Genomic DNA, 57,671 nt, shown 5'->3' on the forward strand with positions numbered 1-57,671 from the left:
TTTGGGACTCTAAGAGCAATTTTTAAAGCTTTTTACGGACTGTTTTGTTTTAAGAATGAAGAATGCTTTTTTCCAAAAAGAGTTTCAATTGTAGTTTAAATCACATATATTTACTTACTAGTTAACTAAAATGAGTTCGATTAGAGGTTTTTAGACGAACTGACGTTAGCAGCTATATTCTCTAAAAAACGAAAGATAAATGAATACCAATTTACGGAATGGAAAATAATTTTACGAAAATAATGTCAAGCAGAACTGACGAAGAATTAATCAAAATTGTATCAGTTGATAGAGGAAAATATCAAGAATTAGCACTTGAAACTGCAAAAAAAGAAATTGAATTCCGAAATATTGACCCAACTCGATTTAAAGAGGTTTCTGAAAAAGTAGAAGTAGAAAAACAGAAACTTGAAAAAGTAGAAAACAATACGGTGCACTCCAAAATTAGATTTCTAAATTTCCTAATTGACTTTGCTGTGCTTTTCGTGATTTGTGGCTTATTTATTCCTAATGTTGAAATTTTATTATCGCTAACAAGTCAAGCAGAAAGAGCAATATACAGAATAACCTCTTTTACGCTTTTTATCGCAACTTATTACATATATTTTGAACATAAATATCAGAAAACATTAGGAAAAATTATAACTAAAACTAAAGTTGTAAATTTAGAAGGCGACAAAGCAGAACTTGGAGATATTATTAGTCGTACATTTTGCAGATTTATTCCGTTTGATAGAGTTTCATTCTTTTTTTCAAGAAACGGATTTCACGATGGAATATCAAAAACGAAAGTAATTAAAGACAACTAAACGAGTAAATACAGCTGGTAACAGCTAGTAAGCAATAGTCGGGAATTAGGCTTAATGGAAAAATGGTTTTGTGTTTGGGAAATTAGTGATTATCCGAAAATATGTCTTTACTTAACCCGACCATCGCCTACTAGCAAGACGTTATGCCCAATTTTAAATAAGATAGACGATGAAACATTTAGTAATAATATTAACACTTTGGACTTTTATCGGTTGCGGAAGTAAGGAAGATTCAAAAAACGTTATCAAGAAAACAACGGTCAGCCCAATAAACATAAGTAAAGTTTCGGAAGTATGGCTCTTTGAAAAAGTTGACGGTAGTAAACTAGTTTTTAAAAACGGACAGTCTTTCCAAACCAATTTATTTGAGCTTAAATTTATCGGACAAGTTTCTAACGTTGACAAAGCTCCCTTTTTGATTTTCTCCGGTCGAGACTGTAACGAGTGTGACGCAAACATTTCCCTTTATATTCACTCACCTTCGGACGGAAAGTTATCCATTAAACATGGAGAAAATAGCTATCAATTTCCCGGAACAGAAATAGACTATGAAACCGACAGCATTACGTATGTTTCAAGAGCATTCTTCGGACAAGTTTTGGATAACACCAAAGGAGTAATTTGGTATGAAAATAGACTTTTAGAAAATGGAAAAATGGGGTCAAATGTTTTTCTTTCACGTATTGAGAAAGGATCAAAAAAAGATACAGTTTTTGCTGGAAAAGGAGAACTAGAAGAAACGGCTAACCTAGTAAAAAAAGGACTGTGTGTCGAAATATTAGGTCAAAAATACTCGAGCGAGTTATAAAAAAACTGGGCATAACAGTTAGGGTTTCGTTGCGTGCGCAGCACCAACAATGAAACCCGTGTTGAACGGAACCGACTACCTGCCGTGAACACTATGGAGTTATCGTAAAGTTTTGAGAGAGAATAACAAGAGGCAAGTGAGCCTCTTTTTTTGTGCAGTTAAATCAAGATGGTTTTCTAGTGTTTTCCGTCACTTTTGGGCATAAATTCCCTTACCCATAATTTAGCTTTTACAAGGAATGGTGTTTTGGCTACCGCCAAGATACCATGCAGGCGGACCTCGCTGGTCAAAAACCGCTATCCGATGTAAATTGCCCGTTTTACAACACGGACATTTAGGCATAAAGGTCTTTTTCTCTGCTTTTTTTAGCACTTTTACTTTAAGTTTCTCTTGTAAAAGCTTTAGCTTTTTTCGTTTCCAAGTGCTACTCAAAAATCCATAATGCCGTATTTTTACAAAACGTTTGGGTAAAATATGCAACGCAAACCGCCTGATAAATTCCTGATGTGTGAGCGTCATTTGTTTTTTAACGCCCGCTACTCGGTAATCCTTGTAATCAAAAGTTACGTTTTCATTGTCAATGCTTTTAATTCGATTGTTACTAATGGCGATTTTATGGGTGTATCTACCCAAATATTCCACCACCGACTTTGGACTTCCAAAAGGTTTCTTAGCAAATACTACCCATGGTTTTTGCCATAATTCCTGCCGGATTTGTTCGTATTGAGTAGGCGATTTCGCCTTGAGTTTTCCGCAAAATTTAGCCCTAAAAACCTTCGACAAGGCTTTTACTGGAAACAAGAATTTACCATCTGCTCTGCTATTTTTCCACTGTCCGTCTTTGTCCACACCACCGCCAGGAACAATGCAATGCAGGTGCGGATGCAAACTCAATTGCTGTCCCCAAGTGTGCAAAACGGCAATCATTCCCATTTGCATTTCCTTGCCTTTGCCAAAACTTTGAAGCGCTTCCCAACTCGCTTCAAATATGGTGTTATACACTATTTTAGGCTGGTAAATGGCCAAGGAATTGATACTGTCAGGCAAAGTAAATACTAGATGAATTTAGCGAAGCGGTATCACGAAATCCTTTTAAAAACAATAAAAAAATTGAGTAAAATAAGGCACAGGCAAGAGCTCTGTACTTCTGGCTTGTATCCAATCTTCTCGTTTGTTACCCTGACACTTCGGGCAATGCCGACTGCGGCAAGAGTTGTAACTTACAGTGAGATTACCACAACTATCGCAAGCATCGATATGACCACCCAACTCGGCTGTTCTACATTTTTTAAGGGCGTAAAGCGTGCGGAGCTGCCAAGTATTTAATCTATAGTTTTCAATTCTTGAGCCTATTTTTCGCAGGACATCCGCTACTTCAAAAGGCGGCTGCATTTTGCAAAAAGGGTATCGAGTGGACTAAAGATGCGCTGGCTTTAGAGTTGGGCAATGTGCAGGTATTCCATTGTGGTCTCAACATTCTGGTGTCCCAAAAGGTCTTTCAGTGTCATAATATCCATACCGTCTTCGAGCAAATGCGTGGCGTAACTGTGCCGAAGCGTGTGGGTATGAACTTCTTTGATAATACCCGCTGCCTTGGCCACTTGCTTGACCGCCCATTGCACGCCTCGTTGCGAATACCGATTGTCAAAATCGCACCGGCTCCATTAGGCAAAGGTTGGCCATTAAAAACATAATCTTGCGGTTTTTCGGCTTTGATGTATTTTTTAAACCCCGAATTAAATGTTCTGAAAGCGGTACGTAGCGGTCTTTTTTGCCTTTTCCCTGAACTACTTTGAGTTGTTTTCGGTCAAAATCCAGATCCTGTAAACGCACACTTCTAGCTTCCATGCAGCGAAGTCCACAACCATAAAGCAAGCCAATGAGGATTTTATGTTTAAGCAGCTTGGCACACTGGAGCATCGCCCAAACTTCTTACTTGCTCAAAACAACAGGGAGTTTTTTCTCGTGTTTTATCTAAGGTGATCGTAAAAATTCATACGGCAAACCTTCGGATTTTAGCAAAAACCGAAGACCATAAACGCAGTGTTTAAAATAGGTTTGAGAAGGTGTTTTTGACTTTTTTTGTTGGTAAAACAAGTAATCCTGTACTTGTTCAGCATCTAGTTCAGTTGGGATTTTACCAAAATAAAGCGAAATAGCCGCCACATGACGGGAATAATTATTAAACGTGCTCTGACTTCGACCTAAAATCGAAACTGTACGCTCAAATCGTTGAAGTAATTCCTCAAATCCAGGAACTTCGCGCTTGGCTTGGTTCAGGATTTTGTTTTCTCTTAACGCATCAGGATGCTTTTTTTTGTAGTCATGGTATACGAATTTTAATTATATTCGTAAGGTACAAAATCTCGGTAAGTGCTACCCAAGGTTTAGTTCAACAGCTATTACAACGGTTTTGGGCAACTTTATTTAATTAATTGCTCAACTTTGAGGGCACGGATCTCACCGTAGGCTTTAACCGAACTAAAGATGTACATCTGTTCTATCAGGGTTCATCAACACTTTTATTGCAATTTAATTTTAAAAAACATATTGTTGATGCCAACTATTTTATGGAATTTTTACTTATCAAAAATTAATAAAGCGTTAGAAAATTAATTATTTTTTTCTAACGCTTTATAAATATTACATAAATTTAGCAACCGTTTTTGATCCGGCAGTTAATGCTTTTCCAAGTGCTTTAATTTTGGTTGCTTCGCTACCTTTTGCCATTTCTGCGGCTTTTGTAGTTTCTTCGCCAAGCGTTGCCATTAATGCAACTACTTTTTCAAAATTTTTGTCTTCGTATGCTGTTTTTAATTTTTTTAAATCAGATGCAATCGTTTTTAAGTCTTTGTGATCTTCAAGAGTATCAATCCATTTGTTGATTGTTGAAGTCAAACCTGTTCCAGATTTTTTTTCGACATGTGTAGTAATAGTTTCTACAGTTTTGTCAATTTGTTCCGAGTAATCTTTTTCTTTTGATTCCATTTTTTAGAAATTTTTAAAATTATTAATAACGAGTTAGAAAGTTAAGGATTTTTTAATAAATTTATTTATATAATTGAAGTAAATAGTTATAAAACAACTACTTAAACAATTAAATTACAATTATCTATTAATTTTTTGTTAGTGCTAATTATTGTCATTTTGCCTTTTACTATTTGTAATTTATAGAAATACAAAAAAACCTCAAGCATTTTTCACGCTTGAGGGCTTTATAAAAATGCTGTAAACTTACATTTTTGGCATTAAAACTTTATCAATCACATGAACAACTCCGTTTGAAGCAGCAACATCGGCCATGGTTACATGCGCCTCACCAATCATTACCTTATCTCCTTTGATAGCCACTTTTAATTTGCCACCTTGCACTGTGGTGAGCTCTTGACCATCTTTTAAATCGGCTGCCATTGTTTCTCCACTAACAACGTGGTAAGTCAAAATACTAGCGAGTTTTTCCTTGTTCTCTGGTTTCAGAAGTGTATCTACATCTTTTTGAATAGCTTCGAAAGCAGTATCTGCAGGTGCAAAAACAGTAAATGGACCAGCACCTTGAAGTGTTTGTACTAAACCTGCTGCCTTTACTGCTGCAGCTAATGTTTTAGCACTTTCAGAAGCGATAGCAACGATGTCTTTTTTTGAATCAGTCATAACAAAATAATTTATTTTTTTCTGCATCTGGCAGCACAGTGATGATATTTTATCAACTATATAAAAGTACTATTTTTAATTTAAATAACTCTTTATCAGCTACTTAAAAAATACTATTTAAAAAAAAATAGCTTTGTACAATTATTGAACAAGTTTGTAAAATTCACATATTTAATTATGTTACCTATTTTTTTATAAAAATCTAATAAATGACGATTGGTTTTTCAATAAGTTTTTCAGTTTCTTAGTTAAAAATTGAAAACACCTTTTTATTATTATTTTTGATTTTCGCCTAATTCCATAACTTCTTTAAACCACTTTTTTCGTTTGATATCATCAGAGGATTTAATGCCTGAAAAAACCGAAATTTTCACTGGCTTTATACCAAAAAATTCTAAAACACCAATTTTAATTGCGTTGTGACCAGCATTTCTATTTATTAACCAATTATACCATTTTGGTGTGTTCATAGTAACAATTAGCCTTGCGATTTTCCATTTTTAGCAATCCGTATCATACAACCAATTGTTTCTTGTAAACCTGCAATCTTCTTTGTCTCGATTAATTCAGATCATTACTATTTTCGTAACTCCTCAAATATTCCTCCGCTGCTGACAAATAAACGTGCCAGAGGATAATTGCCTTTATCATCTTTTATAAATTCAATTTGAGCGTTGTTGTCTAACACAAAAAGATTTTTTGATATATGCGCCAATTCCGTTATATTGTCTAAGAAATTACAGAAAAGTTTATTCCCGTCCCTTGATATAGTAAGTGCGCCGAAAGTTCCAGTAAATTTATTGAACTGATCTAAAGGAAGAGTTCCTGGGTCACTATTTACATACAAGGCATTAATGAGATATTCTAATTTTTGTTTGTCCGTACTATTAGTGGCTACTGACTGGCGCTCTCTGAAAATAAGTTCTTGTGCTTTAATAAGGGCATTTGCAGCCTCGACTTTAAAATCTGGGATGACACCTGTTCCCTCCCAATCGGTTTTAGTAACGGGATTTAATGAACGGGCAAATGGAATGTTAACAATGAAGCCCTGCCCCACAGAAAAGGGTTTCGTAGGGTGCGCACCACCGCCAGTAACCTCTCCCACAATAGTTGCTCGTTTGGCCTGCTGCATACCATAGCTAAAATCCTCTGCTCCAGAGAAGGTCTTCTTACTAGTTAAGATATATACTGGCATCGAAAGGGTCAAGCCGTCTGTCTTCGCGGGATCTGCATAATAAAAGACAGTATCTCTTTTCGTGCGGTTTATTAAATCATTCATATGGGTCTTTTCTTTAAAAAAGTAGCTTTCCAGTTGGCTAACCATTTCTGGCTCGCCTCCTGTATTTTCTCTTAAATCAATAATGATGGCAGAAGAATTAGCTAAAAATCCCAAAGCAGAAGCTATAATTGGTTTGGCCTCTTTTACATGCTCCACAAAAATATTAAAGGGAAAATAGCCTATATTACCCGGCAACAGTTCTACCTTTTTAAACATAAAATTGTTATCTCTTACAAATTTTGTGAATTGCGTGATTTCTTCCGCAGATGGTCCTGTGTACCCTTGTGTATGCCCTTTCCACCCTGGGTTATAATCAACTACCATATGAGGGTCTTTATGGACTTTAAAGATTTCAGCCTGTAATTGTTTAACAAGTTTTTGCGGGTCATTTGCCGTTGAAGAAAAAACCTTCTTTTTTAATTGTGCTTTTAAAGATTTTGCAATTAGCTGTGCCTTATCAGGAAATACATAATTGTCATTGAGTTTTAAATTTATGGAATCAATAAGCTGACTCATTTTAATTTCTTTTTTTATGTCCTGGCTATAATTTACAACAGGTAATAAAAGTGCCAGAAAATAAAACAATAATTTAGAATTTTTCATATTTAACATGATTTTATTAGTTGAGGGAAATTACCCTTGTGAATGTAAAAGTGAAAATTTTGCTTTAATCCGACAATTCTATTATTTAAATGCCAGAAATAATTATCTATATTATTGAATTTAGTTGACCAATAGAATTAGAATAATAACAGTGTAATGTAAATAAAATTAAGATGATAATTGTTTGCTTTAAGTATCTTTGATTGCAGTAAAATAAAATAAACCATGTTATTAGGCAGTATCGATTTACAGAAAAAAAATAAGATAGAACCGTTATTACACGTACTTGTTTGGGCTTCGTTATTCTTGTTTATATGGCATACTACTTATACGATTGGACCTTTTAGAAAACAAGATGGCAGTATTTACTTTCCATTAGTTTGGAGTACTTGTCTCAGTATTATGCTTTTTTACATAAATGCTCTTTTTTTGATTCCCTTATATATTTCTAAAAAACGATATAAGCATTATTTTGTTTATCTGATCCTTTTATATGTTTTTACTGTTTTATTGAATTCCATTTTAGACCAGTTATATAGCATATCACTATTTTCAACAGAAAAAGAATCTATGTGGTCAGATATCGCTATGAACGTACAGAGTAAGACGATAATCCTTTCTTTATCGTTTGGATACGGGCTTACAAAACTGTGGATTCAAAATCAGGAAATTCAGCAACAATTAGTAAAAGATAAACTTTCTACGCAACTAAAATATCTAAAAGCACAGATTAATCCACATTTTTTATTTAACACATTAAATATGGCATACTCTTCAGCCACAAAGAACAATGATGTGGTCACAGCCGATATTATAGAAAAACTTTCAGGTCTCATGCGCTACATGCTGTATGAGAGCAATGATGATAAAGTTTCCCTTGAAAAAGAAATTTGTTATATTGATAATACTGTAAAACTTCAGCTTCAACGACTATCACCAGAATTGGCAAGTCAGGTTAATTATAAAATAAATGGGGAATGGCAAAACCATAAAATTGCTCCTATGATTCTTATACCATTTATTGAAAACGTGTTTAAACATGGAATAATCTTAAGTCAAAGATCGGATATAACCATCTCGATATTTTTAAAAGGCAATATATTAGTATTAGAGACTAAAAATTATAAATTTGAACATTCTGTTCAGGAAAATAACAGCTCTGGAATTGGCTTACCAAATGTAAGGGAGAGGCTGCAGCTTCTTTATCCTAATCAACATATACTGGAAATCGATAATTCAGGCTCCTTCTTTAATGTTAGACTTCAAATAAAAATTAATTAAAATGAGATGTATTGCAATCGATGACGAACCATTCGCACTTGACCTTATTGAAAGATATATAAAGAAAACTCCATCCTTGCAATTTACAGAAGGATTTACCAATCCATTTAATGCCATGTCTTTCTTGATGAACAATCCTGTAGACCTGGTTTTTCTTGATATAAACATGCCTGAACTATCAGGGATGGAATTAATAAAATCATTACCGACAACTCCTAAAATAATATTTATTACGGCCTATCCTGAATTTGGCGCTGAGAGTTATGATTACAGCGCAGTGGACTTCCTCCTAAAGCCTGTAAGATATGACCGGTTTCTCAGGGCGGTTAACAAAGCAAATAACCTCTCTTTTCCTTCAAACAACAGTGCATCATTAAATTCCAGTTTAGATCAGTTTGGAGAATCAATTATGGTTAAAAGCGGGACACAGACATTTCAAATAGAATTAACTGACATCTTGTATATTGAGGGCGCGGGTAACTATATCACTTTCTACACTAAAAAAGGTAGAATTATGACGCTTTTGCCCTTGAACGACATTTTAAAACAGCTTCCTATTTCAGCCTTCGCCCGGATCCATAAATCTTATATTATTTCCTTGAAACATATTGGAATCATTGAAAGAGCCCGTGTAATAATTAATGACATACCAATACCAATAGGTATTACATATCGGGAGCAATTTGCAAAGACTATAAGAAACAAAAAATAGGAGAAAAAATAGGGTAGGTTGACGGTAATCATATTACTACAAGGTAAGACATTCCGATAGCGCATTCTATGATAAAAAACAAGCGATATTTTAAAAATTAGCAGGCAAATTTATATGTATTTATGTATGGGGTTTGCCTGTTAATTACTGAAAAGACCCGACCAATAATTTTGCATTTTACATTGTTTAAAACCAGCATAGCATTCTTACCCTCTGCTTTTTTTCTTTCATAATATTCTTTGAGTTGTGGATCGTGTTTCACTGCCAATAAAGCACACATTTGTAATATTGATTTCATCTTTTTATCTGCCATATGATTTACTTTGGTTCTGCCTTTAATACTCGAACCCGAACTATATTCAAAAGGGTCAGTTCCAGCATAATAAGCAAATTTTCTAGCATTATCAAAAGCCGTAAATGCTCTGGTAGCAATTAGCATATAGATTGCTGTTTTGTCTCCAACACCAGGAACACTTTTTATTAACTCAAATTGTTTTTTTAATTCAATTTCAGTTGAAATTATTGCTTTCATTTCTTTTTCAATCGCTTTTAATGTCGTTTTTAGAAACTTTACAGTTTTATTATTTATTGCTGAAATTGATTTGTAAACTTGTTTTGGCATAAAATCAATATTCTCTTTTGTAGCTTCAAAAATCTTAAAGGATTTCATCACTTTTTCTCGCTCAGTATAAAGTAATTTTAGTTGTTGAATTGCGGTTTCTGGTAATGTTGAAAGTTTAAGTTTGTCAATATTTCGAATACTATACAAAGCAATATCCTTTGCGTCTGCTTTATCATTTTTACCTCTTGAAATACCTTTAGAACGCTTAATTTCTATAGCAGGAACAATCCAGTAATCCAGTTTTTCATCAGACAAATGACTACTCAAAGGAAATGTATAAACACCGGTGTTTTCACAACAAAACAAAACAGTAGTCAAATCAATTTTCTGTTTTATTAAGTTTTTTAAAATTTCCTTTATTCCTTTTAAATTATTCTCTACAATGAAATGATTAGATACATTGGGAGACTGTTTTTCTAAAATAACTACATCCAATTTTGATTTTGAAATGTCAATACCTACATAAAATAAATAGTTTTTCATAACTTTGAATTTAGGATAAACAAAAATGTTGAACTTCTTTAGAGCCTTTATTAGACCTCGATGTCTATCATTCTATTTGAAGCAATTCAACGGGATTCAAGGAGAAGACAGAGGACTAATGCGCGATATAAGTCATACTTAGCGGAATTGATAGTTCACCTCTGTTTTCCTTTGAATAAATTTAGTGTTTTTTATCTAATACAAAGTAAAGGCGGATTTGCAATCCGTGTCCACAATGATATGTACTTTATTAAAAGAAAATATTAGATGTGATTGCTTCGTTCATCGCAATGATCACGAAGTGCTCAGTTATTATTTTAAGCAACAATAACAGATTAGTAATCCTTGCACTGATTTTACATTGACAAATAAAATCTGCAATTTGAAAATTTCAAACAGTTACAGTAAGATATAATATAATTGATTATTCTTACGGGCACGGAATGCAAATCCGCACTAGCTGATGTTGGATTGATTTTTACCGTCCACAACCTGCGTCGAATTTTTAATGTAATAGACCAAAATCTATTACAAAAATATCTAGAAGTATTGGCTTTGTATTTTGGGGGTCTAAAACCCTTTTTTAAAGCTTTTTACGGACTGTTTTGTTTTAAGAATGAAGAATACTTTTTTTCAAAAAGAATATTAATTGTAGTTTAAATCATATATATTTACTCACTGATTAACTAAAATGAGTTCGTGTAGAGGTTTTTAAACGAACTGACGTTAGCTGTAATCTTAAAAAAACGAAACGTAAAATGAAGATAATTCAACTTTTAACATTTTTAATAATAAATATTTCTTGCTCTGCTCAAAAGAATTTAGAAAAATACACTAGTGATGAAGACGGAATTGCTGTTGAAAAAACAGACAATACAAAACAATATGATGAAGTTTATAACGCCAATAATATAATTTACGCTGTTGGAAGAAAATTTACTTACTCCTATTTTTATCAAAATACCAAAGGAGAAAAATTTTTAATAAAAAGAGGAAAAGGAATTTTACAACCCGAAGGTTATACAATTTATGATTGGGAATTTGTAGATATTGAAAACCAAGACAATGAAACGGTTAGTCGTATAATTCTAAAGCCTAGTTCAGGTAATCCTTTCGAAGGCAATGATTCGGATTATAAACAAACTGGAATTGATTATGAATATGTATTGAATAATGGTAAAAATCATCTTAAACAAACAACTGGTGCAATTGAAAATAAAATGAATGTATGGATACATCCACCAAGAAGTAACTTTTTTAAAATTTTAGAATTAAATCCTTTCCCATACATAGTAGCGCCTTATAAAATTGGAACAAAATGGAAATGGAAGCTAGAAATTGGAGATCATTGGTCGGACAAAAGATGGTTAGAATGGAAAGGTGGAATTGAAAATGTCTATGATTATGAAATTAAGGAAAATAAAATTATTTCAACAAAATTGGGGAATTTAGAATGTTACATTGTCCAAGCAACTGCAAAAAGCAGAATTGGTGAAACTGAACTAATTTCTTATTTTAATCCTAAATTTGGCTTTGTAAAGCTTGAATACAAAAATATTGACGGCACAAAAACAGTTCTTGTATTAGAAAATGTGGAATAAAAAAAAAATTACGGCTAACAATTAGAGTTTCGTTGGGTGCGCAGTACGAACAGTGAAACTCGTGTTGAACAGAACCAATTGCACGTCCGTTAACACTATGGAGTTTTCGTAAAATTGTGACAGAGAATTATTAGAGGATTTGGTCGTTTTTTTTTTGAGAAGTATTTTGGGCTTGGTGTCGTTTTTCCTTTCACTTTTAAACAAAAGTTGCCTCACCCATAAAATTAGTCTTCTTAGGAACTTGCGTTTTGGCTACCGCCAAAAAACTTAAAGAAGGACCGCGCTGGTCAAAAACCGCTATTCGGTGTAAATCGCAAACTCTGTACAAAATGCAATAAAAATGCCAAAGGCAGACTTATTGAACGCTCCCAATACGCCCATTTGATTTATCAAAACAAGCTTGGAATCGAAAATAATTACTAAGTCTGTCGCAGAAGGCAAGCTATAGTGGAAATTCCATAGCCTGTCCCGCTCTTCACGGGAGAGTGATAAAACGCCAATAAGATTTTTATAATATCATGACTAAGAAAACCATCAAACATGCCTCAGCTGATGTTGGATTAATTTTTTCAGCCTACAACCTGCGTCGAATATTTAATTTAGTATACCAAAATCTATTAAAACAATATTTAAAAGTTTTGGCTTTGTATTTTGGGGTTCTAACAGCAGTTTTTAACGCTTTTTACGAATTGTTTTGTTTTAAGAATGAAGAATGCTTTTTTCCAAAAAGAGTTTCAATTGTAGTTTAAATCATATATATTTACTTACTGATTAACTAAAATGAGCTCGTTTAAAGGTTTTTAGACGAACTGACGTTATGCAACATTTAAAAACAGAACAAATATGAAAAAACAGACAATGATGACGAAAACGATTTTACTTTTATTAGCGGGCTCAGTTTTACTAACAAGTTGTGCAAGCACGACAATGATTCAGTCAAACCCGAGTGGTGCGCAAGTTTATCTAAATGGTGAACCCGCAGGAACAACACCTTATACCCACCGAGACACAAAGATAGTTGGCAGTACGACAACTGTTAAATTGGAAAAGGAAGGTTATGACCCTTTAAACACATCTTTTTCAAGAGATGAAGAAGTCGATGTAGGTGCAATTATTGGTGGAATTTTTGTTTTAGTTCCATTTCTGTGGACAATGAAGTATAAGCCGACCCATACTTATGAATTGACACCAAGTTCAGGTAGCGAACAGCCAATAATTAAAACAACTCCACAACAAAATCAGACCAAATCAAAGTTTGAAAGACTCAGAGAGTTAAAACAATTACTTGATGAAAAGGTAATTACTCAACAAGAATACGCAAAAGAAAAGAAAAAAATACTAGAAGAAGACGAAAAATAAACGTTGCATAACAGCTAAGGTTTCGTTGCGTGCGCAGCACCAACAATGAAACCCGGGTTGAACGGAACCGATTGTACGTCAGTTGACACTATGAAGTTTTCGTAAAATTGTGAGAGAGGATTATGAGAGGATTTGGTCGTCTTTTTTTTTGAGAAGTATTTTGGGCTTGGTGTCGTTTTACCCTTCATTTTTAAATGCAAGTTCCCTTACCCATAAAATTAGTCTTCTATGGAAATTGCGTTTTAGCTAACGCCAAAAAACTTAAAGAAGGACCACGTTGGTCAAAAACCGCTGTTCGGTGTAAATCGCAAACTCTTGACAAAATGCACTAAAAATGTCAAAGGCAGACTTATTGAACGCTCCCAAAACGCATATTTGATTTATCAAAATAAAGTTAAAATCGAAAACAATTACGAAGTCTACCGCAGATTACAAGCCGTAGTGCAACATCTTGAGCCTGTCCCGCTTTTCGCGGGAGAGTAATAAAACGCCAATGGGATTTTTATTATCTCATGAAAAAGAAAACCATTAAACATGGCTCAACTGATATTGGCTTAATTTTTTCAGCCTACAACCTGCGTCGAATATTTAATTTAATACACCAAAATCTATTAAAACAATATCTAAAAGTTTTGGCTTTGTGTTTTGGGGTTTTAATACCAGTTTATAAAGCTTTTTACGGTTTGTTTTATTTTAAAAATGAAGAATGCTTTTTTTTAAAAAGATTTTTAATCATATATTTACTAAGTGATTAACTAAAATAAGTTTGTTATGAGGTTTTTAGACGAACTGATTTTATGCGGCATATTAGAACGAAAACCTGAAAAATTATGAAATTTAAAATGCTTTTAGTAGCAACTTTTCTAACCGTTTCAACTATTTCGTTTGGCCAATCCATTAAAAGAATTGACGGAAGTACCATCACTACTGAAAGTTTAAATGCAAAAATTGAGTACTTAATAAAAGTTGCCAATGTTTCAGGTGTTGCAGTGGCCGTTTTTAATGACAATAAGATCATTTTTAGTAAAACATATGGACTTGCGAATGTTCAAAAAAACATCCCTTATGAAAAATCGTCGGTAATGTACGGTGCATCCTTTGCGAAAACTGTATTTGCTTATATAGTTATGCAATACGTCCAACAGAAAGTTATTGACCTTGACAAACCACTTGTGGAATATCTGAACAAACCATTACCCGAAATCAAAATAAATGGTTTTAGACGTGGTTATGACGACCTAAAAGATGATAAACGTTACGAAAAAATAACAGCCCGAATGTGTCTGACGCATACAACAGGCTTTCCTAATTGGCGCTGGTTTGAAGCAGATAAAAAACTAAAAATTAAATCTGACCCAGGTACTCTTTACTCTTATTCAGGCGAAGGAATTTACTTATTGCAATTTGTGATTGAACAACTTACAGGAAAAGATTATGAAACTATTTCACAAGAAATAGTTTTTAAACCTTTGGGAATGACAAACACAAGTCAAGTTTGGCAAACTCGTTTTGACGAAAATATTTGTTATGGACACAATGCCAAAGGCGAACCTTACGAACTTAACAAATGGAAAGAAGCAAATGCTGGCGGTTCTATGAGTACAACTTTTGAAGATTTTACAGTTTTCTACACACATTTTATAAATGGTAAAGGACTTTCCAAAAAAAGTTTCAAGGAAATGACAAGCCAGCAAGTAAGAATAAGATCAAGAAGCCAATTTGGGCCACTTGCCAAAATCGATAGTACCGACAATGACAGTATTCAGTTGGGATATGGTTTTGGCGTAGGAACATTTATAACACCTTGGAGCAGAGCATTTTTTAAAGAAGGACACGATGATGGTTGGGGACATTATTCAATTTGTTTCCCAGATAAAAAAATTGCGGTAGTCATTATGACCAACAATGACAACGGGGAAAGTATTTTTAAAGAATTTTTAGAATATTCAATTGGTGATAAATTTACGCCTTGGCATTGGGAAAATTATATTCCATACAATTATATTCCACCACCAGTGACAAATATCTATGTTGTTACAAGCCAAGAATTAGATAAATATTTGGGTGTTTATAGCAGTAGTCAACTGCCTATTAAAATTACTATCACAAAGAACAACTTAAATCTAATTGCACAAGCAACCGAACAAAATGCATTCACTTTACAAGCAACAGAAAAAGATAAGTTTGTTTATATAGAGGAAGGAATAATTTTAGATTTCAATCCAATTGAAAAGACAATGATTTTAAAACAAAATGGGCAAACATTTAACTTTACGATAGAATAAAAACTAGGCATGACGGTTAAAGTTTCGTTGCGTGCGCAGCACCAACAATGAAACCCGTGTTGAACGCAACCGATTTCCTGCCGTCAACATTAGGGTGTTTTCGTGAAATTTTTAAAGGGGATTATAAGAGGATTTAGTCCTCTTTTTTTTGGTGTGGTTTCAAAGGTAGTTTTATCGTGTTTTCCTTCACTTTTGGTTATAAGATCCCTTACCCATCCCGCTAATTAGCGGGACAGGAACTTGAACTTTGGCATCCGTCAAGATACCAAGCAGGCGGATCTCGCTGGTCAAAATCCGCTATTCGGTGTAAATTGCCTGTTTTACAACAAGGACACTTGGGTAAAAGGGCTTCTTTTCTACTTTTTCCAGAACTTTTACATTGAGTTTTTCCTGTAAAAGTTTCAGCTTTTGACGCTTCCAAGTGCTGCTCAAAAAACCATAATGACGGATTTTTGCAAATCGTTTGGGCAAAATATGCAACGAAAACTGCCTGATAAATTCCTGATGAGTTAGTGTTATTTGTTTTTTAAAGCCCGCCATTCGGTAATCCTTGTAATCAAAAGTCACGTTTTGCGTGTCAATGCTCTTGATTCTATTATTGATGATTGCGATTTTATGAGTTTATCTTCCCAAATATTCCACCACCGATTTGGGAATTCCAAAAGGTTTTTTGGCAAATACTACCCATGGTATTTGCCATAATTCCTGCCGGATTTGCTCGTATTGGATAGGCAATTTCGCCTTGAGTTTTTCGCAATATTTAGCCCTAAAAACTTTAGAAATGTCTCAGCTCATGTTGGCTTGATTTTTTCAGCTTACAACCTGCGCCGAATTTTCAACTTGATTGACCAAAATTTATTAAGACAATATCTAAAAATATTGTCTTTGTATTTTGGGGTTCTAATACGCGTTTTTAACGTTTTTTACAGACTTTTTTATTTTAAGGATGAAGAATGCTTTTTTCCAAAAAGAATTTTTATTGTAGTTTAAATCATATATATTTACTTACTGATTAACTAAAATGAGTTCGTTTGACGGTTTTTAGACGAACTGACGTTAGTGGTATGCATTTAATAATACGAAAATTAACTGAATACTAATATGAAACAAAAAATAACAAAAGTTAAGCAAACATTTTTAATAATTGGTGCCGCAGTAACATGGTTTGCCATACTTGTTCAGTTATATCTTATTATTCTTAACAGGGTAGAATCTGTACCAGAAACCATAATTCGTTTTTTTAGTTTTTACACAATCCTTACCAATATTCTTGTTGCATTTTGTTTTACCGTTCTTTTGGTAAAACCAAATTCCCGTTCGGGCATTTTTTTTTCACAGGCAAGTATACTAAATGCTATTACAATTTATATTTTCGTAGTTGGATTATTATACAATTTAATATTGCGACAGATATGGTCTCCGGTAGGCTTGCAGAGATTAGCAGATGAATTACTCCATGTAGTTATACCATTACTGTTTATTTTGTATTGGTATCTATTTGCCCCTAAAGACGGATTGAGATGGAAAAATGCTTTTCCTTGGTTGCTGTATCCCTTCGTTTACGCTGTTTTTGTTTTATTTCGCGGTGCTTTATCCGGATTTTATCCCTATCCATTTGTTGATGCAAATATCCTCGGATTAAAAAAAGTGCTTTTAAACAGCGTTGGTTTATTTATAGGGTTTTTCTTAATTTCCCTATTATTTATTGCTATTGCAAAAGCGATGAGCAAGAAGAACAGTAGTACTTAAAAAAACTTTTTGTATAATTTTTATTTAGTATTCAATGTAAAGCATCTTTAAAAAAATTTGATATGTGGCAAACTATTATTGACTCTTCTTGGTTCAACTTTCTTTTTGGAGCATTATTATTCCTATCTATCGGCAGCGGAATTTTATATGCCAAACGGTATAAGAAAAAGTCCAAATGGGAAAGTTCCGGTATAGAAAATTCAGTTGTAGGTATATTTGGTTTAATCATTTCTTTTACTTTTCTGCAGGCTGGTAACACATACCGTGAAAGATCTGCTACTATCCACAAAGAAGCCAATAGCATCGATATGCTTTACCGGTATAGCAAAGCAATGCCTCAGCCTTTTTATAAATTCACTCAAAATACATTAGTAACTTTTCTCCGCAATCAAATTACCTATGAACAATCAAATGAAGAGCAATTTTTATACAATGCTAAAAAAATAAGTGATACCTATTGGTTTTATTTGATTAAATACAATGAACAGACAAGCGATTTGAAAGACGCCACTCAACTGAATAAAATATCCGTATGCTTTGATCACATTCAAACTTCGGTTTCGCTCCTTGCATATTCTTACTCTGAGAGAACACCTTCATTTATTATGTTTCTTTTAGTAATTGTGTCGTTATTGATTGGTTTTTTGGTAGGGTTTATGAACGGAATGAAATTAAAGGTTCATTACCTGGTGCCAATTATTTATTTTATAATGATCACGCTGACAATGACAGTCATTAACGACTTAAATAATCCAAGGCTAGGCTATATAAAACCAAACTATTATCACCTAAAAGTGACATATGAGAATATTAAAAACAATTAGGAGTTTAAAATATTTAGGAACTTCTTTTTCTAATTTTAGTTTAAAGAAATTACGATATGATTGATTACATAGGCCAGTTGCTGATACTTAGGGTTTTGTTGCGTGCGTAGCACGAACAGTGAAACTCGTGTTGGACAGAACCGATTACACCTATGTTAACACTATAAAGTTTTCGTAAAATAGTGAAAGGGGATTATAAGAGGATTTAGTCCTCTTTTTTTTTGGAGTAATTTTAATCGTGGTTTTTTTGTGTTTTACTTTACTTTTGAGTGTAAATGCCCTTACCCATAAAATCAGCTTTTACAGGAATTTGAACTTTGGCTACCGCCAAGATACCAAGCAGGCGTACCGCGCTGGTCAAAAATTGCTATTCGGTGTAAATTGCAAACTCTTCACAAAATGCACTAAAAATCTCAAAGGCAGAATTATAGAACGCTCCCAAAACGCAGATTTTATTTATTAAAATAAGGTTAGGGTCGAAAATAATTATGAAGTGTACCACAGAAGGCAAGTCATAGTGGAACATGCCTATGGAATAATAAAACGCCAATAGTATTTTTATTATATTATCACAAAGAAGACCATCAAACATGCCTCAGATTATGTTAACTTAATTTTTTCAGCCTACAACCTGCGCCGAATTTTCAACTGGATTAACAGAATCTATTAAAACAATATCTAAAAGTATTGTCTTTGTATTTTGCGGTTTTAACACCAGTTTTACGCTTTTTACGGATTGTTTTGTTTTGAGAATGAAGAATGCTTTTTTCCACAAAGAATTTCAATTGTAGTTTAAATCACATATATTTACTTATTGCTAAACGAAAATGAGTTTGTTTAAAAGTTTTTAGACAAACTGACGTTGGCGGCAAGTAAAAAAAATCCAGTTGACAATTAACTAATAAAAACATCTGAAAAAAATGGCTGAAAAATCATTAAATGGCCCAATAAATATGAATGACACTCTTGTACAATTTCAAACAGATATGCGCAGAGGTTATGCAAATGGTTCCATAGGTATAATTGTCTCAGGACTTACGTGGCTCATTTCTGCAATAGTAACATATCAATATTCTGCTAGCCAGGCAGTTTGGACACTTTTAATTGGAGGAGTGATTATCCATCCTGTGAGTGTACTTCTCTACAAGACAATTGGACTAAGTGGAAATCATACTAAGGGTAATCCATTAGGAAACTTGGGGACTGAAGCAACGATATTTATGATTATGTGCTTACCTATTGCTTTTGGGCTTTCATTACAACATACGCAATGGTTTTTTCAAGGTATGCTTCTGATTATTGGCGGAAGATATCTAACATTTTCTTCTATTTATGGAATTAAGCTATATTGGATTTTAGGAGCTATTTTAGGAATTGCAGCATACTTATTATTTAAAAATAATGTACAATCTTTTGGTACTTTATTAACTGGTGCACTTATTGAAATTTTGTTTGGGCTTTTTATGTTTATATCTTTTCGAAGAAACAATAAAAATATTTAGAGTTGTTGTTAACCATAATACCTGCCACCAACAGCTAGGCTTCGTTGCGTGCGCAGCACGAACAATGAAACCCGGGTTTATCGGAACTGATTGTACGTCCGTTACCACTATGGTGTTATCGTGAAATTTTGACAGAGGATTACAAGAGGATTTTATTCCTCTTTTTTTGTGGATTAATTTTAATCTTAGTTTTTTCGTGTTTTTCTACACTTTTGAGCATAAGTAATCTTACCCGTAAAATTAGCTTTTACAGGAATTTGAATTTTGGCTACCGCCAAGATACCAAGCAGGCATAACGGACAGGTCAAAAATTGCTCTTCGGTGTAAATTGCAAACTCTTTACAAAATGCACTAAAAATGCCAAAGGCAGACTAATTGAACGCTCCCAATACGCAGATTTGATTTATCAAAACAAAATTAGAATTGAAAACAATTATGAAGTCTACCGCAGAAGGCAAGTTATAGTGGAACATCCCTAGCCTGTCCCGCTCTTTGCGGGAGAGTTATAAAACGCCAATGGGACTTTTATTATATCATGACTAAGAAAACGATCAAACATGCCTCCGCTGATGTTGGATTGATTTTTTCAGCCTACAACCTGCGACGAATATTTAATTTAATCGACCAAAATCTATTAAAACAATATCTAAAAGTATTGGCTTTGTATTTTGAGGTTCTAACAGCAGTTTTTAATGCTTTTTACGGATTGTTTTATTCTAAGAATGAAGAATGCTTTTTTCCAAAAAGAATTTTAATTGTAGTTTAAATCACATATATTTACTCACTGATTAACTAAAATGAGTTCGCTTGAAGGTTTTTAGACGAACTGACGTTAGCTGTCATTGCACCGCAAAGTGGAAAAACAAACTAAATTAAAGGAAAATAAATTAAAATTAAAACTCTTAATCATTCAAAGTTGACAAATTCAAATAACTTATTTTCCGAATTAGATTTAATAAATAAATATGTTTTTCAAGTTTGCGAAACTAAATTAAAAAACGTTGAAACTGAATTAGAATGTCAAGAATATTTTGCTCATAATTTTGAACTTAATAATCAGAAAGTGAAATTTAGGATGGCGAAAATTACACCGACGAAAACGGGACAATTTGTTTCAATATGGAAAAGAAATCAAAATGGAATTACCGAACCACACAATATCGCTGACGAATTTGAATTCTACATAATTGGAACTAAAGCAGAAACTAAACTTGGCGTTTTTATATTTAACAAAACGATTTTAAGCGAAAATAAAATTTTATCAAACAAAAACGGAGAAGGGAAACGCGGAATAAGAGTTTACCCAACTTGGAATTTAACAACAAATAAACAAGCACAAAAAACTCAAAATTGGCAAACAAAATATTTCGTAGAAATTTCAAATAACAATCAAATTGATATTAACAAAGCAAAAAAGTTGCTGAATTTAGAGTAAAAAAACAAATAATCGAAAAAAAGCAACGAACAGCTAACAGTTAGGATGCTTCGTTGCGTGCGCAGCACCAACAATGAAACCCGTGTAGAACAGCCTGTCCCGTTTTTACGGGAGAACCGAGTACGTGCCGTCAACACTATGGAGTTATCTTAAAAATTGTAGCGGTATTTTCAAGAGGATTTTGTTCCTCTTTTTTTGCGGAGTGGTTTCAGTTAGTTTTTTCGTGTTTTCCTTCACTTTTGAACACAAATTCCCTTACCTATAAAATCAGCTTTTACAGAAACTTGAACTTTGGCTACCGCCAAGATACCAAGCAGGCGGACCGCGCTGGTCAAAAACTACTATTCGGTGTAAATTGCCTGTTTTACAACAAGGACACTTGGGTAAAAAGGACTTCTTTTCTGCTTTTTCTAAAACTTTTACCTTAAGTTTTTCCTGTGAAAGTTTCAGCTTTTGACGCTTCCAAGTGCTGCTCAAAAAACCATAATAACGGATTTTCACACCCGAGCCCAAAGGGCGAACTGACGAAGTAAACCGTTTGGGCAAAATATGCAACGAAAACCGCCTAATAAATTCCTGATGAGTTAGTGCCATTTGTTTTTTAACGCCCGCTACTCGGTAATCCTTGTAGTCGAAAGTCACGTTTTGCTCGTCAATGTTTTTAATACGGTGGTTGCTGATGGCGATTTTATGGGTGTATCTACCCAAATATTCCACCACTGATTTGGGACTTCCAAAAGGTTTTTTGGCAAATACTACCCATGATATTTGCCATAATTCCTGCCGGATTTTCTCTTAGCCAATAGGATTTTTTTCTTGAGTTTTTCGTAATATTTCACCTTAAAAACCTTAAAAATGTCACAGCTCATGTTAGCTTAATTTTTTCAGCCTACAACCTGCGCCGAATTTTCAACCTGATTGACCAAAATTTATTAAAACAATATCTAAAAATGTTGTCTTTGTATTTTGGGGTTCTATCACCCGTTTTTAACGTTTTTTACGGATTGTTTTGTTTTAAGAATGATAAATGCTTTTTTCCAGAAAGAATTTTAATTGTAGTTTAAATCATATATATTTACTTACTGATTAACTAAAATGAGTTCGTTTGAAGGTTTTTAGACGAACTGACGTTGTAAGCAATGCGAAGTGAGAAGAATAACCAATTTTGATTAATAAAACAATAAAATTATTTATAATAGTTAATGATCTTCATTAATGAAAAAATCAAACAATTTTCGAATTTTATTACAGATTGTAACGATAACAAAAAAAAACTAAATGGATAAACCCATCTTTTTAAATATTATTAGTTCAATTACTATATTTATAATGTTACTTCTTGCATTTTTTTTGTTAACAGTAAGTACAAAAAACAAACTTTCAAATAGACTTTTTGCTAGTTTTCTAATGATTACGGCATTCGATTTGAGTAGTTTTTTTACCGATAAATATTTTGAAACTAATTTAAATTTTGAGATTTTTAGAATGACAATTAGTTTGCTAATTATGCCGATATTCTATTTGTATGTAAAAGCAGTTTGTCATTCAGATTTTCGATTAAAACCAAAACATTTGACACTTATAATTCCGTTTGTAATTACAAATTTAGTGTTTATTCCACGGTTTTATTTAGCAACAACTATAGAAAGCATTTACATTTATGAGTATTTTAAGCAAATGTTAGAAATACGCTTTTTTTATATTCTAGGTGAGCTACAATATGCTTTTTATATTGTTTTGGTTTTTATAATTTTAAAAAAATACAAAGAAATTTATTTAGAAAATTATACCAATTCGAATCACTCATCGTACAAATGGTTGTTTCAAATGACTGTATTTTTTTTAATTGCACATTGTATTGTTTTCTTTAAATCGGTGATAAGATATAATGATTATAATGTCTTTCTTAACATTTCAAATGTAATTATTGGAACGATTGCACTAATTATAAGTTGCTGGTTTGTATTAAAAGCTTTAAACAATCCTGACCTTTTTAAAGGTGTTGATTCAAATATGCTATTGATAAATGAAGTAGTTATTTCAACAGAAAAAGAATCATTTCAGACTCCAAAATCGGTAGAAATCGCTTCGCAAATCGAACTCGTAAAAAAATATGTTTTAGAAAACGAATCTTATCTCGAACCATCATTAACAATACAAGAATTATCTAAACAAGTTAATATTCCTGTTCGTGATTTATCTATTTTGATTAATCATCAAATAAACCAACATTTCTTTGATTTTATAAATGAATATCGAATTCAAAAAGCAATGCAAATTTTAAAAGACCCTTCTAAAAGTAAGCTTACTATTTTAGAAATTCTTTATGAAGTAGGTTTTAATTCGAAATCATCTTTTAATACTGCTTTCAAAAAACACACCAATAAAACGCCTACAGAATTTAGAAACTCTTAATTATAAAGGCTTCGTAAAAAGTCGAACGTTATTAAAATAAAGTCGAACCAATTTAATTATTTAAAATTGGTTCGACTTTATTCATTCGGTCTCCAACGTTAAACTTATCATGCAATTTTGCTTCAAATTAATACTAATAATTAAAAATTTGAAATTATGAAAATTACATCCTTATTCATTTTATTATTCCCTTTTTTATGTTTGGCACAATTAAAAGAAACCGTAAAAGACAGTGATACTCAGTTAGCATTTGCAACTGCACAAACTAAAATTACCTTAAATGATTCCGCCTTAAAAAATCAAATATTTGAAGAAAAATATGTTTTAGTAAATGGTATTGAACAATGGGTTACAATAAAAGGAAATAGTTCAAAACCTATTATATTGTTTATTCACGGAGGACCAGGTAGCCCAATAAGCCCTTACACAGACGTTTTATATAAAGATTTAGAAAAAGATTTTATTCTGGTTCAATGGGATCAACGAGGAACTGGAAGAACTTATGGACGCAACGCGCCTCCTGAGGAATTAACTCCAGAATATTTAAAAGCAAATCCTTTAACACTTGAACAAATGACTAGCGATGGAGTTGAGGTGTCAAAATATCTTTTGAAATATTTAGGAAAACAAAAAATGATACTTTCTGGTACATCTTGGGGTTCAGTACTTGGAGTAAAAATAGTTACAAAACGACCAGACCTTTTTTATGCTTATGTTGGACATTCTCAAATTGTTAATCCTACTATTGATATAAAAGCTTACACTAAAATTTATAAAATGGCCGAGGGCAGAAATGACAAAGAAGCTCTGGAAATATTAAATTCTATAGGTAAACCCCCTTATAGCAGAGCAAAAAATGTAGGCTTGCTATTTAGAATTGCAAAAAAATATGAAAGAGCAAATTTAACACCTGCTCCAGAGAATTGGTTTCAACTTTCTCCTGCTTACGATAACGACATAGATAATAAAAACAGAGAAGATGGAGACGATTACTCGTTTGTAAATTTTGTTGGCGATGACAAATTGGGAGTACAATCAATGACTGCAACCATTGACTTAATGAAAGATAATTTAGATTTTAAAATTCCTGTATATTTAATACAAGGTAATGAAGATATTTTGACACCAAAAGAAAATTCAAAAAAATATTTCGATACAATTAAAGCACCTAAAAAAGAATATTATTTGTTACCAAAAGCAGCTCATGGTATAAATCAATCTGTTGTAGAATCACAATATAAAATATTTAAGAGCATAAAAACCTTGTAAATTTAGAACCGAAAAAAAAATCAAGCACTGCCTACGACAGTGGTTTAGCCAGATTTGGGTTTTAGGCTTACTTTAAAATTTGTCTTGATTTTGGAAAATTAGTTTTAAACCGGAAATAAAACTTAATTTAGTCCCAAACCCGCTGTAGTAGCGAGACATTATGGGTTACCTTAAAAGAAGATATTTACATAATTAAAAGACAACTTTGAAACTAAAATAAAAGCGATTTTAACAATTTTGACCTTATTTTTTTTGAAAACTGCTTGCTCAAAACGACTCCTGCGGGTTTTTGGACAAATTACCAAAATGGCTCAATTGAGTCAAAAATAAACGACCAAGGGCCTTGGGGTGGAAATAGCGAATTTCATTGGAAAAGTAATAGCGCAAACGTTTTCTCAACAAAAGAAATTCTTGACTTCGCGATAAAGAATGGTTGGCAACTTACTGATAGTTTAGTTTATAAAAGGAAATCTATTAAACCATTCACAAATTATAATGACAAAAATTATTCATATCGCCTTTTAGAAACTTTTTTAAATAAAGCTGACTTTACCGAAAATTATTTTTTTGTTTTCAAAACGGGTTGGATAGCAGTAGAACCAGGAAACGAAAGGGAAACAAACAAAAATGGATTTGTAATAATAAATTTAAACCAAAAAGAATTTACTGTTTATCATTTATGGGGCGAATAGTTTAATAAACAAAAAAGCAACCCATAACAGCTTCTATGAGGGATTTGGGCAATTGGCTTAACGGAAAGTTGGTTTTGTTTTTGAGATGATTTGCTTCGCCTGTTCGCTATCTTTCGTGTGTCAAATCCGAAAACGGGGCTTAATATAAAACCAAGCCAAACCAGTTGTATTAGCAAACCGTTGTTATGCCATCAAATTGTTTTTCTAGACACACGGAAAATAAAAACTATTATTGACAAAATCCACCGACCAAAAGGATATAAACTATTCCCCAATGTTTAGAGCAAAAAAGAAGTAAATTTTTTTCTAATTAGACATTATAATCTTAAATACATAACTATGTAATACTTGGCTTATAGTCATGATCTGCAGCAGATTAAAAGTTCCTTTGTTGATTTATAATTTATTACATTTGAAAAATATACGATGATAAGACAGATTTTATTATTAGTATCTGAAAGATGTAGTGTAGTGAGCCAATCAATACTAATTACAAGTTAGGAGTAACCACTGAGAAGTGCTGCTAATATTAAGCTCACGACAAATAGACGAACACTTCAAAACAAAAATGAAACCTAAAACATTCACTATCCTAACATTTTTGATTTGCATCTTCTGTCTAGCGACAAACCTACATTGGTTTTTTTATCTAGACATTTATTCCGAACTTCACATACGAGTAAATATTATGACTGCTGTTCTCCTTATCTTGGTTGTGCTTTTGCCAATCATGCAACAACGACTAAAAAATGAAAAAAAAGAAAACAATTTCTTCTAAAATACTTAGTAGTTGGAAAAAACTTGGTCCAGGTCTTGTAACAGGAGCAAGTGACGATGACCCATCTGGAATTGCAACCTATTCTCAAGCAGGTGCTGCCTATGGACTTTCAACACTGTGGACTGCAATTATCGCTTTTCCTTTAATGGCCGCTATTCAACAAATGTGTGCTCGAATTGGATTAGTAACCTCCCAAGGTTTGACCGGAACATTAAAAAAACACTATCCAAGACCTATTTTGTATCTGATGTTGTTGTTTAGTTTTCCTGCTATTGTAATGAATATTGGTGCTGATATTGCAGGTATGGGTGCTGTAGGTAATCTATTACTTCCATCTATTGATGCTAATTATTTCAGTGTTCTTTTCACGATTATTCTTTTAGGCTTAATTGTTTATTTACCATATCAAAAAATTGCGGCAGTTTTAAAGTATTTGTGCATCGTTATGCTGGTTTATTTTATTGTTCCGTTTTTATACAAACAGGATTTTAGCGAAATTCTTAAAGCCACATTTATACCAACCATAAAGTTTGACAAGGACTTTATCGCCATCATAGTTGGAATACTAGGTACAACAATTTCACCTTATCTTTTTTTTTGGCAAGCATCGGTGGAGGTTGAAGAAATGAAAAATAAAAGGAAGCATTTAATTGTAAACAAAAAGTTAATTCATAACATGAACCAAGATGTAGATTTTGGAATGACAGTTTCTGCTTTTGTTATGTATTTTATCATTCTTACTACTGGCACCGTTTTGTTTAAAGGAGGCATCCATCAAATTGACACTGTGGAACAAGCTGCAACGGCATTAAAACCTTTGGCCGGTAATCTGGCCTATCTTCTTTTTGCTGTTGGTGTAATCGGAACAGGACTTATCGCAATTCCAGTACTGAGTGGTTCGATTTCTTACATAATCACTGAAACATTTGACTGGGAACAAGGACTTGACAAAAAATTTCATGAAGCAAAAGCATTTTATGTCATCATAGCTATTTCACTAATACTTGGGTTATCTTTAAACTATGTAGGCATTACACCAATTGAGTCGCTGATTTATACAGCCATTCTCTATGGATTAACTGCTCCTGTCCTAATTGCTATAATCTTACACATTTCAAATAACAAAAAAATAATGGGTAAAAACGTGAACGGAAGATTAGCAAACATACTTGGTTTTGCAGCATTAATTATTATGACGGTAGCTGCCGTAACTTTAATCTATTTGCAATTTTCAGGCAAGTAAAACTTTTAATACTATAGATGTTAGTAATCCACAAGGTAACGAAATCAGGTTCATCAATTTTTTACGAACATTGTAAAACTCCTTGCTTTGCTTCATTATAAATCTTGTTCACTACGAAAGACTGGCTAATCATCTTTTGGATTTTTTAAGTCCTTTTTTAAACTGTTTTCTTAGATAAATCATTAAGTAGCTTTGTCCAAAAAAAGAATTTTAATTGTAGTTTCAATCACATATATTTACACAGTGACGAACCTAATTGAGTTCCTCTGAAGATTTGTAGATAAACTGACGTTAGCTGCAAGTCTATACTATCACTTACCACAATGAAAATAACAGAAAGATAAATGCAGCATAATATGCAAAACATAAAGGAATTTACAACATTTGCGTGGATAGATTTTTGCCAACCCGACCGAGCAACTCTTGATAAAATTGCGGAGCAATACAATTTAGATATTTTTCAAATTATTGACAGTTTGGAACACGGCCATTTACCAAAGTTTGAAAAACAACCCAACTATAATTTTTTGATTTTACGAGCATTTACTTCAACTATTGAACATGGGGCAACAACTATAAACGACCTGTCTAATAAGATTGCATTTTTTTACAATGACAACAAAATTATTTCAGTACACAGAAGTCCGTTTGAATTTTTAGAGCGTATCGACATAGAATTTTCAAAAACCGAAGACCTTTTAATTTATTTAATTCTTAAAATGGTTGAAAGCTACCAATCACCACTCAATGAATTAGACAAAAAAATAGAGGAATTTGAAAAAACTATTTTCTTAAAAGACTATTCAAAAGTTTCTCTTGAAGATTTGTATTTCTTAAAAACTCAAACAAGAATAACCAAAAAACTATTGCAACTATTTCAAAATGTGATCAATCAAATTGAAGTAAGCGAATTTAACAAAACAGCTTTACAAGACATTAAAGACACGTTGTTGAACTTAATATTAAATTATGACGAAGTATTAGAAAACGCAAACAATTTATTAAATAGTTATCACTCGGTAAATTCTCAAAAAAGTAATGACGTTATGAAATTGCTGACTATATTTTCTGCATTTTTTTTACCGTTAACATTTGTAGCAGGAATTTACGGAATGAACTTTGAAAACATGCCAGAGCTCAGATGGCAATTTGGATATTTTATGACACTTAGTATAATGGCGATTATCGCAATCATTATATATTTTTGGTTCAAACGAAAGAGGATAATTTAATAGAAAAAGGAGAGTACCCAGCAAAGGTTTTGTAGCGTGCGGAGCACTAAGTAGTGGTTAAAAGCCTATGATTGGTCAGGTTTTTGTCGATGAATTTGTTTTTGGTGTCAAAGAAGATCTTAAGCATGGAAGGAGTAATGATTCAAAAAAAAAGAAATTGATAATCGCCATTGAAACCAATGATACTGGCGGATTTAAAATGCTATATTTTGACCAGCTTGAAGATTATTCGTGTAAAGAAATATGCAAAAAATTGCTAAACATATTTTCAAATCTGCATTAATAAAAACAGAAAAATGGACTGTATATAATCCGTTAAAAAAAGATTTTGATTTGAAACAGATAAAAATCTAGAAAATCAAATGACTTTGGAGGTTCACACGGATTTCGAACCATTACTCCAATAAAAACAAAGCATTTTAAAAGTTGTTTTTTAAAAGTAACAAAGATTAAAGTCTTAGTCTTTCTATTTTTGCTTTCCCAATAATACTTTTAGTGACAATATAAATCAAAACAAAATAGCAGTAATAATTTTTTTTAACAAGTCTTTGGCGGGTTTAAAGATTATTTATTTAACTTTGTTTAATATTTAGATTTTTGATATAAATGAAAAAGTTTCACATTTTATTGCTAGTTGTACTTGGCTTCTTTCTGATGCCAACGTTAACTTTTGCGTGTGAAAATAATTTATCGAAACATTCTTCTTCAAAAGAGACTTCCTCAAAAATGGATAAAGATGATTGTTGTAAAAACGATAGTCATTCAAAAACTAAAAACCACAAAGGTTGTGAAGGAAAATGCAGTCATTCTAAATGTGGTTGTGCTTCTTCTTCCAACACATCTTTTTCTATTAATGAATTGAATTTTAATAAAAATATTTTTAATTTCTTATCAGAAAAACAAAATTTTTACAATTACGAAACCACCATTTCTTCTGGTTTCAATTCTTTATGGCTTATACCAAAAATAAGCTAAATTCCAATTTTGATATCCATAATTGTGTCAAATAAAAAGCAATTATTGCTACAAAATCATTTACTATCTCCGTTAATTTCATTTTTAATAAGGTGGCTAAGTCGCGCTTCATTTTGTTGTTGATTACCTTACCCAATTTAAAATCTTTTTACAATGAAATCACTAAAAAAAAAACAGTAATAGCGATAACTTTATTGTTGTCATTTCCGGTGTCTAATGCGAAAATCAAAAACGATAAAACCTAATCCGTAAAAATATTTGGGAATTGCACGATGTGCGAAACGACCATACAAAAGCAGGAAGTCTCAAAAAAATTGCCAATATTGATTAAAATAAAGATACCAAAATGGATATGCTTACTGTTGTTGTTAAAAAAACCAATCAAAACGAAATACTGAAATGTAATGTATTTGTGGTTTGTAAGAATGATAAATTTCCTGATCCAGATGCTGCATATTTAGAACTGCCGGAATGTTGTCAGAACTATCGCGAAGCAAAAGTTGCAGTAAAAACGGATAAAAAAGACCAACAACCTAAGACAGAAATGGCAGTAATGAAAATGTCTAACAATTCTACTATGTCTAAAAAACAAGAAACAAAATAACTAAAATCAGTTTTCGACAATTATTTCTTATTCAAAATGCCTTGGTAAAAACAGACGGAAAAACCGCTTTTGAGAAGGCAAAGGAATTTTAAACAACTATAACTTTAGTAAAAATGGAAACATTAAAAATGGATTTCCATATGGTTTGGATGAAAGTTTTTAAAGATTTAACTGCTGATGCAAAAAATATTTCTAAAACACAGGATATCAAAAAGCAAATAGAACTTTTTAAATCATTATCTGCAAATATGTTTGAGCTGATAAAAGTTTCAAAATTTACTGAACCGGTTTATTATCAATATTGCCCGATGCAAGATGCCAATTGGTTGAGCAAAGAAAATACAATTAAAAATCCATACTATGGCTCCCAAATGTTGAGTTGTGGTAAAACAGCGTAAACAATCAAATAATAAAATTAAAACAATAAAAAATGAAGAAGATATTTTTTACTGCACCATAAAAAACAACTGGTGTTGTACTAAAAATGTTAACTTAAAAATCGCTAAAAATAACAATTTAAAAAAAATAATAAAATGAAAAATATAATTCTTTCAGCCATAGCAATGGTATTTGTATTCGCTTCTTGCAACCAAAAAAATAAAGAAACTGTGACAACTGATTCACAAAAAACAGAAAGTACTTCACAATTGTATTCGTGTTCGATGCACCCCGAAATAACAGGAAAAAAAGGAGAAAAATGTTCAAAATGTGGAATGGAATTAACCGAACCAGTTGCACAAAATGAAGCAACTCATGATCATACTAATGGTAGTCATAGTCATAATGATGCGACAGCAGTTGAAGTTAAAACTGAAGCTACATCGATTACCCAAACAACATTTTCTACAAATGAAATAATTTCTAATTATTTAAAACTAAAAAACGCACTCATAAAAGACGATACAAATAAAGCAGCCGATGCGGGTAAAGCATTATATGCAACTTTCAATAAAGTCAATACCAATTCAATAGATCCAAAATTGAAAACAGAATATATTGATATTGCTGATGATGCTAAAGAACATGCAGAACACATTGGCGACAATGGTGGAAAAATTGACCATCAAAGAGAACATTTTGCGATGTTGAGTAAAGATATGAATGATTTGATAAAAATATTTGGAGCAAAACAAAAACTATATCAAGACTTTTGTCCTATGTATAACGAAGGAAAAGGGGCGATTTGGATAAGTGAAAGTAAAGAAATAAAAAATCCTTACTACGGTTCAAAAATGCTCACTTGTGGTTCTATCAAAAAACAATTATAAAATGAAATCGCCATGATTCCAAAATCATAAATTAGAATGAAGAATGGCTATACCATATTCCATTAAAAAACAAATATTATCTTCATATGAAAAAAATCATCAAGAAAATACTCGTAATTGGGTTTGTAATTTTTTTGTTGATGCAGTTATATCAACCTGCCCGTAATGAAAGTTATGAGCAGGAATTAACTGCAAATTTTACAAAAATGTTTGATGTTCCTAAAAATGTTGAAACTATTTTACGGACATCTTGCTACGATTGTCACAGTAACAATACCAATTATCCATTATATTCTTTCATTCAGCCCGCACGGTTTTTTATGGAAGAACACATCAAAGATGGTAAAAAGGATTTGAACTTTAATGAGTTTGGAAAGTACTCCAAGCGAAAACAAGAAAACAAACTAGAAGCTATCATCAAACAAATAAAATCCGATGAAATGCCTTTGGGATCTTACACATTAATTCATAAAAATGCCATTTTGACGCCAACTCAAAAAGAGGAAATAATCAATTGGATTAAAAAAACGAAAGATAGTCTTTCAGTTGAATAATAAATATTATGGTAGAAAAATTAATCTCATTTTCACTAAAAAACAGATTTGTAGTCTTACTCGTCTCAGCTTGCTTACTCGCTTGGGGTATTTATAGCGTACAACAAAACCCTATTGATGCCATTCCTGATTTATCAGAGAATCAAGTTATTGTATTTACCGAATGGATGGGAAGAAGTCCACAGGTCATCGAGGATCAAGTTACTTATCCATTGGTCTCCAACTTACAAGGAATTCCAAAAATCAAAAATATTCGTGCCTCCTCTATGTTTGGGATGAGTTTCGTATATATCATCTTTGAAGATGATGTAGATATCTATTGGGCAAGAACTCGAGTGTTGGAAAGATTAAATTATGCCCAACGATTGTTGCCTCAAAACGTAGTGCCCACATTAGGACCAGATGGAACTGGAGTAGGACATATTTTTTGGTATCATTTAGAGACTAACGGTATGGACTTGGGAGAACAAAGAGCCTTGCAAGATTGGTACGTAAAATTTGCATTACAAACTGTTCCCGGCGTGGCTGAAGTAGCATCATTTGGTGGGTTTGAAAAACAGTACCAATTAGTGTTAGATCCACTGAAAATGCAGTACTACAATGTGAGCATAATGGAAGTGATGAATGCAGTGAAAGCAAACAACAATGATGTTGGTGGTCGAAAATTTGAGATGAGCAACATGTCTTACATAGTGAGAGGTTTGGGTTACATAAAAAACATAAAAGACGTAGAAGACATTGCTGTTAAAAATTATAATTCCGTTCCAGTAAAAGTAAAAGACATCGGTTCGATACAGATGGGTGGTGATTTGCGCTTGGGAATTTTTGACGAAAATGGAACAGGTGAAGTTGTAGGAGGAATTGTAGTCATGCGTTATGGTGAAAATGCAGATGAAGTGATAAAAGCGGTTAAATTAAAAATGAAAGAAGTTGAAAAAGGATTGCCTGAAGGCGTTTCTTTTAAAACGTCTTATGACCGAAGTGAATTGATTGAAAAAGCGATCGAATCGGTAAAAGGAACTTTAATAGAAGAAATGATTGTTGTTTCAATTGTTATACTACTTTTTCTTTTTCATTGGCGAAGTGCTTTAATTATTTTAATTCAATTGCCTATATCTGTGGCTATCGGCTTTATTTTACTTGAAGCCTTTGGGATATCATCTAATATCATGTCACTAACTGGAATTGCATTAGCTATTGGTGTTGTCGTCGATGACGGAATTGTAATGGTGGAAAATGCCTATAGGACAATTTCGGAGAAACAGGAAGAAATGGAGAGCAATCAGAATAATTCGGAAATAAAATGATAGATAAAATAAAAAATATATTCAAAAAAGAACACGACCCCTTATCTTCTGAAGAAAAGTTACAACTTATAGAAAAATCTTCAAAATTAGTTGGTCCAGGTGTCTTTTATTCAACACTTATTGTGATCGCTTCCTTTTTACCTGTATTTCTTCTCACGGGTATGGAAGGTAAATTGTTTAGCCCATTGGCTTGGACAAAATCATTTATACTTATAGTTGATGCTTTTTTAGCGATTACCCTTACTCCAGTTCTAATTAGTTTTCTGCTTAAAGGTAAACTTCGTCCAGAAAACAAAAATCCAATTAACAAAAAACTGGAGAGTATTTACACGCCAATTTTGATTTTTTGCTTAAAATGGAGGAAAACAGTATTAGGTATTAATATAATTGCGCTGCTGATTGGCGTTTTAATGTTTACCCGTTTAGGGACCGAATTTATGCCGCCTTTAGATGAAGGTTCCGTGCTTTTTATGCCTGTAACGTTGCCAGATGTATCCAATTCTGAGGTTAAAAGAATTTTACAAGTGCAGGACAAATTGATAAAATCGATACCAGAAGTGGCTCATGTTTTAGGTAAAGCCGGACGCGCCAACACAGCAACCGATAACAGTCCCATAAGCATGATTGAAACGATTGTTTTGCTAAAACCGCAACACGAATGGAGAGAAGACAAAACGAAAGCTGATATTGTTAATGAAATAAACAATAAACTTCAAATTCCAGGAGTTACGAATGGTTTTACACAGCCCATCATTAACCGGATTAATATGCTAGCTACTGGTATTAGAACCGATGTAGGAATAAAGATTTACGGAGCAAGTTTAGACACTATCAATGTTTTATCTCAAAAAATCAAAAAAGCTCTTGAAGGTACTTCTGGCGTAAAAGATTTATATGCGGAACCGATTACTGGCGGAAAGTATATCGATATCGAGGCAAAAAGAGAGGCTGTCGGCAGATACGGACTTACAGTAGATGATATAAACAACGTGGTAGAAGCGTCTATTGGTGGCATGAAACTTACCACAACCATTGAGGGAAGACAACGATTTTCTGTAAATGCAAGATATGCTCAGGAATACAGAAATAGTATTGAGGCATTAAAAAAACTCCAAGTGCAAACAATGGAGTTTGGTCCTATTCCATTGGAAGCCGTTGCTGATGTAAAAATAAGCGATGGTCCCCCAATGATAAATAGCGAAAATGCAATGCTACGAGGCAGTGTACTGTTTAATGTACGAGATCGTGATCTTGGGAGTACGGTAAAAGAAGCACAAGAAAAATTGAATGCAATGATCACTAAAATGCCAAAAGGATATTATGTGGAGTGGAGCGGACAGTGGGAAAACCAAATCAGAGCCAATAAAACATTACGCCTGATTTTACCTGTAGTTGTCATCATTATTTTCCTTATTCTGTACTTTACCTATCGTTCCATGAAAGAAGCACTGATTACGATGATAACCGTGCCATTTGCTTTGATCGGCGGGATTTTTATGGTCTATTTTTATGGAATAAATTTATCCGTTGCAGTCGCAGTTGGTTTTATAGCATTGTTTGGAATGGCAATCGAAACCGCTATGTTAATGACTATTTATTTGAATGAAGCAATGAATAAAATGGTAGAAAAACACGGGAACAGCGCAGCAACAATTACGGAAGCAATTTTGAAACAGTACATTATTGACGGCTCAGCCAAAAGATTGCGACCAAAATTGATGACCGTTTCCGTTTCCTTATTTGGATTAATCCCAATTCTTTGGGCAACAGGAACCGGTGCCGATGTGATGCTGCCAATTACGGTTCCACTCATTGGGGGTACAATTACCTCAACAATTTATGTATTATTAGTAACCCCTATAGTTTTTGAGATGGTGAAACTCCGAGAATTAAAAACAAAAGGTAAAATAGAACTTATAGATGTTAAAGAATAACTATTATATCGCAATAAGCTGTTTGATTTTAAGTACTGCTAATGTGGTGGCGCAAACACTTTCGTTGGATGCTGTTTTGACGAATATCAGAACAAATAATCCACAACTAAAAATGTATGATGCTGATATTCAAAGTATGGATGCTGCTGCAAAAGGCGCCAAAAGTTGGATGGCACCACAAGTGGAAACGGGTTTTTTTATGGCGCCTTACAATACCAAAATGTGGAAAGCAAGTGAAATGTCTCCGGGCATGGGATCTTACATGGTGGGTGTTACACAAATGATCCCGAATGCCAGAAAACTTAAGTCTGATTTCAATTACATGAACGCCATGTCATCTGTTGAAAAAGAAAATAAAGAGTATACAATTAATCAATTAAAGGCACTGGCAAAAACAAATTATTACCAATGGCTGGTTTTAAATAAAAAAATAAAAATAGCGGATGATAATTTATTGCTCTTAGGATATATGATAAAAAGTATGGAAATACGCTATCAGTATAATATGGATAAATTGCCAACTTATTACAAAGCAAAATCGCAATACGGTGCATTAGAAAGTATGATTGTAATGTTACAAAACGATATTTCCCAGAAGCGAATTATGCTGAATACATTGATGGCTAGAGATAAAAACACTTCGTTTGAAATAGATGAAACCTATAAATTAAATGATTTTGATGCCATAAAAGCAGATACAATTTCACTTTCTCAAAACCGAAGTGATGTTAAAGCTATTGAAAAAACAATGGTATTAAATCAATTAAAAATTGAAACCGAGAAAGCAAAATTATTACCGGAATTTGGTGTTAAATACGACCATATGTTTGCCTTTGGAGAACAACCAAAACAATTCACTTTGATGGGAATGATTACTATTCCGATGCCTTGGTCAACAAAAATGAATGAAGCCAATATCAACAGTTTTAAAATCAAGAATGAAGGTCTTAACTGGCAAAAGCAAATGATTTTGAATGGAGCAGCAGGAATGATTTCGGGAATGAATACCGAACTGATAAACCTAAAAAAACAATATGATATTGCTGAAAAAAATATTATTCCTGCCTTAAAACGAAATTATGATACGGCAATATTGTCGTGGCAGAATAATACGGGAGATCTGTTTGTAGTTTTGGATGCTTGGGAAGCATTAAATATGGCCCAAATTGATCTTCTGGATAAATTACAAAATATTTTAAGCACACAAGTAGAAATCGAAAAACAACTAGAAATCAAATAATTATGAATAAATATTTAAAATATGGTTTAATTTTAATCGTAATTTCTAGTGTAGTATTTGTTGTCTATTTCTTTGCAATAAAATCAGACAGTCATTCGGAATTGGAACATCAAAACGAGGTTTATACTTGTTCGATGCACCCTCAAATCATTAGAGATAAACCGGGAAACTGTCCTATTTGCGGAATGATTTTGGTAAAAAAAATAACAGAAATCCAGGCTAGGGAAGACAATTCTATTGATAATTTTTTAAAACCTACTGATAATTTTATCGTCGGGGATTATCAAACTACAACAGCCAAAGATACGACATTAAGCAGCGAGATAAACTTACCCGGAATAGTGTCATACGATCCAAACTCCTCCATAAATATTGCTGCTCGAATCAGTGGAAGAATAGAAAAAATGTATGTCAATTACAAGTACCAAAAAGTAGCTAGAGCACAGAAGTTATTTGATTTATACAGCCCTGAATTATTAACAGAACAGCAAAATTTTATTTATTTAATTTCCAATGATTCCGATAATACCTCAATTATTAAAGCGTCAAAGCAAAAATTATTGCTTTTCGGAATGACCGTAAGTCAGATAAATTCATTGTTTTCTTCCAAAAAAGTAAATCCTCGAGTTTCAATTTACAGTCCAGCTTCTGGAATTGTTCAAGGAACAGAAAAAATGGATAATACAAGCAATTCGTCGATGCAAAGTGCAAGTAACAATACCGAAATATTAAACATAAAGGAAGGTAATTACATAAAAAAAGGAGAAGTTGTTTTTAAATTAGTAAATACCGATAAAGTATGGGGCATCTTTAATGTTAGCCAAGGGTACAATAGTCTAATTAAAACCAATCAGTCTATCAAAATTACGACAGAATTTGATAAAAATGAATTCATCGATGCACAAATAAATTTTATTGAAACTCAATTTAATCCAGCAGATAAATCCAATAGAATTAGGGTATACATCAACAATAATAAACTAAAATTTCCCATAGGTCTGCGATTGCAAGGCATTATAAAAACAAATCCGACGAAAGCCGTTTGGTTACAAAAACAAGCATTAGTGAGTATTGGCAGCAAGAAAATCGTTTTTATAAAAATGAACAATGGCTTTAAAGCGACCGCAATAAAAGCAGGAATTGAAATAGATGATTTTATTCAAATCATAAGTGGAATTTCCGTTGAAGATACCCTCGCTAAAAATGCACAATATTTAATTGATAGCGAAAGCTTTATTAAAACCGAAAAATTATGAAAACGATAAAAATAATAGGCATGCTATCACTACTACTTACCGTATTTACAGCTTGCAATACCAAAAAAAAAGAAGACCATAGCGCACATAAAAGTAAAGAAACTTTTTTTTACACTTGCTCTATGGATCCTCAAGTAAAGGAAGATAAACCAGGGAAATGTCCCATTTGCCATATGGATTTAACTCCTATAAACAGTGACAACACAGCTGCAAATGAGATAAGCTTGAGTAAACAGCAACTGCAATTGGGCAACATCACCACGCAAACTATTGCAACAACTCAAAGCAGTTTAGAGCAAAATTATACAGGAGTTTTAACAATGAATCAAGAGAAAATTAATACCATTTCTGCCAGAGCAATGGGGCGAATTGAAAAATTATACTTCAAAACAGTGGGAGATTATGTTGCTAAAAACGAACCAGTATATCAATTGTACAGTGAAGATATTGCTATTGCTAAACAAGATTACTTCACAGCATACAAACAACTTACCATGCCGGGTGATTTTGGAAAAAATGCACGTACGATGCTTATTGCTGCCAAACAAAAACTATTATTCTTTGGTTTATCCAATGCCCAAATTGAAACTATAAAATCGAGTAAAGAAATTTCTCCGTACACTATCTTTTATAGTAATAGCAGTGGAACAATTTCAGAGATAATAGCAACAGAAGGCAGTTATGCAATGGAGGGCGCTAGTATAATTAAATTGGCGAATTTAAATAGCCTTTGGCTCGAAACACAAGTAAATATAAATTATGCAAAAAGCATGCAACTTGGACAAAACGCCACAGTTTCATTTACTGATTTTCCTGAGAAAACAATAAGAGCAAAAATCTCGTTCATCAATCCTGAAATAAATCCAGATACCAGACTGCTTTTAATTCGAATGGAAATACCCAATCAAAATTTGCTGTTAAAACCCGGAATGCAGGCAATTGCAAGATTGACACAATCCAATATAAGAGGCGTATTTATACCCAGTGATGCTGTCATAAGAGAAGAAAATGCTTCGTACATCTGGATTGAAAAAAGACCGGGAGTATTTGAAAGCCTTATGGTTGAAACTGGATTAGAAATTAATGGGATGATTGAAATTAAATCGGAAATGGATCCAACCAAAAAAGTGGTGATTACCGGGGCGTACGCCATAAATGGTGAATACAAATTTCGTAAAGGAAGTGACCCTATGGCGGGAATGGAAATGTAACATTAGCTGAATTCCATATCACAAAAAATAACGTAACAACTGTTTCAGTACTAGAGGTAATGACTCAAAAAGTACTTAATACAATCGTAGTATGCAAAAAACCGAATGGAATCACTACACACTATGGTAGTGATAGGGATATTCGTTTTGGGGCCACGTTATATTATTAAAAAACTCAAATTTTAAATCTAAATAACGAATATTTGTTCTAAAAGACAAGTGTCTTTTTTTTAAACCACGATTTTAAAAAAAAAAGTTACACGTTTGATAATGTGTTAATTATATAATTATTTTTAGAATTTCACAATATTTTTTCAAGTTAAAAAGCTACCTTTAAATAGCGAAAATTAATTTGCGATTTAAAAGTAAAAAAGATGAGTCATCAAAAATTTAAAGAGTGTATCGATGCATGTTCAGAATGTGCAGTAGAATGTTCTCATTGTGAAAGTGAATGCTTGAATGAGCAAGACGTAAAAATGTTAGCTCGTTGCATAAAACTAGATCATGATTGTGCGGCTATTTGTTTATTTGCAATGCAGGCTATGGCAAGTGGTAGTGAATTTGCGGAAAAAATCTGCAAATTATGCGCCGAAATTTGTACTGCTTGCGCCGACGAATGTGAAAAACATGCACACATGGAGCATTGCAAAAATTGTGCGGAAGCCTGTCGAAAATGTGCTATTGAATGCAGTAATATGAGTAAAATGTAAGTATTCAAATCTCTTAAATTAAGTTTCGTTTAGAGGAATTATTTAAGAGATTTTAAACAATAAAAATTACATACTCCGAAAACGGTATAAAAAAGCATATTAATTATTTATTTAGTTCTTGCCAATCCAAAACTGAGGAAAATCAAATTCTTTGAAAGTCAGATGATAAAAAGTCGACTAATGAATACTATTGCAAACGATTGCGATACGTCTAACAACATAATGCAACCAATGATGAACAGTAGTAAAGGAAAAAGAATGATGAAAAATCACGAAAATACCATGAAAATGAGGAAGCATAATTCAGGTATGATATAAGGAATTGATAACCGAAATGGCGGTAGGATCTAAAACAAATAGTACGACGATGACTAAAATGTGTAAATCGATTACGAATATCCTAAAATGATTGATGAGATGACAGATAAAAAAATTCAATCACTCAAAATGACTGGATTCAACAAACGTATAAATGTGTTGAAAGAATAAAAATATAAACAACAGTAAAATAAAAAAAATGGAAACTCAAAAAACGTACAGCTGCCCAATGCACCCAGAAGTTACATCGGACAAACCCGGAAAATGTTCTAAATGCGGAATGAATTTAGTGGAGGAAAAAGAATAGAAATTCTTTAAGCAATCCGACGCTTCAAAATATAGTAAAACAGCAATTAATGAAATTGCCAACAAACCATTTTCACCCAAAGCCGCAGTGGGTATTGTTTCTGTTTATGACAGAATGTTTTTAAAAAATATTCGTAGGCAAATGGGAGTTCCACGTAAATAATATACTGAAGTTGATCGCAACGCTTTTAGAGTCAGAGAGAAAATTACTAAAAATGCAGCTAAATTTTTGCGTAATAAAAATCCAGCTTTAATTTAAATATAATGGTTATTGATGGCTCTCTAAAAAGTGCAATACTCAAAGCAGCTGAAAGGTTTGATATTGATTTGATTAGCCTTGGTTCTCTTGGTTTTGAGCCGTAGAAGGCTTTCTGCTTATCTTGGTTTTCCAAACGGGGGCATTACATGCAGAGTTTTCTATGGAGATTTTACCTAAATAATATGAAACAGCGACAACATTAAAAGTAAGGAATTAAATTCCTTAAATAGAAAATTAAATTCGTTTCAGTATATCCTTTTTTTATTGAACAATATTGACTGATAAAAGAAAGTGATTATATTTTTTTTTAAAATTCAACAATGTTTTTTTGCTGTAAAACGCAGATCTACATATAGTTAAAATGTTTAACAAATAAATTTAATATCATGAAAACAGTACAAAAAGTTGCATTAACGATTGGTTTTATTGGTCTTTTATATTCCTGCCAGTCAACCAACCAGGTTCTCTCAAAATCAGATAAGAGAATGGAAATTATGAATGAGATTGCTAATAATGAAAGTATGTCAAAAGAGATGATGGGGGTACTTATGAATAGCAAAAGTGGGATGATGATGATGCAGGAGAAGGAAAAGGAAATGATGAAAGATAGTCATGCGAAAATGATGGGAATGATGAAGGAAAATCCGGAAATGATGAAAAGTATGATGTCAGAGATGATGATGAAGAATCCGGAGATGATTAAAGAAAATCATGCTAAAATGATGGTAATGGTGAAAGAAAATCCAGAAATGATGAAAAGTATGATGTCAGAAATGATGCAAGGGATGAAAGATAATCCAGAAATGATGAAAAGTATGATGTCAAATTTGGTAGAATCATCACAAGGAGATGACGCGATGATGTCTGAAATGTGCAAGGAAATGATGGGAAATGAGAAAATGATGAAAATGATGGACAAAATGAAAAAAGAAAAAATGGACATGAATAAAATGAAAAGAATGGATAAAAAACAGTAAAAGGAAAAAGATCAGCACATCATTAATAATTTATTTAACCTTAATACTATAGAATTATGTTGGAAAACGGCAACGGAGAAATGCATATGGGTGAATACTCTTTCATGGGAATGCACATGTTTTGGTGGGTTTTTATACTAATTATTCTTATAGTATTCTTTGTAGGAACAAACAATTTTAGAAAAAGAAAATGATTAATGCGAAATTTAGGATTATAGAGACGAGAATAATAGTAGCATTAGCATTTATACTCGCTTTAATTTGCCATGGTTATGCAGAAAATAGAAATGAAAGGAGAATTTTCAAAAAAACGGATATTCGACAGACACAGTCTGTAACCAACACTTGTTAAATGCATCCTGAAATTCATGTCACTAAACCGGAAAAATGTCCCAAAAGCGCTATGAATCTCATTTATGAGAAAGCAAAATTGGTTAATAAATCCGTTCAAAACATGTTTACAATTGCTTTTCTGAATTGAAACATTCTCCATTACTTTTTAAAGCCTTTCGATTATCATCATTTGAATTGTTCTGCTCGTGGTATTCCATCATTTTATCTGAATTTTTAAGAGAATTTACATTCGTATAGAAAAGGATCTCTTTTTAGCTCACAGTGTTTTCCATAGCTTTTATTGCAGTTCCTTTCACGCCTTTTTTATGAGTTGTATTCGTCCTTGATTTGAATAAAATGACGAATGTTGAGGTTCAGTAAAATTTGCTGGCTCAGATTGCAATGTTGCTACTCGTGGACTATCAACTTTACCGTTACTACTGTGATAAATTACGCATTATATTGTAAATGTGTTTTTACCATACGCAAGTTGTTTCTCTGTACCGCTATATAATGGCTGACTGTATTTTTCTCCCAATTCCTATTTTAACAATTTACGAGTTCCATCCATTAATTGTAAATGCTCGCTATTTTCTTATTCCTTTTGTTACAAATGGTTCTGTTCAACCTGTTTATGTTTTTTTTTTCTAAATTCCCATAGGAAGTATGTATCAGCATGGACATCATTACGGTAATGATTGCAAACTTGATTTTGGTAGTTACAAAGTGTTCACACTCAGTGTGATTGAAGAGCTCACAATATTGTTTTGATTTTTTCTTAATTGCCGTTTAGGTTTTTACATTAAACCAAATACATATACTCAAAAATTCATATCACTAAAAACCTTCCAGTTAATTAATAAATCACTCTAATTTAATAATTTAGTGTGAATTTACGGTCTGTTTAAAGACGCAACCATTAATTTTTAATTTTTTTATTTCCTTAAAAAAGATACGTCATGCTACAGGAATGATTTATGTCATCAAACCAGTACAGTTTTATCACTTTTTCATTCCCTCCATTTAACCATCACCATTCCTATTAATATTTCACCGATCTTTAAAAAAATACAAGCCAAATTATCTAGTACTGGCAGCTTCGGATTACATTTTAAAGAAAAAATATTGTTATTCAAAATCGATTAAAATTTGCTTAATATGCAATAACGAAATATATTATATATGTTAATTCTTCGACAGAAAATAGTATAATCTAAAAGTCAGCAAAATTGCTTCGCTAGCATCAAAAATAGCTCACAGTTTCGGCATATTAGGATTCCCGCAATATTTATTTTACAAATTATAGGCAATCAATAAAATTTATTACTTTTACAATCTTGAAAAAAATAATTGCCATATTATTCCTTTTTGTTTTTTTGTGTGCTAACACAGAGATGGGACAATTATTGAAATTACCCAACTTATTACAACACTTTTCAGATCATCAAAAAGATTACAGTAGCCAGAATATTTCATTACTTGATTTCATAGCTATTCATTACAATGATACGCAACATCATTCTGATCAGGAAGAAGACAATCATCAAAACTTACCTTTTAAGACAATTAACCAATCAGTTAATAATGTCCTTGCTTTTGAAACCATAATCGAGTTTTCATTTCGCAAACCAAATACTATTTCTGTAAATAGTACTGTTCCGTTTCGTCCAGAATTTTACAATTCCGATGTTTTTTTATGCATCTGGCTTCCTCCCAAATTGAGTTAAATTAATTTTAAATGCTTGGTTAACAATACTTTAAATATTTTTATTAAGTATGAAAAAGTACTTTGCTTTATACCTTTGGTAAATGTTTCTTTACGTCAATTTCATTGTAAAATAAGAATCGTTTTTACGAGTTAATATGTCAATCGTTTTTTAGTCATATAAACTATTAATTAACTTTTTAGGAAAGTCAAAGACATACTCAATTATTTTTAACACTAAAACATAAAAAAGCAAAACAATTGAATCAATCGCAAAAGACATATTTTTGTTAATTGTATTAACACCAATTTCGCACACTCAAGTAACTATTACTAATATCAAAACGCCACACGTTAGAATAATATAAAATTACGGCAACTACAAAATTGTAATGGTCGCAAGAGAAAACAATATTAGTTTTTAGGTACTGAAGATAAAAGGAAAAACGATTTTAAATAAAAAATTAACGGGTCGGTTGTTTTTAAATTTTTTAATCAAACAAAAGCAACAAATCCAGTTTTTTTAAATACGGTTCGTTTTTCAAAAATAATGAAAAGGGAGCCATCACAATTACAATAAAATTATAGGGCCAGTATTCAAAATAAGTAGTGACCATTCATCAATATAACAAATTATGCTAAATAAAATTATTGAGTTTTCAATCAAAAACAAACTCATTATTGGACTGTTTATTTTTGCGCTCATCGGATATGGGAGTTATCAATTTACCAGATTACCAATTGATGCCGTTCCTGATATTACAGATAATCAAGTTCAGGTAATTACTTCAGCACCATCACTGGGTGCGACCGATATTGAACGACTGATTACTTTTCCAATAGAACAAGCCAACAGTAATATTCCCGGACTGAAAGAAATTCGTAGTTTTTCTCGTTTTGGTTTATCAGTGGTTACCATTGTTTTTAACGATGCAACCGATGTGTACTGGGCAAGACAGCAAGTAACAGAACGATTAAGTGCAGTTAAAGACCAAATTCCTAACGGTATTGGAAATCCAGTTCTTGCACCGGTGACAACAGGACTAGGTGAAATTTATCAATATGCTGTACGAACGAAGCCCGGTTTCGAAAAAAAATATGATATAACCGAGTTAAGAACCATTCAGGATTGGATTGTGCGCCGGCAGTTATTGAGCGTTGAAGGTGTGGCGGAAGTGAGCAGTTTTGGTGGGAAATTGAAACAATTTGAAATAGCGATTGATCCCAATAAATTGCAATCCTATAATATCACTATTACAGATGTTTTTACGGCTTTAGAAAAAAACAATCAAAATACAGGTGGTGCTTATATTGAAAAAGGGCCTAAAGTTTTATACATCCGCAGTGAAGGATTAATTAACACTATCGAAAATATAAAAGAGATTTCCATTAAAAACACTAGTAACGGAAGCCCCTTATTCATTCGTGATGTCGCTGATGTTCGTATTGGTAGTGCTATTCGTTACGGGGCAATGACTTTTAATAAAAAAGGTGTGCAATCGGGTGAAGTTTCGGGTGCAGTAGTAATGATGTTAAAAGGAGCCAATAGTAATGTGGTTATTAAAAACATTAAGGATCGTATTGCACAAATCGAAAAAACATTACCCGAAGGCGTCATTCTGGAACCTTTTCTAGACCGCACTAAAATGGTGAATAATTCTATTTCGACGGTCGAAAAAAATTTATTAGAAGGTGCATTAATCGTTCTCTTTGTTCTTATTTTCTTTTTAGGAAACATACGAGCAGGATTAATTGTGGCGTCAGTAATTCCTTTGGCTATGTTGATAGCAGTTATATTGATGAACATATTTGGGGTGAGTGGTAATCTAATGAGTTTAGGAGCATTAGATTTTGGATTAATTGTGGATGGTGCCGTTATTATTGTTGAAGCGTGTTTGTTTAGTTTGCACAGCAGGAAAACTGCTCAAATTTCACAACAAGAAATGGACAATACTGTATTAAAAACGGCAATAAAAATGCGAAATGTGTCAGTATTTGGAGAGTTGATTATATTGATCGTGTATATTCCCATTTTTACGTTGCGCGGTATTGAAGGGAAAATGTTTTTACCAATGGCACAAACCATTGCATTTGCTCTGTTTGGTGCTTTTATATTGTCTTTGACTTATGTTCCAATGATGACTGCTTTATTTTTAAATAAAAAATTATCCCACAAAAAAACTTTTTCAGATCGAATGATGGAAAAATTAGAAAATTTCTATCAACCACTTCTAAATAAAGCATTGGGGATTCCAAAAACAATTATTGCTGTAACATTAGGATTATTTGTTTTAGCGCTAATTACACTTTCGTTTATGGGTGGCGAATTTATGCCTTCGTTAGAAGAAGGTGATTTTGCTGTAGAAACAAGGGTTTTGCCGGGAAGTAATTTGCAAACTTCAATGACTGCCATTTCACAAGGTGCAAAAATACTAATAGAAAAATTTCCCGAAGTAGAGAAAATTGTAGGCAAAACAGGAAGTAGCGAAGTGCCAACTGACCCTATGCCCATTGATGCAAGCGATATGATGATCATTTTAAAGAACAAAAGTGAATGGACTTCTGCCACAACTTTTGATGAACTATCAGAAAAAATGGCAAAGGAATTGGAAGCTGTTCCTGGGGTTTCCTTTGGTTTTCAATATCCGGTTCAAATGCGTTTTAATGAATTGATGACTGGTGCAAGGCAAGATGTAGTCTGTAAAATATTTGGAGAAAACTTAGATACATTGGCTTTGTACGCCAATAAATTAGGTAAAACTGTAAATACAGTTGAAGGAACTTCCGACCTTTATGTAGAAACCGTTACTGGAATGCCACAAGTAGTAATTGACTACAACAGAGCTTCCATTGCACAATATGGTTTAAATATTGAAGATATCAATCGCATTGTAAATACCGCATTTGCAGGACAAAGCACAGGAGTTGTTTACGAGGGCGAAAAACGATTTGATTTAGTAGTTCGTTTAATAGGCGAGAAACGGCAGGATTTGGCAGATGTTCAAAATTTATTAATACCAACGTCCACGGGTTCGCAAATTCCTTTATCTCAATTGGCAAAAGTTGAAATTACCGAAGGCCCAAATCAGATACAAAGAGAAGATGCCAAACGTAGAATTGTAGTTGGTTTTAATGTTCGGGGACGTGATGTGCAAAGTATTGTAAAAGAACTGCAAGGTAAAGTTGAAACTCAAATTAAATTTCCTGCGGGTTACTATGCAACTTATGGAGGTGCTTTTGAAAATTTAAACGAAGCCAAAAACCGTTTGATGATTGCGGTTCCGGTTTCATTACTATTAATATTTATTTTGCTTTATTTTGCATTCAATTCCGTAAGACAAGGACTGTTGATTTATTCGGCAATTCCACTTTCGGCAATTGGAGGTATTTTCTTTTTAGCGATGCGGGGAATGCCGTTTAGCATTAGTGCCGGAGTTGGTTTTATAGCCTTATTTGGTGTAGCGGTTCTGAATGGTCTGGTGTTGATTGCAGAATTCAACAGCATTCGAAAATCTGGCGAAACTGATTTAAAAGCAATTGTTTTACAAGGAACCAAAATTCGATTACGTCCTGTTCTAATGACTGCATTTGTCGCATCATTAGGTTTTTTACCGATGGCATTAAGCAATGGTTCTGGTGCAGAAGTACAAAAACCTTTGGCAACTGTCGTAATTGGAGGTCTGTTGGTTGCAACGTTCTTAACCTTATTTGTTTTACCAATTTTATATATCATGTTTGAAAAAGGAATTAAATTAAAACCAAAAAAGATAAAATCAATCACAACAATCATAGTTGTGGGATTGTTTTTGTCTTTTCAAAATGCGGCTGCTCAGGAAAAAATTTCAATTGAGAAAGCGATTGAAACGGCTCTTTCAAATAATATCAAAATTAAAAACGAAAAACTAAATTCAGAGTACTTGCAAAAAATGACCAAAACAGGCTATGATATTTCCAACACGGGAATTATTGGCGAATACGGTCAGTTTAACAGCAATGCAAATGATATGAAAATTGGTATTTCGCAAAGCATAAAATTTCCAACCGTTTACAAAAGGCAACAACAACTTTTAATAGAAGAAGCCAAAAAAGGGCAATGGAACGAAGCTTTGCAAAGAAAGGAACTCACCAGACAGGTAACAATCGTGTTTTACGAAATGATGTATCTAAAAGAGAAGGAAAAGTTGTTGCTAAAAAGCGATAGTATATATTCGGAATTTTTAAGGATCTCAGCGCTTCGTTTTGACAAAGGCGAAAGCAACATATTAGAAAAAGCAACCGCTGAAAACCAATCCGGACAAATAAAAATTCAGCTTTTGGGATTACAAAGTGATTATAAAATAGTGCAATCGCAATTCAAGTATCTGCTTAATTCTGACAAAGACTTTATCCCAGTATCAGAAAAATTCAAAATGTATTTTACCGAAAATTTAGATAAAAATGCCATTGGCAATCAACCCACTATAAAAATATTTGAACAAGAAGTAAATAGCAGCAAAGCGGAAGTTTCACTTGAAAAATCTAAAAAATTACCTGAATTAATCGGTGGTGTTTATTGGCAAACTTTCAAAACAAATGCGGAGTTTCAAGAAAGTTATAATGGTGTTTACGGACAATTTGGAGTGGCATTTCCGCTATTCAATACAGCGATAAATAATAGGAAAAAGGCTTTAGAGATAAACACTCAAATAGCTGAAAACAAGTTAAATAATGAAAAACTTAAATTTCAAAATCATTATCAGGAATTAGTCCAGGAATATAAAAAACACAAAGAAACTATCGCTTATTATGAAAGTCAGGCGTTGAAAAATGCGGATTTGGTAACTAAAGCTGCTAATGATAAATTTTTCAATGGTGATATTAATTATCTGGAATGGGTAATGCTTATTAATCAAAGCACAGAGATTCAAAGTGATTACATTGAAGCGGTTAAAAAATTGAATGTAAGCGTTGTTGAACTTAATTATCTTTCTAATTAATGATGAATTTAAAACAAATATTGACTGAACCTTTGATAGTTTTAGAAAATAAAACCTTTGCTAAGTTGCATATGGTGCAAACCATCAGTGTGGGAAAAGTGTATGGTTCAAACTTTGCATTTTCGCGTTATTATTTTTAAGCCAAATATTAATTTTCAAGATATATAAAATGAAATGTCAAATTTACAAACACCAAAATAAAAATACTATCATGATTAAAAATACAATCTTTACAATACTGGCAATAGTATGCGTTTTTGCATGTGGAGAAAAGAAAACGGAAAGCGAAACAGAAGCCACTCCAACTATCGAAAACACGACAACTCTTACTGATGCACAAATAAAAAATGCGGGTATTGTAACAGGGAAAATGGAGCAAAAAGAAGTTTCATCTACCTTAAAATTAAATGGTAAAATAGATGTTCCGCCCCAAAATTTAGTCTCCATAAGTGTGCCGATGGGAGGTTATTTAAAATATACCAAACTTTTAGAGGGAATGTATGTAAGCAAAGGACAGGTTTTGTGTGTTGTAGAAGACCAACAATACATTCAACTGCAGGAAGATTACCTTTTGGCGAAAGCGAAAATAGGGTACGCAAAAGCCGAATTTGAAAGACAAAGAGAACTCAACCGAAGCAAAGCCAGCAGCGATAAAGTGTATCAACAAGCACAATCAGAATACAACTCACTATCGGTAATGGTGCAATCGTATGGAGAGAAATTAAAATTTGCAGGGATAAATCCAAATAATGTTTCTACAAAGAACATTTCAAAAAGCATCAATATTTATTCGCCAATAAGCGGTTATGTATCTAAAGTAAATGTAAATATTGGCAAATACGTAAACCCCAGTGATGTATTATTTGAGATTGTTAATCCATCTGATATTCATTTGGCATTGACCGTTTTTGAAAAAGACATCGATAAACTGGCTATTGGCCAATCGGTGGTCGCTTACACCAATACCAATCCGGAGAAAAAATATTATTGCAAAATTATTCTAATCGGTAAAGATTTTTCCGAAAACAGAAGCACTGAAATGCATTGCCATTTTACAAACTTCGACAAAGCGCTTTTACCTGGAATGTATATGAATGCTGAAATTGAATTAAAAAGTCAGCAGTCAAATGTATTGCCATCTGATGCTATTGTGAATTATGAAAACAAGAATTATGTTTTTATTGCCAAACAAAACAAGCAATTTGAAATGAAAGAAGTTACAATAGGAATTACAGAAAATGAATTTACTGAAATTATTTCAGAAGATTTGAATGAGGCTACCGTTGTGATTAAAGGTTCATATTCACTCTTAATGAAAATGAAAAATGTAGAAGAATAAAAATGCTGGATTCCAGTTACAAATGCAACTTTTTGATTAAACATATAATTTAAAATCCCTTTTATTATTCTATTTTTATAAAAAAATAACAGTTATGACTTCTTATTTTAAATCTCTTGTATTACTTTGTTTTCTTTTTTGTGTTTTTTCCTGTAAATCACAAATCATCATTTCTGATGGACAAGAGAAAAGTGCTTCAATTATCAATGATACTGCATTTGTAAATTTAAAAGAGTACAGCCAAGATTTTGTCTATGATATGAAGTATGCCACAAATGATAATTTTTTAAATGCAAAGGTGTATGATTGCGCCGAATGTTTTTTGCGTTTGAAAACCGTGAAAGCACTCTTGGAAGCCAATATGAAATTCATCAAAAATGGTTATAAAATCAAAATTTTTGATTGTTATCGCCCTTTGGATATTCAAAAAAAAATGTGGAAAATAGTCTCTAACCCGCAATATGTTGCCAATCCGGTCAAAGGTTCCATCCATAATAGAGGCGGAGCGGTGGATATTACGCTAGTTGACAGCAAGGAAAAAGAATTGCCGATGGGAACAGATTTTGATTTTTTTGGAATAGAAGCAAGTCACAATTATCCAAATGTTTCAGCAGCAGTAAAACAAAACAGATTATTATTGAAATCTATTATGACCAGCAGTGGATTTAATTCTTTCGATTCAGAATGGTGGCATTACAATTTAAAATCCGGTTTGAATGATAAGGTTTCAAATGTTAAATGGGATTGTAAATAGTTTTTATTCAATACATTTTAAGTTGTCAATGAAATAGTTTTCGGGAAAATAAATTTCGCTTGTTAATTCAGATTTGAACTCTTTTTTGAAGACGTAATCTTCTGTATCAGTTAAATATTTAATTCGCATCATGAATACGGGCGAGTTTTTTAATTCTTCAAAACTATCCTTCATAAACATAAAAATTCCGGAATTAACTCTGTTATCAAATCCTTTCTCATCGCGTATCATGGTGCCGCAATTTTCTTGATCGATATGAATTAGCGTTATTATTTTTCCATTGTTTAACTGTAAAAACAATTTAGAATTTTTATCAAAACAATTGGCTTTCAAAAAATCTTTACTTTTATTAATACTCTGAACGGTCAATGTTGGTAAGCCATCTGTTAATGCCAAAGAATAAAAAATATAACTTGAATTCCCCGCAAAATTCTTCTCGCTAATCATGTATTCTTTGGTTGATTTATAAGTCCCGATAGAATCATTTACATTAGCGCTGTAATCACATGGTTTTTGAGCGAATATATTAAAGCTGAAAAGAAATAAAGTCAGTGCAATCAGATGTTTCATTTTTATGATATTTTGGTGCAAATTATAACAATTTTATGATTATTTACGTCGGTTGTGAAAAAACAATATACATTTCCACCGTCTTTTATTTTCCATTTTTTTCGAATAATTTCAACACTGTCCGGGAAATTTCGGATGGTTATATTCCCTTGTGTTTTTTCTAAAAAAGTTTTCATTTCCGATTTATTATAAGCAAATGTATTCTGAATTTCAAAAATGCGTCCTGAGAACGGTATAAGATCTTTCAAAGTGTATAAGTGGGAATGTTTGTGTAGTTTATTTAAGTTAAAAAAAAGACCTACTTCATCAAATCCACCTGATTTCATGATGGAGCTATTGGGCTCGTAAAGGTATTTTTGAGGTAAACTAAAGTTTGGTAATGTAGAATTATCATTTAAAATAAAATGAAATGTTTCCATTTTATCTTTTAAAATATTAACGGTTTTGATGTTTACATTTCCAAAATAATCTTTCTGCAATTCCCAAACTAATTCTTTTACTTCATTTTCTAAAGCTACGATATGAATAGTTTTGACGTGTTTCAATTCGGATAAACCCGCGGTAAGATCAAGAAGTGGTGCAGTTTTTAAAAGAACGGCATCTGAGTTTTTAAAATAAAAATCAAGATTTTCAGGAACATTTGGTAAACAATCCTTCAGCATGAATACTTTTCCTTTGGCATCATTTCGTCTGGAAGGATCAATATAAATCCAATCCCATTTTGTATTTAGTGTATTTAAAGTATCCAAACTATCTCCTGAATAACAAGTAATATTTGTAACATTTAATTGTTCAAAATTATGTTTTACGAGATTAGAAAGTATCGGATTAATTTCGCAATGGGCAACTTTTTTTATTTTTTTTGCAAAATAATAATCGTCTACTCCAAAACCTCCCGTTAAATCGATTAAAGATTCACCGGAAATTATGGAAGCTTTGTACGAAGCTGTTTTTTCGGATGATGTTTGTTCTATCGAAATTTTACTTGGATAAATAATATTTTTAGTGGCAAACCAATTGGGCAATTTATCTTTTGCTTTTGTTTTAGCTTCTATTTGATTCAAAACATAAATCCAATCCAAATCTTGAAAGGGATTTTTTCGAAGTGCTAACTTTGATACACTTTTTCCAATGTTGTCATTGATAAAAGCCTGTATTTTGGCATTTAAAATCCTTGAATCCAAAATTAAATATCTTTAGTTAATAGCATGATAATTTTGTTTTCCGGGAAGAATTCTTTACCCATAACTTTTATTATTGTGTACAGCGGCACTGCCACTATCATTCCTAATATTCCAAAAAGGAAACCTGCAATTAAGATTACAAGAAATATTTCCAGCGGATGTGAGCTTACGCTTTGAGAAAAAATAAATGGCTGGGATAAATTGTTATCGATAATTTGAACGATCCAAAAACCAATTAAAACATAAATGGTGGTCGGCAAAATTATAGATTGGAAATCACTCCCTAAATTGCTTAACATTGTTAGAATTGCCGCTAAAAAAGACGCTATAAGTGGGCCAATGTATGGGATAATGTTTAGTACTGCACATAAAAATGCTATAACAAGTGCATTTGGAACTCCAAAAATGAATAATACAATTAGGTACAATAGAAATACAATGAATAATTGAAGTAATAATCCAATGAAATAACGCGATAACAAGCGGTTTATTTTTCCCAAAGAATGTAATATTTGTTCTTCATGGCTGTTTGGAATTAGTTTTTTTACTCCTAAAATGAACATTAGTCGGTCTTTTAAAAAGAAAAAAGTAATAAATAGTACGGATCCTAATCCTATGCCCAAACTACTAATTGTGCCTAAAATTGTATTTAAGAAGTTAGGGATGAAATTAAAATTTATTTTAGAGGTAATGTTAGCTTCTTTTAAAACCTGTGCAGAATCAATTTGGTGATTGTCTAAAAATACAGTGATTTGATTGATTAACCGGATTATGTTTTTTTCAATTTCTGCAGTGTTAAGAAGTGACAGGTTTTGTCCTTGAGATAAAATCAAAGGAACAAACATCATTATAAACCCGAATATGATTAGTATAAAAATAAGCAAAGTCGCTATTGTTGCGAAAATATGATTAAACTTCAATCGCTTTTTAAAAAAGTCTAAAATAGGATTTCCGATCAATGTTAGTATAAATGCTACAACCAGGTATATCAATACGGATTGAATTTGATAAAAAAAGAACAAGATTAAACCACATAAAGTTAGTGTCAATAATGCTCTAAGAATCCCATTTGAAATGGTTTTTGAAGTAATCATGTTTCTATTTTAGATTGTAAATATAAAAAAACTCGCTAACAAGTAGCGAGTTTTAAATTCTAAAAAACTAAAAAAAATTATATTCCGAAACTCGCTCTTGCTCCACCTGAAACAAATAAAGCAGCCATTCTTGATTTTTGACCGTTAGAGAACATGTACATTCCTGCATCATCAGTGTAATCCATATAGTTCATTGTCATTTCAACTGGAGTACCAGTACAAGTGCTGTAATGAGGATAAGCTGGAATACCGTAGTTAGATGTGTTGTGTGTAGGTGTATCAGAAACTAAATCGCTTCCACAAGTTGCATCACCCCAAATGTGACGTAAGTTCATCCAGTGACCTACTTCGTGAGTAGCTGTTCTTCCTAAATTAAATGGCGCAGCTGCTGTACCTCCACTTCCAAAAGCATTGTTATCCATTACTACTCCATCAGTAGCAGATGCTCCTCCAGGAAATTGTGCGTAGCCAAGAATACCGCCACCAAGATTACAAGACCACATGTTTAAAACAGTTGTTGGTGTAGTTGGAGCAATTCCTTGTGCTGATTTTTTCATCGCATCATTTGTTGTCCATGAAGTTGTAGTTGTTGATCTTCTCACTACATTTTGTAATACAAATGTAATTCCAACATTTGCTTTCACTCCTGAAAATGCTGCAGGAACTGAATTATAATCAGAATTTAAAGCATTGAAATCTTTATTCAATACGTCAATTTGAGATTGGATTTGAGACAAAGAAATGTTTTCTGCAGCAGTTCTGTACAATACATTTACTACAACTGGAATTTCTACTTTACCATTTACTAAACGAGCAGATAACATTGCTTTTTCAGTAAAAGCTTCAATTTTATTCATCCTTAAAGCTAATGAAGGATCAGCTTTCATTTGAGCAGTAAGAACTTCTTGAGATGCACAACCACGTTGTGACACTGCACTTGCTTCTGGAGTAGCTTCTGTCGGATCGTTTTGACAAGAGAAAAGCATTAAAAATGCTGCAGCAGATAAAAAAATTTTTTTCATAATGAATTTGTTATAAATTAATAGATTTGGTTAATTATTTCACAATTTTATAACAAATTTTTTATAAAAAAAAGTATTGCTTAATTTTTTTTTAAAAAAAAATGTAATCCACAGATTTTACGGGTTTCCGTAAAATTGTAAAAATTTATTTCAAAGTATTTTCTGATAATTTATTTTGTTTTAAATTTTAAAAAGTTTTATTCATTAGTTTTAATTAAAGAAATTAAGATACTTTTTGTGATATTGGTTTACAAAACGTTATTTTTTTTAAAAACAAATTAATTTATCACTTACTATAGCTTAGAAGTAAATCGTACAAATTATACCCGTTGTCATTGACTAATAAATATAATTTATCTAGGTAAATTCCGGAAATTGTGTAAATTAATTATTATGCGAAGAGTTTTTTTAAATTTTATTTTAAAAATAAAGTAGCGGTAATGTTTTTTAAAGAATATGAAAGGTGAAGTTTAAAAATGAAGATAAAATTAAAAAAAAAAAATAATTTTCAACAGAATTTAAAAAGAAACGGCTAGTTATTAAAAATATAATTTATAATATTAGCACCCATTTTTAGTGCTTTTTCACGAATTTCAATTGGATCATTGTTGACTTCTTGATCCTCCCAACCGTCACCTAAATCGCATTCGTACGTGTAAAGCAAAACTAATTTGTTTTCTATAAAAATTCCGAAAGCTTGTGGTCGTTTTCCATCATGCTCATGTATTTTGGGTAAGCCATTTGGAAAAGAATACGGTTTTTGAAAAATAGCATGACTGGCAGGAATTTCTACTAAGTTATTGTTTGGGAATATTTTTTTTATTTCTTTTTTTATGTATTGATCCATACCATAATTGTCGTCGATATGGAGAAATCCGCCGCCAAGTAAATAGTTTTTAAGATTACTTACTTCCGCATCATTAAAAACAACATTTCCATGTCCTGTCATGTGAACGTAAGGGTATGAAAATAAATCAGGACTTCCCGGTTCAACAGTTGCTGGCTTGGTTTTTATTCGGGTGTTGATATGAGCATTACAATATTTTATTAAGTTTGGCAGTGATGTCGGATTTGCATACCAGTCGCCACCGCCACTGTATTTCACCAATGCAATCTCTTGTGAAAACAAGGGTGTTGAAAGAATAAACAGAAGATAAAATAGTAGCCTCATAATTGAATTAGTTATTCCTCATTGACAAATACCACACTGTGACAGGCAACTATTGCAGCAGTTTCTGTACGTAATCTTGTGTTCCCCAAAGAAACTGCTGTAAAATTATTTTCTACAGCTAATGCAATTTCTTTTTCGGAAAAATCCCCTTCAGGACCTATTAACAGTGTAATATCTTCGTTTGGTTTCAAAATTGACTTGAGTGTTCTTTTATTCGTTTCTTCACAATGAGCAATCAATTTAACGCCTTCATTTTTAAGTTTTATAAATTCTTTAAAGGTAGTGGCCGGATTCAATTTAGGAAGATATAATTCATTGGATTGCTTCATGGCGGTCAATAGAATTTTATCAAAACGTTCGTTATTAATAACTTTTCGTTCCGAGTGATCACAGATAATTGGTGTGATTTCATGTACACCTATTTCGGTTGCTTTCTCTAAAAACCATTCGTAGCGGTCATTCATTTTAGTTGGCGCAACAGCCAAATGCAACTTAAATTTTGATGGAGTTGCTTTTTCAAATGAAATAATTTTAACCGTGCATTTACTGTCGGAGGCCAAAGTAATTTCAGTTTTAAATAAAAAGCCTAAACCATTGGTAACATATAATAGGTCGGTATCTTTTTTGCGCAATACTTTGATGATATGTTTACTTTCTTCTTTATCAAAAGAAAAAACTTCAGTGAATTCCGTAATAGTTGGATTGTAAAATAATTGCATAATTTATAGTTGTATTCTTGCTTTAGAAACTACAGCGGAAGTTTCAAATGTTTGTGTTAAAAATTTTTGATAACCCACAATCCCAATCATTGCAGCATTATCAGTTGTATATTCAAATTTTGGGATAAAGGTTTTCCAACCGTATTTGCTCTCCGTTTCTTTTAATGTACTTCTAATTCCAGAATTGGCGGAAACGCCACCGCCAATGGCAATTTGTTTTATTCCCGTTTCTTTTACAGCTAATTTTAACTTGTCCATTAAAATTTCAATAATTGTATGTTGAATTGAGGCGCAAATATCATTTAGGTTTTCTTCAACGAAACTTGGATTTTCTAATTTTTTCTTTTGAATAAAATATAAAATAGCTGTTTTTAGGCCCGAAAAACTAAAATCCAAACCGGGAACTTTAGGTTTTGTAAATACAAATGCGTTTGGATTTCCCAGTTGCGCGTATTTATCAATCAAAGGGCCTCCGGGATAAGGAAGACCTAAAATTTTTGCGCTTTTATCAAATGCTTCTCCAACCGCATCATCAGTAGTTTCGCCAATCACCGTCATGTCAAAAAAGTTGTCCACTTTAATAATTTGAGTATGTCCGCCACTTATGGTCAGCGCCAAAAAGGGAAAACAAGGCTTTTCAAAACCATCTTCATCGATAAAATGAGCTAAAACATGGGCTTGCATGTGATTTACGGCGATTAGTGGAATTTGTAGCGCAACAGCCATTGATTTAGCAAAAGAACTTCCCACCAAAAGCGAACCCATAAGTCCTGGACCTTGTGTGAATGCAATTGCGGAGAGTTGTTCTTTTTGTATATTTGCCTTACGCAACGCTGCATCGACTACGGGAACTATATTTTGTTGGTGCGCACGAGAGGCGAGTTCCGGAACCACTCCGCCATATTGACTATGAATGAGCTGGTTTGCTACAACATTTGACAGCACTTTGTCGTTTTGTAGAACGGCAGCAGCAGTATCGTCACAGGAACTTTCGATAGCAAGAATAAAAACCTCAGGATTTTGCATAAAAAGGCACAAATTTTGAATTACATTTGACGGGTCAATTATAGAAAAATTTTTTTTGTCAAAAGCCAAAATTAAAGAATTTTTATCAAAAGCACCCCGTTTCCAGTGGCAAAATCAAATTTTAGAACATTAAACATTAAATAGGTATCAAAAAAGTTATAAAAATAGCGCTGCGCTTGCTACTGGGACTAATCCTGCTTTTGTTGGTACTTGCTATTGCGCTTACC

51 protein-coding genes and 3 pseudogenes are annotated in these 57,671 nt (G+C 32.6%); 37 read left to right on the forward strand and 17 right to left on the reverse strand.

Annotation, left to right across the window (positions count from 1 at the left end; all coding sequences use genetic code 11):
• Positions 1-218 precede the first annotated feature (218 nt).
• Together ACP7AT_RS14165 and ACP7AT_RS14170 are read left to right on the forward strand one after the other, a co-directional pair.
• Complete coding sequence (locus ACP7AT_RS14165) at positions 219-809, forward strand: RDD family protein (RefSeq protein WP_426065045.1); 591 nt, start codon at positions 219-221, stop codon at positions 807-809.
• Positions 810-978: 169 nt separating this feature from the next.
• Positions 979-1,617: a hypothetical protein gene (locus ACP7AT_RS14170; protein ID WP_426065046.1), complete on the forward strand. Its 639-nt coding sequence runs from the start codon at positions 979-981 to the stop codon at positions 1,615-1,617.
• 222 nt (positions 1,618-1,839) lie between these two features.
• Here ACP7AT_RS14170 and ACP7AT_RS14175 read toward each other — a convergent pair.
• Positions 1,840-3,009: pseudogene (locus ACP7AT_RS14175) on the reverse strand (IS91 family transposase).
• On the opposite strand from ACP7AT_RS14175, the gene ACP7AT_RS14180 reads away from it, so the two are divergent.
• Positions 2,961-3,311, forward strand: coding sequence for a hypothetical protein (locus tag ACP7AT_RS14180; RefSeq protein ID WP_426065127.1), 351 nt, complete (start codon positions 2,961-2,963; stop codon positions 3,309-3,311). The pseudogene ACP7AT_RS14175 and the gene ACP7AT_RS14180 overlap by 49 nt on opposite strands.
• On the opposite strand, the gene ACP7AT_RS14185 is transcribed toward ACP7AT_RS14180, so the two are convergent.
• The 6 genes from ACP7AT_RS14185 to ACP7AT_RS14210 form a co-directional block, all read right to left on the reverse strand.
• Positions 3,262-3,537 (reverse strand): tyrosine-type recombinase/integrase, encoded by a 276-nt coding sequence (locus tag ACP7AT_RS14185; protein WP_426065047.1) that lies wholly within the window; start codon positions 3,535-3,537, stop codon positions 3,262-3,264. The genes ACP7AT_RS14180 and ACP7AT_RS14185 overlap by 50 nt on opposite strands.
• Before the next feature lie 54 nt (positions 3,538-3,591).
• A complete protein-coding gene (locus ACP7AT_RS14190) occupies positions 3,592-3,900 on the reverse strand; it encodes a phage integrase N-terminal SAM-like domain-containing protein (RefSeq protein WP_426065123.1) in 309 nt (102 codons plus the stop codon).
• A 360-nt stretch (positions 3,901-4,260) separates the two neighbouring features.
• Positions 4,261-4,605 carry a hypothetical protein gene (locus tag ACP7AT_RS14195; RefSeq protein ID WP_426065048.1) on the reverse strand — a complete coding sequence of 115 codons (345 nt, stop codon included), beginning with the start codon at positions 4,603-4,605 and terminating at the stop codon, positions 4,261-4,263.
• Between the two features lie 246 nt (positions 4,606-4,851).
• Positions 4,852-5,268 (reverse strand): fasciclin domain-containing protein, encoded by a 417-nt coding sequence (locus ACP7AT_RS14200; protein WP_426065049.1) that lies wholly within the window; start codon positions 5,266-5,268, stop codon positions 4,852-4,854.
• 275 nt (positions 5,269-5,543) lie between these two features.
• On the reverse strand, positions 5,544-5,738 hold the full coding sequence (locus tag ACP7AT_RS14205) for a hypothetical protein (protein WP_426065050.1): 195 nt from the start codon (positions 5,736-5,738) through the stop codon (positions 5,544-5,546).
• 107 nt (positions 5,739-5,845) lie between these two features.
• Positions 5,846-7,150: a S41 family peptidase gene (locus ACP7AT_RS14210; RefSeq protein WP_426065051.1), complete on the reverse strand. Its 1,305-nt coding sequence runs from the start codon at positions 7,148-7,150 to the stop codon at positions 5,846-5,848.
• Between the two features lie 225 nt (positions 7,151-7,375).
• Between ACP7AT_RS14210 and ACP7AT_RS14215 the strand changes: the two genes are divergently transcribed.
• Complete coding sequence (locus ACP7AT_RS14215) at positions 7,376-8,431, forward strand: sensor histidine kinase (RefSeq protein ID WP_426065052.1); 1,056 nt, start codon at positions 7,376-7,378, stop codon at positions 8,429-8,431.
• Position 8,432: 1 nt separating this feature from the next.
• Complete coding sequence (locus ACP7AT_RS14220; RefSeq protein ID WP_426065053.1) at positions 8,433-9,143, forward strand: LytR/AlgR family response regulator transcription factor; 711 nt, start codon at positions 8,433-8,435, stop codon at positions 9,141-9,143.
• Positions 9,144-9,240: 97 nt separating this feature from the next.
• On the opposite strand, the gene ACP7AT_RS14225 is transcribed toward ACP7AT_RS14220, so the two are convergent.
• Positions 9,241-10,248 (reverse strand): IS110 family transposase, encoded by a 1,008-nt coding sequence (locus ACP7AT_RS14225; protein WP_426065054.1) that lies wholly within the window; start codon positions 10,246-10,248, stop codon positions 9,241-9,243.
• A gap of 758 nt (positions 10,249-11,006) precedes the next feature.
• On the opposite strand from ACP7AT_RS14225, the gene ACP7AT_RS14230 reads away from it, so the two are divergent.
• From ACP7AT_RS14230 to ACP7AT_RS14245, 4 genes are all read left to right on the forward strand, one after another.
• Positions 11,007-11,849, forward strand: coding sequence for a hypothetical protein (locus ACP7AT_RS14230; RefSeq protein ID WP_426065055.1), 843 nt, complete (start codon positions 11,007-11,009; stop codon positions 11,847-11,849).
• A gap of 518 nt (positions 11,850-12,367) precedes the next feature.
• Positions 12,368-12,598: a hypothetical protein gene (locus tag ACP7AT_RS14235; RefSeq protein WP_426065056.1), complete on the forward strand. Its 231-nt coding sequence runs from the start codon at positions 12,368-12,370 to the stop codon at positions 12,596-12,598.
• A 94-nt stretch (positions 12,599-12,692) separates the two neighbouring features.
• Entirely contained in the window at positions 12,693-13,208 is a 516-nt protein-coding gene (locus ACP7AT_RS14240; RefSeq protein WP_426065057.1) for a PEGA domain-containing protein, read from the forward strand.
• A gap of 830 nt (positions 13,209-14,038) precedes the next feature.
• A complete protein-coding gene (locus ACP7AT_RS14245) occupies positions 14,039-15,493 on the forward strand; it encodes a serine hydrolase domain-containing protein (protein ID WP_426065058.1) in 1,455 nt (484 codons plus the stop codon).
• Between the two features lie 220 nt (positions 15,494-15,713).
• On the opposite strand, the pseudogene ACP7AT_RS14250 reads toward ACP7AT_RS14245, so the two are convergent.
• Positions 15,714-16,276, reverse strand: a pseudogene (locus ACP7AT_RS14250) (IS91 family transposase); the annotation flags it as partial.
• A gap of 318 nt (positions 16,277-16,594) precedes the next feature.
• Here ACP7AT_RS14250 and ACP7AT_RS14255 point away from each other — a divergent pair.
• The 5 genes from ACP7AT_RS14255 to ACP7AT_RS14275 all read left to right on the forward strand — a co-directional run bounded on the left by ACP7AT_RS14255 (position 16,595) and on the right by ACP7AT_RS14275 (position 21,003).
• Positions 16,595-17,242, forward strand: a complete 648-nt coding sequence (locus tag ACP7AT_RS14255; protein ID WP_426065059.1) for a Pr6Pr family membrane protein — start codon at positions 16,595-16,597, stop codon at positions 17,240-17,242.
• 62 nt (positions 17,243-17,304) lie between these two features.
• Positions 17,305-18,066: a hypothetical protein gene (locus tag ACP7AT_RS14260; protein WP_426065060.1), complete on the forward strand. Its 762-nt coding sequence runs from the start codon at positions 17,305-17,307 to the stop codon at positions 18,064-18,066.
• A gap of 920 nt (positions 18,067-18,986) precedes the next feature.
• Positions 18,987-19,568, forward strand: coding sequence for a DUF7010 family protein (locus ACP7AT_RS14265; RefSeq protein ID WP_426065061.1), 582 nt, complete (start codon positions 18,987-18,989; stop codon positions 19,566-19,568).
• A gap of 535 nt (positions 19,569-20,103) precedes the next feature.
• Positions 20,104-20,334, forward strand: coding sequence for a hypothetical protein (locus ACP7AT_RS14270; protein ID WP_426065062.1), 231 nt, complete (start codon positions 20,104-20,106; stop codon positions 20,332-20,334).
• Between the two features lie 150 nt (positions 20,335-20,484).
• Entirely contained in the window at positions 20,485-21,003 is a 519-nt protein-coding gene (locus ACP7AT_RS14275; protein WP_426065064.1) for a MepB family protein, read from the forward strand.
• Between the two features lie 267 nt (positions 21,004-21,270).
• On the opposite strand, the pseudogene ACP7AT_RS14280 reads toward ACP7AT_RS14275, so the two are convergent.
• A pseudogene (locus tag ACP7AT_RS14280) lies at positions 21,271-21,854 on the reverse strand (IS91 family transposase); the annotation flags it as partial.
• 556 nt (positions 21,855-22,410) lie between these two features.
• Here ACP7AT_RS14280 and ACP7AT_RS14285 point away from each other — a divergent pair.
• The 23 genes from ACP7AT_RS14285 (at position 22,411) to ACP7AT_RS14395 (ending at position 50,658) form a co-directional block, all read left to right on the forward strand.
• A complete protein-coding gene (locus ACP7AT_RS14285) occupies positions 22,411-23,418 on the forward strand; it encodes a helix-turn-helix domain-containing protein (RefSeq protein WP_426065065.1) in 1,008 nt (335 codons plus the stop codon).
• Positions 23,419-23,619: 201 nt separating this feature from the next.
• The gene (locus tag ACP7AT_RS14290; RefSeq protein ID WP_426065066.1) at positions 23,620-24,687 is read left to right on the forward strand and encodes an alpha/beta hydrolase family protein; all 1,068 of its coding nucleotides are present in this window, start codon (positions 23,620-23,622) and stop codon (positions 24,685-24,687) included.
• A gap of 263 nt (positions 24,688-24,950) precedes the next feature.
• Positions 24,951-25,379: a hypothetical protein gene (locus ACP7AT_RS14295; protein ID WP_426065067.1), complete on the forward strand. Its 429-nt coding sequence runs from the start codon at positions 24,951-24,953 to the stop codon at positions 25,377-25,379.
• A gap of 749 nt (positions 25,380-26,128) precedes the next feature.
• On the forward strand, positions 26,129-27,400 hold the full coding sequence (locus ACP7AT_RS14300) for an NRAMP family divalent metal transporter (protein ID WP_426065068.1): 1,272 nt from the start codon (positions 26,129-26,131) through the stop codon (positions 27,398-27,400).
• Between the two features lie 356 nt (positions 27,401-27,756).
• A complete protein-coding gene (locus ACP7AT_RS14305; RefSeq protein ID WP_426065069.1) occupies positions 27,757-28,632 on the forward strand; it encodes a CorA family divalent cation transporter in 876 nt (291 codons plus the stop codon).
• 606 nt (positions 28,633-29,238) lie between these two features.
• Positions 29,239-29,607: a hypothetical protein gene (locus ACP7AT_RS14310; RefSeq protein ID WP_426065070.1), complete on the forward strand. Its 369-nt coding sequence runs from the start codon at positions 29,239-29,241 to the stop codon at positions 29,605-29,607.
• A 346-nt stretch (positions 29,608-29,953) separates the two neighbouring features.
• Positions 29,954-30,211, forward strand: a complete 258-nt coding sequence (locus tag ACP7AT_RS14315; protein WP_426065071.1) for a hypothetical protein — start codon at positions 29,954-29,956, stop codon at positions 30,209-30,211.
• A 113-nt stretch (positions 30,212-30,324) separates the two neighbouring features.
• Positions 30,325-30,609 (forward strand): DUF3347 domain-containing protein, encoded by a 285-nt coding sequence (locus ACP7AT_RS14320; RefSeq protein ID WP_426065072.1) that lies wholly within the window; start codon positions 30,325-30,327, stop codon positions 30,607-30,609.
• A 135-nt stretch (positions 30,610-30,744) separates the two neighbouring features.
• Positions 30,745-31,479, forward strand: a complete 735-nt coding sequence (locus tag ACP7AT_RS14325; RefSeq protein ID WP_426065073.1) for a DUF3347 domain-containing protein — start codon at positions 30,745-30,747, stop codon at positions 31,477-31,479.
• 86 nt (positions 31,480-31,565) lie between these two features.
• Positions 31,566-32,033 (forward strand): heme-binding domain-containing protein, encoded by a 468-nt coding sequence (locus ACP7AT_RS14330; protein WP_426065074.1) that lies wholly within the window; start codon positions 31,566-31,568, stop codon positions 32,031-32,033.
• A gap of 8 nt (positions 32,034-32,041) precedes the next feature.
• Positions 32,042-33,340, forward strand: coding sequence for an efflux RND transporter permease subunit (locus ACP7AT_RS14335; protein WP_426065075.1), 1,299 nt, complete (start codon positions 32,042-32,044; stop codon positions 33,338-33,340).
• Complete coding sequence (locus tag ACP7AT_RS14340) at positions 33,337-35,274, forward strand: efflux RND transporter permease subunit (RefSeq protein ID WP_426065076.1); 1,938 nt, start codon at positions 33,337-33,339, stop codon at positions 35,272-35,274. The genes ACP7AT_RS14335 and ACP7AT_RS14340 overlap by 4 nt, the downstream gene beginning before the upstream one ends.
• Entirely contained in the window at positions 35,261-36,514 is a 1,254-nt protein-coding gene (locus ACP7AT_RS14345) for a TolC family protein (RefSeq protein WP_426065077.1), read from the forward strand. The genes ACP7AT_RS14340 and ACP7AT_RS14345 overlap by 14 nt, the downstream gene beginning before the upstream one ends.
• A 2-nt stretch (positions 36,515-36,516) precedes the next feature.
• Positions 36,517-37,770 carry an efflux RND transporter periplasmic adaptor subunit gene (locus ACP7AT_RS14350; protein ID WP_426065079.1) on the forward strand — a complete coding sequence of 418 codons (1,254 nt, stop codon included), beginning with the start codon at positions 36,517-36,519 and terminating at the stop codon, positions 37,768-37,770.
• Entirely contained in the window at positions 37,767-38,981 is a 1,215-nt protein-coding gene (locus ACP7AT_RS14355; protein WP_426065081.1) for an efflux RND transporter periplasmic adaptor subunit, read from the forward strand. The genes ACP7AT_RS14350 and ACP7AT_RS14355 overlap by 4 nt, the downstream gene beginning before the upstream one ends.
• Positions 38,982-39,355: 374 nt before the next feature.
• Positions 39,356-39,691 carry a four-helix bundle copper-binding protein gene (locus tag ACP7AT_RS14360; protein WP_426065082.1) on the forward strand — a complete coding sequence of 112 codons (336 nt, stop codon included), beginning with the start codon at positions 39,356-39,358 and terminating at the stop codon, positions 39,689-39,691.
• Between the two features lie 180 nt (positions 39,692-39,871).
• Positions 39,872-40,009: a hypothetical protein gene (locus ACP7AT_RS14365; RefSeq protein ID WP_426065083.1), complete on the forward strand. Its 138-nt coding sequence runs from the start codon at positions 39,872-39,874 to the stop codon at positions 40,007-40,009.
• Positions 40,010-40,208: 199 nt separating this feature from the next.
• On the forward strand, positions 40,209-40,316 hold the full coding sequence (locus ACP7AT_RS14370) for a heavy metal-binding domain-containing protein (RefSeq protein ID WP_426065085.1): 108 nt from the start codon (positions 40,209-40,211) through the stop codon (positions 40,314-40,316).
• A 644-nt stretch (positions 40,317-40,960) separates the two neighbouring features.
• Positions 40,961-41,551 (forward strand): membrane or secreted protein, encoded by a 591-nt coding sequence (locus ACP7AT_RS14375; protein WP_426065086.1) that lies wholly within the window; start codon positions 40,961-40,963, stop codon positions 41,549-41,551.
• A gap of 1,670 nt (positions 41,552-43,221) precedes the next feature.
• Entirely contained in the window at positions 43,222-43,611 is a 390-nt protein-coding gene (locus ACP7AT_RS14380) for a hypothetical protein (RefSeq protein ID WP_426065087.1), read from the forward strand.
• 613 nt (positions 43,612-44,224) lie between these two features.
• Positions 44,225-48,565 carry a CusA/CzcA family heavy metal efflux RND transporter gene (locus tag ACP7AT_RS14385; protein ID WP_426065088.1) on the forward strand — a complete coding sequence of 1,447 codons (4,341 nt, stop codon included), beginning with the start codon at positions 44,225-44,227 and terminating at the stop codon, positions 48,563-48,565.
• Positions 48,566-48,776: 211 nt separating this feature from the next.
• On the forward strand, positions 48,777-49,904 hold the full coding sequence (locus ACP7AT_RS14390; protein ID WP_426065090.1) for an efflux RND transporter periplasmic adaptor subunit: 1,128 nt from the start codon (positions 48,777-48,779) through the stop codon (positions 49,902-49,904).
• Between the two features lie 94 nt (positions 49,905-49,998).
• A complete protein-coding gene (locus ACP7AT_RS14395; protein ID WP_426065092.1) occupies positions 49,999-50,658 on the forward strand; it encodes a M15 family metallopeptidase in 660 nt (219 codons plus the stop codon).
• A 3-nt stretch (positions 50,659-50,661) separates the two neighbouring features.
• On the opposite strand, the gene ACP7AT_RS14400 is transcribed toward ACP7AT_RS14395, so the two are convergent.
• From ACP7AT_RS14400 to tsaD, 7 genes are all read right to left on the reverse strand, one after another.
• A complete protein-coding gene (locus ACP7AT_RS14400; RefSeq protein WP_426065093.1) occupies positions 50,662-51,228 on the reverse strand; it encodes a hypothetical protein in 567 nt (188 codons plus the stop codon).
• Between the two features lie 2 nt (positions 51,229-51,230).
• Entirely contained in the window at positions 51,231-52,412 is a 1,182-nt protein-coding gene (locus ACP7AT_RS14405) for a THUMP-like domain-containing protein (RefSeq protein ID WP_426065095.1), read from the reverse strand.
• Positions 52,413-52,414: 2 nt separating this feature from the next.
• Complete coding sequence (locus tag ACP7AT_RS14410) at positions 52,415-53,506, reverse strand: AI-2E family transporter (RefSeq protein WP_426065096.1); 1,092 nt, start codon at positions 53,504-53,506, stop codon at positions 52,415-52,417.
• A gap of 77 nt (positions 53,507-53,583) precedes the next feature.
• On the reverse strand, positions 53,584-54,528 hold the full coding sequence (locus tag ACP7AT_RS14415) for a zinc metalloprotease (RefSeq protein WP_426065097.1): 945 nt from the start codon (positions 54,526-54,528) through the stop codon (positions 53,584-53,586).
• Between the two features lie 532 nt (positions 54,529-55,060).
• Positions 55,061-55,699 carry a DUF4159 domain-containing protein gene (locus ACP7AT_RS14420; RefSeq protein WP_426065098.1) on the reverse strand — a complete coding sequence of 213 codons (639 nt, stop codon included), beginning with the start codon at positions 55,697-55,699 and terminating at the stop codon, positions 55,061-55,063.
• Between the two features lie 11 nt (positions 55,700-55,710).
• A complete protein-coding gene (locus ACP7AT_RS14425) occupies positions 55,711-56,418 on the reverse strand; it encodes a 16S rRNA (uracil(1498)-N(3))-methyltransferase (RefSeq protein ID WP_426065099.1) in 708 nt (235 codons plus the stop codon).
• 3 nt (positions 56,419-56,421) lie between these two features.
• A complete protein-coding gene (tsaD, locus tag ACP7AT_RS14430; protein ID WP_426065100.1) occupies positions 56,422-57,444 on the reverse strand; it encodes a tRNA (adenosine(37)-N6)-threonylcarbamoyltransferase complex transferase subunit TsaD in 1,023 nt (340 codons plus the stop codon).
• Positions 57,445-57,671 lie beyond the last annotated feature (227 nt).

This window comes from Flavobacterium sp. DSP2-3-1 (assembly GCF_049896865.1).
GTDB lineage: Bacteria > Bacteroidota > Bacteroidia > Flavobacteriales > Flavobacteriaceae > Flavobacterium.

Bases quoted from the DNA above. Each gene is read 5' to 3' on its own strand.
- ACP7AT_RS14260 (WP_426065060.1), top strand. From the start codon at position 17,305: ATGTGGCAAACTATTATTGACTCTTCTTGGTTCAACTTTCTTTTTGGA.
- ACP7AT_RS14215 (WP_426065052.1), top strand. From the start codon at position 7,376: ATGTTATTAGGCAGTATCGATTTACAGAAAAAAAATAAGATAGAACCG.
- ACP7AT_RS14205 (WP_426065050.1), bottom strand. From the start codon at position 5,738: ATGAACACACCAAAATGGTATAATTGGTTAATAAATAGAAATGCTGGT.
- ACP7AT_RS14165 (WP_426065045.1), top strand. From the start codon at position 219: ATGGAAAATAATTTTACGAAAATAATGTCAAGCAGAACTGACGAAGAA.
- ACP7AT_RS14225 (WP_426065054.1), bottom strand. From the start codon at position 10,248: ATGAAAAACTATTTATTTTATGTAGGTATTGACATTTCAAAATCAAAA.
- ACP7AT_RS14310 (WP_426065070.1), top strand. From the start codon at position 29,239: ATGAAAAAGTTTCACATTTTATTGCTAGTTGTACTTGGCTTCTTTCTG.
- ACP7AT_RS14170 (WP_426065046.1), top strand. From the start codon at position 979: ATGAAACATTTAGTAATAATATTAACACTTTGGACTTTTATCGGTTGC.
- ACP7AT_RS14345 (WP_426065077.1), top strand. From the start codon at position 35,261: ATGTTAAAGAATAACTATTATATCGCAATAAGCTGTTTGATTTTAAGT.
- ACP7AT_RS14255 (WP_426065059.1), top strand. From the start codon at position 16,595: ATGAAACAAAAAATAACAAAAGTTAAGCAAACATTTTTAATAATTGGT.
- ACP7AT_RS14395 (WP_426065092.1), top strand. From the start codon at position 49,999: ATGACTTCTTATTTTAAATCTCTTGTATTACTTTGTTTTCTTTTTTGT.
- ACP7AT_RS14425 (WP_426065099.1), bottom strand. From the start codon at position 56,418: ATGCAATTATTTTACAATCCAACTATTACGGAATTCACTGAAGTTTTT.
- ACP7AT_RS14355 (WP_426065081.1), top strand. From the start codon at position 37,767: ATGAAAACGATAAAAATAATAGGCATGCTATCACTACTACTTACCGTA.
- ACP7AT_RS14370 (WP_426065085.1), top strand. From the start codon at position 40,209: ATGGAAACTCAAAAAACGTACAGCTGCCCAATGCACCCAGAAGTTACA.
- ACP7AT_RS14320 (WP_426065072.1), top strand. From the start codon at position 30,325: ATGGAAACATTAAAAATGGATTTCCATATGGTTTGGATGAAAGTTTTT.
- ACP7AT_RS14235 (WP_426065056.1), top strand. From the start codon at position 12,368: ATGACTAAGAAAACCATCAAACATGCCTCAGCTGATGTTGGATTAATT.
- ACP7AT_RS14305 (WP_426065069.1), top strand. From the start codon at position 27,757: ATGCAAAACATAAAGGAATTTACAACATTTGCGTGGATAGATTTTTGC.
- tsaD (WP_426065100.1), bottom strand. From the start codon at position 57,444: ATGCAAAATCCTGAGGTTTTTATTCTTGCTATCGAAAGTTCCTGTGAC.
- ACP7AT_RS14270 (WP_426065062.1), top strand. From the start codon at position 20,104: ATGACTAAGAAAACGATCAAACATGCCTCCGCTGATGTTGGATTGATT.
- ACP7AT_RS14340 (WP_426065076.1), top strand. From the start codon at position 33,337: ATGATAGATAAAATAAAAAATATATTCAAAAAAGAACACGACCCCTTA.
- ACP7AT_RS14365 (WP_426065083.1), top strand. From the start codon at position 39,872: ATGAATACTATTGCAAACGATTGCGATACGTCTAACAACATAATGCAA.
- ACP7AT_RS14335 (WP_426065075.1), top strand. From the start codon at position 32,042: ATGGTAGAAAAATTAATCTCATTTTCACTAAAAAACAGATTTGTAGTC.
- ACP7AT_RS14325 (WP_426065073.1), top strand. From the start codon at position 30,745: ATGAAAAATATAATTCTTTCAGCCATAGCAATGGTATTTGTATTCGCT.
- ACP7AT_RS14400 (WP_426065093.1), bottom strand. From the start codon at position 51,228: ATGAAACATCTGATTGCACTGACTTTATTTCTTTTCAGCTTTAATATA.
- ACP7AT_RS14285 (WP_426065065.1), top strand. From the start codon at position 22,411: ATGATTACGGCATTCGATTTGAGTAGTTTTTTTACCGATAAATATTTT.
- ACP7AT_RS14265 (WP_426065061.1), top strand. From the start codon at position 18,987: ATGGCTGAAAAATCATTAAATGGCCCAATAAATATGAATGACACTCTT.
- ACP7AT_RS14210 (WP_426065051.1), bottom strand. From the start codon at position 7,150: ATGAAAAATTCTAAATTATTGTTTTATTTTCTGGCACTTTTATTACCT.
- ACP7AT_RS14420 (WP_426065098.1), bottom strand. From the start codon at position 55,699: ATGAGGCTACTATTTTATCTTCTGTTTATTCTTTCAACACCCTTGTTT.
- ACP7AT_RS14410 (WP_426065096.1), bottom strand. From the start codon at position 53,506: ATGATTACTTCAAAAACCATTTCAAATGGGATTCTTAGAGCATTATTG.
- ACP7AT_RS14300 (WP_426065068.1), top strand. From the start codon at position 26,129: ATGAAAAAAAAGAAAACAATTTCTTCTAAAATACTTAGTAGTTGGAAA.
- ACP7AT_RS14220 (WP_426065053.1), top strand. From the start codon at position 8,433: ATGAGATGTATTGCAATCGATGACGAACCATTCGCACTTGACCTTATT.
- ACP7AT_RS14185 (WP_426065047.1), bottom strand. From the start codon at position 3,537: ATGCTCCAGTGTGCCAAGCTGCTTAAACATAAAATCCTCATTGGCTTG.
- ACP7AT_RS14385 (WP_426065088.1), top strand. From the start codon at position 44,225: ATGCTAAATAAAATTATTGAGTTTTCAATCAAAAACAAACTCATTATT.
- ACP7AT_RS14350 (WP_426065079.1), top strand. From the start codon at position 36,517: ATGAATAAATATTTAAAATATGGTTTAATTTTAATCGTAATTTCTAGT.
- ACP7AT_RS14240 (WP_426065057.1), top strand. From the start codon at position 12,693: ATGAAAAAACAGACAATGATGACGAAAACGATTTTACTTTTATTAGCG.
- ACP7AT_RS14415 (WP_426065097.1), bottom strand. From the start codon at position 54,528: ATGAAAAAAATTTTTTTATCTGCTGCAGCATTTTTAATGCTTTTCTCT.
- ACP7AT_RS14245 (WP_426065058.1), top strand. From the start codon at position 14,039: ATGAAATTTAAAATGCTTTTAGTAGCAACTTTTCTAACCGTTTCAACT.
- ACP7AT_RS14390 (WP_426065090.1), top strand. From the start codon at position 48,777: ATGATTAAAAATACAATCTTTACAATACTGGCAATAGTATGCGTTTTT.
- ACP7AT_RS14360 (WP_426065082.1), top strand. From the start codon at position 39,356: ATGAGTCATCAAAAATTTAAAGAGTGTATCGATGCATGTTCAGAATGT.
- ACP7AT_RS14200 (WP_426065049.1), bottom strand. From the start codon at position 5,268: ATGACTGATTCAAAAAAAGACATCGTTGCTATCGCTTCTGAAAGTGCT.
- ACP7AT_RS14375 (WP_426065086.1), top strand. From the start codon at position 40,961: ATGAAAACAGTACAAAAAGTTGCATTAACGATTGGTTTTATTGGTCTT.
- ACP7AT_RS14315 (WP_426065071.1), top strand. From the start codon at position 29,954: ATGGATATGCTTACTGTTGTTGTTAAAAAAACCAATCAAAACGAAATA.
- ACP7AT_RS14230 (WP_426065055.1), top strand. From the start codon at position 11,007: ATGAAGATAATTCAACTTTTAACATTTTTAATAATAAATATTTCTTGC.
- ACP7AT_RS14330 (WP_426065074.1), top strand. From the start codon at position 31,566: ATGAAAAAAATCATCAAGAAAATACTCGTAATTGGGTTTGTAATTTTT.
- ACP7AT_RS14195 (WP_426065048.1), bottom strand. From the start codon at position 4,605: ATGGAATCAAAAGAAAAAGATTACTCGGAACAAATTGACAAAACTGTA.